This window comes from Vreelandella aquamarina, assembly GCF_900110265.1.
Taxonomy (GTDB): domain Bacteria; phylum Pseudomonadota; class Gammaproteobacteria; order Pseudomonadales; family Halomonadaceae; genus Vreelandella; species Vreelandella aquamarina.
Window position 1 is genome coordinate 1 of record NZ_FODB01000028.1, and the last position, 44,934, is coordinate 44,934.

The window sequence follows — 44,934 nt, forward strand, 5'->3', positions numbered from 1 at the left end:
CGCCACCGAGTCATAGGTGGCACGCTCGATCTTGCGGCTGGAGACCACCCCGGTGGCGTAGCCGTAGATCAGCAGGCTCAGTAGCACCGCCGGGTGATGTGCCTTGGAACCCCGCCCCATGTAACGCCGGGTCAACGTCGAGAGGTCCAGTTGTTCGACAACATCGACAACGAACCGCGCCAGGTGACCATCGGGCAACCACTCGTCTACCGAAGGCGGCAGCAGGTAATCGGTCTGGCGATCCACAGGGATGAAGCGGCTCATGGCGATCTTCTCAGCTCGGCGATGACGGTGGTCAGTATCTCACGGTGCAACGGAAAGTCCGACAGGCTGCTAGGGTGCAATCCCTGCTTTACACTTCTGTTTCGGTATCTTTGTAGCCGTCCACAACCCCAGTCGAGAGATACACGTCTCGGGTGGTCAGGTTTTTAATCGCGGTCAGCATGTACTGAATCCCGGTAATCAAAAAGCCCATGGGCACCCAGATATAAATAATCCATACCGGCAAACCTAGCGACGGCAGCACGCGCCCTTTGCTATACAGGTCGAGGATGTACACCACCGAGTAATAAAGTAGGAAAAACATCACCAGCGAGGTGAGGAACGCAATGCCGATCATCAATGCTTTACGGCCACCCACCGGCAGCGCATCGTAAATCGCCGACATCCGAATATGACGACCGTGGCGGGCAGCGTAACCAATGCCCGCAAAGGTAATCATGATAATCAAGATACGGTTCAGCTCACCTGAGAACATAATGCTATTGCCGAATACAAAGCGGGCAATCACGTTGGTGACCGTATTCAGCGCCATTAGCAAAACCCCCATCGCCAGTATCACTGACTCGATTTTGCTAATTGCAGTGTCGATCGCTCCCAAAAACCCGGGCAAACCGGACCGGTAGCTCTTTTCGGACTCTTCTTCGGTCATGGCCGTTCTCCTTTAAACCCAGCGTGGTCGCTTGCTATCTCAGCGTAGCGACTCTCCCGTCACTGACCACCGAACGGAGTATGTTCGGCCTTGCTTCATTTTGTAGCGTAACGGGTAATGACTCTTTTCGCTTCAACGCTGGATGTACGTAGATTTTTCTGTGTTACGCCGCCGAGGTACACATTTTTTCGTGGTGGGGCGAGCTGCGCCGATGAACCCACTCACCTGCAGGGCACTTTGGCAACAAAAAAGGGGCAGCGCTGGCTGCCCCTTATGACGTTACTTGATTAACGTAAAAGCGCTAACCCATTAGGAGTCGCTGTTAACGGCTTCAAGGTCCGCCTTGAACTGCTGCAACAGCTCTTCACCGCGATCGCCCGTCATTTCGAGAAACACTTCCTCAACCTGCGGCGCACGATCACGGAACGCTTGGATCTGCTCTTCGTTCAGACGCGTGACGGTGACTTCATCAGACGCTTCCTGAATCTTGGCGAGTGCTTCGTCGGCCAGACCTTTGATGTGCTCAATGGTGTGGTCGTAAGCCGCGTTGGAGGCTTCCTGCACCAGCTCTTTATCTTCGTCAGACAGGCCTTCGTAGAAGTCCTGATTGGCCATCATGGCAGTGGTAAACCAGCCATGGCCGGTAAAGGTCAGGTGCGGAGATACTTCATACAGACCGCCGGACTCGATCCAGAAAATCGGGTTTTCCTGACCATCGATAATACCGGTCTGCAGGCCACCGTAAACTTCACCCCAGGGCAGCGGCGTCGGCGTCGCACCAAAGGCGTCGTAGGTTTCCGACAGCAGCGGGTTGGTCATGGTACGGATTTTCTTATTATCCATATCTTCCGGCGAGCTGATCGGCTCGTCGGTAGTGACTACCATTTCACCCTCTGGGTACATCTTCAGCAGCTCAAGTCCCTGTTCCGCATAAAGCTCCGGGAACATTTCATTGATCGCTTTACTCTCGTCGAAGAATGTTAGAACGGTCTCTTCGTCGGTCGGCAGCAGGTAAGGAATAAAGAAGATCTGGGCTTCTGGAATCAGTGCACCAGTAAAACCAGGCGACTGGTTAACAAACTGGAGAATGCCGTTCTGAGTCTGCTCCATGATGTCATCAGACTCACCCAACTCACCAAAACGGTAAACTTGTACAGAGTGGTCGGAGTTCTCTTCGATGTACTCTTTAAACGCGTAAGCGAACACATCCTGCACGTCGCCTTCGTACTCTTCGTGGGCATAACGCCAGTTATCCGCCTGGGCAGTGGCGCTTAGGCCCAACAGCAGAGCACCTACGCTTGCCGTAGTGATTAATTTGGTGGTAACGGAACGAGTTGAAACTAATTTGCTTGCCTTCATGCAGAGTTCCCCTAGCAGTGGTAAGCGCGCCGTACGAGAGCGCCAGAATCTAATTTTTGTCTATCCCGTGCTGCTTCACTTTCAGGCTCAGCCGCTAACACGCAGAAACGTCATTCGTAACTTTGTATGCATTGCTGTGGGTTAGCGGGCGAAATAAGCGCTGCCAACGCGGGTTGATCAAAAACAGCTTAAATTCAGGCTAGCGTGGTGGATCACAGCGGTCAAGCTGGCTTGTCAGGGCCATTAGTGCCGTTTGTGTGTTTTCGCGTACGCGTGACGCTTGCGGCGAACGGTTGTCAAGCGGTGCCGAAAACAGCGTATCTTGCAGCCACTGTGCAACATTGTGCTGGCTTATGTCGCTTTTTGTTAACCGGACTTCCTCCACCGAAGAGCGCAGTGCCCACTGCTGCCAACGTTGAAGGTTTTCACGCTCAGACTGCAGTTCCGCCTTTTGTAAGGTGGCACGCAGCGCCTTAATGTCATCGTTATGAGCAGCTTGAGGCTTTAATGTTCGGCGCAATTCGCGCAACGTTGCGGTGACCTGCTGCTGCCAACGGTAGCGCTCTTCCCGTATGGCCTTTAGCGGGCCAGATTCGGCGGCTAATCCGTGCTGATACAGCCAGCAGTGAAACAGTAACTCACACACATCCACGCCAGCCTCATCTTGCAAGGTGAGGCAGGCTTGCTCTACGCCAGGCTTTGCATAAAGCGCTAAGGCAAAATCCCATAGCGGCCTCTGCTGCAAGCGCTGCAATCGGTTAGAATCGCGCATTGGTTTACCCACTTTTTTCGGGAGAAAACATGATCGCACTGCGCCAAGTCGCCCTGCAACGGGGCACGCAAACGCTCCTAGAAAGCGCCGACCTTACGCTACATAACGGCGTGAAGGCCGGCATTATTGGGGCCAACGGTGCCGGTAAGTCGAGCCTGTTTAAACTCCTATTGGGCGAGCTGGGGCCCGATCAGGGGGATGTGGAGATGAGCGGCGGCCAGCGGATTGCTCACATGGCCCAGGAAGTGGAGGCGTTGGATCGCCCCATTGTAGAGTATGTATTAGACGGCGATTACGCCTTGCGCCAAGCCGAAGCCGACCTGCTTGCCGCCCGCGAAGCCGATAACGCGCATCGAGAAGCCGAACTCCACGGGCTAATCGAAACCCTAGATGGTTACACGGCAGAATCACGGGCATCACAGCTGCTGGTCGGGCTGGGTTTTGTGCAGGCGGACCTTAAGCGACCTCTATCGGACTTTTCCGGCGGTTGGCGAATGCGGGTAAATCTTGCCCGGACGCTGTTTATGCCTTCCGACTTGTTGCTGCTGGATGAGCCGACCAACCACCTGGACCTAGACGCCCTGCTTTGGCTGGAGCAGTGGCTCACTCGCTACCCCGGCACGCTGCTGCTGATTTCTCACGACCGCGACTTTCTGGATGCTGTGTGCGATCACATTGTGCATATGCATCACCAAACGCTAGAGCTTTACCGGGGCAACTACTCTCGCTTTGAGCGCACGCGGGCCGAAAAGCTCGCGCTGCAACAGGCTGAAGCGGCCAAGCAGCAGGCCCGCCGTGAAGAGATTGAACGTTTTATTGCCCGCTTTCGCGCTCAGGCAACAAAAGCCAAGCAGGCGCAAAGCCGGGTAAAAATGCTAGAACGCATGGGGGATATCGCCGTCGCCCACACGGACTCCCCTTTCCACTTCACCTTGCCTGCCGCTGATAAAACGTCGCACCCGCTGCTGGTGCTGGACCAAGCCACCCTTGGCTATCGCGGCGAAGCGGGCGATATCGCTCAGTTAGAGAAGGTCAACATTACGCTACTCCCCGGGAGCCGTATCGGCTTATTAGGTCCGAACGGTGCGGGTAAATCGACCCTGATCAAGTCACTCACGGGCGAGCTTGAGCTGTTAGAAGGCAAACGCGTACCCGGTGAACATTTAGCCATTGGTTATTTTGCTCAGCATCAGTTAGAAAGCCTGGACGTGACCACCACGCCCTTTGTGCATGTACAACGCCTCTCTCCCACAGCAAGTGATCAAGAAATTCGCAACTTCCTAGGTGGCTTTGGCTTCAAAGGCGATGACGCCTTTGGCGAGGTGGCCACTTACTCTGGCGGTGAGAAAGCACGCCTGGCACTTGCACTCGTGGCCTGGCAAAAGCCCAACCTGCTGCTGCTCGATGAGCCCACTAACCACTTGGATCTGGAAATGCGCGAAGCGTTGACCGAGGCACTGGCAAGCTTTGAGGGCACAGTCATCCTGGTCTCGCACGACCGGCACCTGCTGCGTGCCACGGTGGATGAGTTTTGGCGGGTGGCCGACCACCGGGTTGAGCCCTTCGACGGCGACTTGGAGGATTACCGGGCTTGGCTTAAGGCGCGGTTGGAAGAGAACCGCCGCGACGCCCGTAGCGAAAAGAGCGAACGCCAGAGCCAACAGCCCAGCGGCGACCGTAAAGCCGCCCGCAAAGCAGCAGCGGAGCTGCGCGAAAAGCTGCGCCCACTGAAAAAAGAGCGCGACCAGGCGGAAAAGAGCATGGAAAAAGCGCAGCAGGCACTTGAGGAAGTAGAAGCGGTACTCGCCGACCCCGAGCTATACACCGACAGCACCCGCAAGGCAGAACTGACCCAAGCACTCGCCAAGCAGGCGGAGATTAAAGCGCGCCTGGATGCCGCCGAGCAGACATGGTTCGCTGCAGAAGAGGCGTTAGAGGCCATGGAAGCCGAGCTGCTGGCCAGCGAAAACGCCTGATCAGCCCTAGCTTTCTAGCAAAAAGGTGACCGGCCCATCGTTGACCAAGGCAACCTGCATGTCCGCGCCGAACTGCCCTTCTGCAATATGGGGCCAAGCGGCGCGGGCCTGACTTACCAGATAGTTAAACAGCCGCTCCCCCTCGTCGGGCGGGGCGGCGCTGGAGAAGCTAGGGCGTAGGCCCTTGCGGGTATCGGCAACGAGCGTGAACTGTGATACCAGCAGCAGCCCACCCTGGGCCTGCTGCAGGTTATGGTTCATCTTGCCCGCCTCGTCACTAAACACGCGGTAGTGAAGCAGCTTATGCAGTAGCTTATCGGCATCCACCTCGCTGTCACCTTTCTCCACCCCCACCAGTGCCAGCAGCCCATGGTCGATGGCACCGACGCTGTTGCCTTCCACCGTGACACTGGCGCTCTTAACCCGTTGAATCAGTGCTTTCACGCTTGCCCCTTCGTCCGTTCATTAGGCGCTGCTATCTTCATAGAGCGTTTCGCCATTGAGCGCGAGACGCAGCTGCTAGCGGCGGCGCTAGTCGTGACGAGCGTAGCGCCCAGTAACGCGGCTAGCCATAGCGTACTCTTTGTTGGTCGTTGCACGGTGACCATCTCCTTTGTTGGTTTGGGTAACACTATGCATAGCTATACACACATAAACAACTCATAAAGGTTCCGTACAACCACTCGATTGAGGAGTCATTGAGCCGCCACAAAGCCTTTACCAAGGCCGACAGAGCATCACATCGCAGTGGGGCTCACTGAGCAGCATTTCGGTTAGCGGATTAGGTTGGTGTGGTCGACTGCGGCTGCCTAACATGACCAAATCTGGCGAGTGCCGTTTAACATAGTCATGCAGCACATCGCAGGGCTGGCCCGGCTCTAGCGCAAGCTCAATGTCCGGCACGCCATCTAACTCCCGCAGCAGGCTTTCGACTTCGTTATCCAGCGCCTCCCGCAGGCGACTGACCTCGCGGTCACGCCACTGGGCGTAGAACGCTTGACTCCCCAGCTCCAATTCGCCGGGCAGGCTCCAGGCGTGTAGAAGCGTTAGCTTGGCCTCAGGAAAGCGAATCAGCGCTTCTTTCAGGGTCTGCCGAGCCGTCAGCGAGAAGTCGATAGGCACCACAATATGTTGCCACGGCTGAGTAGGCAGGTAAGACGCCACCACCACGGGGCACGGCGCGCTACGCAAAATACGCATCATGGTGGTGCCGTAAAGCAGGTCTTTTTGACCACGTTTGCGGTGCATACCCAGCACGATGAGCGACGCCTGACGCTCGTGGGCTTCCCTCACGATTTCTACATGAGGCTCCCCAACCACCGTTTGAATCATCAGCGATGGCAGTTCCAAGGCGTAATCTTCGCGCAGGTCGGTGAGCATCGCGCTAATATCGTCGTTTACCGCGAGTTCCAGGTCATGGAGCATGCGATGCGGAAGGTAAGGGTCAAGCACGTGAAGGGTATCAAGCTGCGCGCCCTGCTGATGGGCTAAGCGCAGCGCGCGGGCAAAGGCCGCGCGGTTTTCCTGGGAGAGGTCGGTAGCAAACAGCAGCGTGCGGGACATGGGCAGCTCCTTGGCCGAACAGCTCAGCCTAGTAGGCAAACAAACGGACACCCTTCAGCATGGTGCCCGTTGGCCTATCCCGCAAGGAGACTCTGCGCCCTCAACACATCAGCGATGGATTTACCACCAGGCATGAAAGTGATGCACCGGGCCACGCCCTTTGCCAACACTTAAGCGATGGCTAGCGGCCAGAGCATGATGAAGCCACTGCTTTGCCTCCGTAATCGCCTGCTCTGGGGCCTCTGCGCTAGCATCTTCCGGCAACTTGGCTAGGCAAGCCGTAATGGCTGATGAGAGCGCGCAGCCCGTGCCATGAAGGTTCTCAGTAGCAATGCGTGAGGCGGGCAGCCACTGATGACCGTTAGGGGTCGCCAGCAGATCCGGGCAGGTATCACCCCGTAAGTGGCCGCCTTTCAGCACCACATAGGGCGCGCCTAGCCCCACCAGCTTGGGCAGCAGTGCTTCCATCTCGTCCAGGCTGGCGGGCGATGGGGAATCGAGCAGCACGGCGGCTTCCGGCAGGTTAGGAGTAATCACATCCGCTAACGGCACTAAAATCTCTTTTACGGCGCGAATACCCGCGTCATCCACCAGGATGTCACCGCTCTTCGCCACCATCACCGGGTCGAGCACGATCCAACGCGGGCGCTGCTGGCGCAGTACATCGGCAATCACTTCGGCCACATCGCGGCTGGCTACCATGCCGATTTTCACCGCATCAATGGCCACATCGCTCAACAGATGTTCAAGCTGCTCACGAATTGCCTGAGGGGAAACCGGATACACCGAGGCCACGCCACAGGTGTTCTGGGCAATCACCGCAGTGATGACATTTGTGCCATACACACCCAGGGCAGAAAACGTCTTTAAATCGCCCTGCAGCCCAGCACCACCGGAAGGGTCGGAGCCTGCAATGGTGAGCACATTACGAAGGCGGGATTCGGTAGACATAGCGCTCCTTACGAGACAGAACAGTATCTGCCCTAGGATACCCAAGCGGTGGCGCTTACGCTGCTTTAATCGCAACCCTAGCCTGCCTATAACAAAATGGCCGCCCGAAGGCGGCCATGGTAAGGGTACTGCGCTACACCTGTTACTGCGAGGTGTCACCTTCCGGGTTACGGGCGTTGTAGTACGCCTGCTCGGAAATCGCGTGGTAATCTTCTACTTTATCCTGGAAGGCGCGGTAAGAGTCGTAGATCCGGGTCGCTAGCTCGCTGGAGGCGGCCAGTTCACCCACTACCTCAGCTGAGTGTTCGCGAGCTTGGGCTAACACGTCGTCAGGAATGCGACGCAGCTCAACGTTATGCTCATTCACCAAGGTTTCCAGCGCGTCGTTGTTGCGAGCGGTATACTCATCCAAGACGCTTTGGTTCACATCACTGATCGCGGTACGCAGAATTGCCTGTAAGTCAGTGGGTAGCTCTGCCCAGGCCTCTTCATTGATGATGGCCTCAAACATCACCGTCGGCTCATGCCAGCCAGGGTAATAGTAATAATCGGCCGCCTGGTGCAGGCCAAAGGCTAAATCGTTGTAGGGGCCGATCCACTCAGTAGCATCAATCGCTCCCGACTGCAGCGATGTAAAGATCTCGCCGCCCGGCATGTTCACAATCGCCACGCCCATACGGCTCATGACTTCACCACCAAGGCCCGGCATACGCATCTTCAAGCCGTCAAGGTCAGCGACCGAGTTGATCTCTTTGTTGTACCAGCCGCCCATCTGTACACCGGAGGCCCCTGCGACCAACACATCGACGCCAAAATCATCATAAAGCTCGTTCCACAGCTCCATACCACCGCCGTAGCTGAGCCATGCATTCATTTCCTGGGCGTTCATACCGAACGGTACGGCGGCAAAGAACTGTGCCGCAGGCGCTTTACCTTTCCAGTAATAGGAGGCGGAGTGGCCCAGCTCAGCGGTGCCGTCTGCCACCGCATCGAACACTTCGAATCCTGGCACGAGCTGACCTGCTCCGAAGACTTCGATGGTCAACCGGCCATCGGACATCTCCTCGACGAGCTGGGAGAGCCGCTCAGGGCCTTGACCCACACCGGGGAAGTTTTTCGGCCAGGAAGTGACCATTTTCCAGCGGAAAGTCTCTTGCGCCTGAGCTTGGTTATCGAAGCTTGAAACCACCAGCAGGCTGGAAGAAAGAGCAGTCGTCATGGCAATGGCGACAGGCAGTGCTTTGGCTTTCATGCGTGAACCCTCTTGCTTATTTTATTGCTGTTATGGGTAGGGAATACCCACCTGACGCTTGCCGCCAGGCGGGTTGTTACAAGCCATTATGTGTCTGCAGCTTGGCTGCTTTTGGTTAAGGTTGCCACTCCCTTGCGTTGATAGCAGGGTTATTTTTCAACTCAGCACACATTAGAACTGGGTCGGTAGCCATGTTGCCAGCTGCGGGAAAAACGTTAGCAGCAACAGCATGCCTAACTGCATCAAGATAAACGGCACCACACCGCGATAAATCGCTGAGGTAGGCACCGATGGCGGTGTCACGCCGCGCAGATAAAACAGTGCGAAGCCGAACGGCGGGGTCAGGAACGAGGTCTGCAGGTTAATGGCGATCATGATACCCAGCCAGATCGGATCTAATCCCATGGCCAGCAGGATCGGCCCGACAATCGGCACCACCACAAAGGTGATTTCGATAAAGTCGAGGATAAAGCCCAGCAGGAAGATTACCAACATGACAATGATCGTCGCGCCCACCACGCCCCCAGGCATGCCTTCAAACAGCTCGGTGACCATGTGCTCACCGCCGTAGGCACGGAAGACCAACGAGAATAGCGCCGCACCGATCAGAATCAGAAACACCATGGTGGTTACATGGGTGGTAGAGCGCAGCACCTCTTTCAGGGTGGCCCAGTCCAACTGGCGATAGGCCAACGCCAGCACCAGCGCACCAAAGGCACCCACGGCCGAGGCTTCGGTGGGCGTGGCAAAGCCGCTCAGAATAGAGCCCAGCACCGCCACAATCAGCACTACTGGCGGCACCAGGCCTTTGAGCAGCAAGATGCCCAAGCCCGAGGTGTGGCCAAGTTCTGCCATCAGCTCTTCGCGGTCAGCCGCGGGCGCCATGCTGGGGCGGAAAAACGCCACCAAGCCCACGTAGATCATGTACATGACGACGAGAATCAGGCCCGGCACCAGCGCGCCCATAAACAGATCGCCAACCGAGACCGTTTTCGGGCTGAAGATCCCCATATCCAGCTGTGCTTGCTGATATGCAGAAGAGAGCACGTCGCCCAGCAGCACCAGGGCGATGGAAGGCGGAATAATCTGCCCAAGCGTGCCGGTGGCGCAGATGGTACCGGTGGCAAGAGAGGTGCTGTAGCCACGCTTGAGCATGGTGGGCAGTGACATCAGGCCCATGGTCACCACGGTGGCACCCACGATGCCCGTGGAGGCAGCCATCAACATGCCCACCAGCGTGACCGAAATACCTAAGCCACCGCGCATGGAGCCAAACAGCAGCGCCATGGCATCCAACAGCGTTTCGGCCACTTTTGACTTCTCTAGCAGCACGCCCATCAAGACGAATAGCGGTACCGCCAGGAGTGTCTGGTTGGTCATAATGCCGTAGAGCCGGTTCGGCAGGGCGGCAAGGTAGCCACTATCAAAATTGGCATCAATACCAACGGCTTCCAGGCCTAGCCCCATGCCAGCAAACAGCAGCGCGGTTCCCGCTAGCGAAAGCGCCACAGGAAAGCCGAACATCAACACGATACAGATGGCGGCAAACAGAATAAGCGGCATAAATTCGAGCATCAAACACGCTCCTCAAGGTGATTGTCATCGGCAGTTGACGGCGTCATTCGCCCAATGAAGACATAGCCATTGCGCACGACTTCGATCAGCCCTTGAAGGATCATCAAGACCGCAAACACCGGAATCAGCGTCTTTAGTGCAAATACGGCGGGTATGCCACCGTAATCCGAGGAGGTTTCCATGATGCGCCAAGAGTTAGCGACGTAGCCATAGCTTGACGCGATGACAAACAGCATCACCGGAATCATCAGCAACAGAATACCCACTATATTCACCAGCGCCTGTCGGCGAGGAGTCATCCCACGATAGAAAATATCGACGCGGACATGGCCATCGTGGCGAAAGGTGTAAGCAGCAGCGAGCATGAAGACGCTGGCGTGCATGTACATCACCAGCTCTTGCATAAAAATGCTATTCACACTGAACATATAACGAAGCAGTACAATCGCGAACTGAATCAGCATCATAATGATGATCAGCCACGCAAGGGTACGCCCGAACCACTCCGAAGCGCGGTCCAGCGCACCGATAAACGCAGGTAGTTGTGTTGTGTCCGACATGGAAGTGTCTCGCGTAAAACGACTAAGGGGGGTCAGCGCCCCAGACAATAGCGCATATACGCAGACAATGCAGCGCCCGACAAGCGTTCTGCGAGCTTATTGTTAAACGCTTGGTTGAATCGCCGCGAGACACGCCGTTGGCAGCGGCAAATCAACTGCAATCGGCAGGTGGTCAGAGAACAGGTGATCCAGCACGCGCACATCGGCCGCTTCAAGGGTTTGCGAGAGCAGAATATGGTCCAACGCGCGGCGCGGCTGCCACGACGGATAGCTAAGCAGCGGCTTGACCGGGTGTAGCGGCAATGACGTACTAAACCGCTCGTGAGCATGGAGCTGCTCAGGCGTACAATTTAAATCGCCCATCACCACCACATGGCGCAACGGCTCAATAATATCGCTTAAATAATTGAGCTGGCGCACACGGCCACGGTGGCTAAGCGCCAAATGCGCCACAAAAATATGCAGGGCATCAGGGCCTTCGCCGTAGCGCACGTGAATAGCACCGCGTCCAGGCAACATCCCAGGCAGCCGGTGCTCTTCAATATGGCGAGGGGTTAAACGTGAAAGCAGACCATTACTATGCTGTGCAAAATGGCCTAGGTTACGATTAAGTTGCTGGAAGTAGTGAGGAAACTTGGCCTGGGCGGCTAAGTACTCCACCTGATTCACACGGCTGGAGCGAAAGCTTCCACCATCCACCTCCTGCAGCCCCACCACGTCAAACTGCTCTAATACGCTACCTACCAGCGCTAAACGCTTAAGCCGCTGAGGATTAGGCAGCACGTGCTGCCAGCTCCGCGTGAGATAGTGGTGGTAGGCTGAGGTTTGAATGCCCACCTGCAAATTAAACGTTAGCAGCCGGATATGACCACGCTCAACCAGCGCGGAGGTGGAAGGGGGCGCAGGCGAACGTGTCTGTCCGCCTGTGTGGCCGTGCTCAAGCACCGTTATTGTGTGCGCTCGCTGCGAACTTTTTCGATCAACGCGTCAGCGATTTGCGGCATGTTTTCCAAGCTGCCTGCCGACTGCGGTGACACTACATAGCGGCCATCCACAATCAGCGCAGGAACCCCCATCAGGCGCATTTCACGCATACGGCTGTTGGCCTTATTGACCTCACTACGTACGCTAAAGGCGGTGAGCGCCTGTTTGGCTTCCTCTTCGCTAACGCCGTAATCAGAGAAGAATTCCGCAATCTTGTCAGCGTCGGTCAGTGAACGGCCATCCTGGTGAATCGCATCGAAGAAATCCGCATGCAGCTCCTCTTCAATACCCAGCGATTTGGCCGCATAGAAGGCCGTGGCATGGGTGTTCCAGTCACCGCCCATGGTCGCTGGCATTTTGACAATGCTGACATCGTCATCCAGGGTTTCGTACCACTCGTTTACTGGCGTTTGCAGCCGGTAGCAGTGCGGGCAGCCAAACCAGAACGCTTCGGTCACTTCAATCTGATCTTCGTCTACCTGGGTAGCTACCGGCGACTCAAGCAACGTGTAGTGCTGACCTTCTACCAGCTCCTGGGCACTTACCGCAGCAGACAGGCCAAGACCAGCAAGCGCGACCATCAACGTTTTCAACATAACGAGCATTCTCCAAATAAGCGGCCAACAAAAGTGAGCCTGTGACCGTTAGTGTGTCAGACAGGTTCCCCATTCTGCGGATGTTTCACAGAATGGGGAGGCCAACAGCAGGGAAATTAGTTCAAGCCCAGCACGTAGTTGGCCACGGCTTCCATGTCCCGGTCGCTCATTTTGGAAGCGATATCGCCCATCAGATTGTTGGGGCTATTGGTGCGGTCACCCGAGGCAAATGCTTGCAGCGTGGAGATGGTATATTCCGCATGCTGACCAGAAAGAGCCGGATACACAGCGCTACCAATACCTACCCCGGTGGGAGTGTGGCAAGCGCTACAGGCGGGAATGCCTTTAGACATATCGCCTGCGCGATACAGCTCTTCACCGCGGGCCAGCAACTCAGCGTCTTCATCACTGGTTTGACCGAGGTTAGCCTCTTGGCCTGCAAAGTGGGCAGCGACGTCCCAAGCATCTTGGTCTGAGTAGTCAGCGACCAAACCGGCCATCTGTGGGACGACACGGTTGCCGTCACGAATATCCATGATCTGTTTGGCCAGATAGGACATCTGCTGCCCTGCCAGGTTGGGGAAAGCGCCCGAAGGGCTGATACCCGCTTGGCCGTGACAGGCAGCGCAGGTTTGTGCCATTTCGCGACCAGCGGCCGCATCTGCGTCGGCTTGAAGGTCCGCTTGGGCGTGGGCGGTGCCAACGGCACCCATGGTAATTGCCAGGCTTGCCAGTAACTTTCTCATTGCTAATCCACTATGCCGTTTGATTATTGACTGGTACGCACCCTGGGCGCTGCCCAGGTTCAGCACATTACCAGGGTCAGCTCCGCCAAAACGAACAACAATGTCGTGTTGGTCGCTGCTGGCTAAAGCGCGATGGTACACTAGCGCCCCAGGTCGCAGTTATAAACCGCTTGCATTATAACGAATCACCCTAGCGGCGGGAATGCAAGTCCAGGTCTGCTTTTGGGGTAATTCGTCGCGGTACCGCTCTCTCTCACACTAGGGTTGGCCAGCGGGCCGTGTTATACGTTTGTTTTTCAGGATTAATTCCATGTCTACCCCCCATGATAGCCCAGTCCCTCGGCTGAACTACCCCACGGCGCGTTTTATGATCAGCGCGCCAACCCTGGCACTGTGTCCTGACGATACCGGTGCAGAAGTAGCGTTTGCCGGACGCTCAAATGCCGGTAAATCCAGCGCCATTAACGCGCTAACCCAGCAAAATGCGCTGGCGCGCACCTCGCGCACTCCGGGCCGCACCCAGCTCATCAACTTCTTCACTGTGATGAACGACGAGTCGCGCCGCTTGGTGGATCTACCCGGCTATGGCTACGCCAAAGTGCCTGAAGCGGTCAAAATCGAGTGGCAAAAGCATCTTTCTGACTACCTGCGCGGCCGTTTTAGCCTGCGTGGTTTAGTGCTGCTTATGGACGTGCGCCACCCGCTGACCGAGTTCGACCAAATGATGCTCGACTATGCTGACCAGCGCGGGATGCCGGTGCATATTCTGCTGACCAAAGCCGACAAACTGAAGCGTGGTCCAGCCAGCGCCGCCCTGCAGAAAGTGCGCTCCCGCTTAAAAGAGTGGGAAGACCTCGTATCGGTACAGCTGTTTTCATCGCTGAAACGCGACGGGGTCGATACCCTTTCCCAAAAACTAGACCAGTGGCTGCACACTCCAGAAGACGCCCGTTAATAGGCGTGGTCTAGGCACGCCTCTCCAGCCATGCAATCAGCTCCGGCAGCTCTTTGACATGGGCTATGCGGTGCACCCGCTCAGGCAGCATCTGGTCGCCGCATTCAGCCACCCAGGCGGCATGCATACCCAGTTGCTGGGCGGGAAGCACGTCCTCATTCCAGGAGTCGCCCACGTGCATGGCGCGCTGCGGTACGGTATTCAGTCGCTCCAAAGCGGTGAGAAAAGGCTTGGGGTCAGGCTTGGGAGCCAGCAGCTCTCCAGCGGCAATCGCTACCGGAAAATGGGCCGCCAATGGTTGGCGCTTAAGGTGAATATTGCCGTTGGTAATCGCCGCTAGCCGATAGCGCTCGGCAAGCGCCGATAGCAGCCCAGCAGCCTCTGGGTGCGGCGTGACCTGCACCCGCAGGCGGTGGAACTCATTCATTGCCGCAGCGGCCCATAACAGCGCAGCGCTGCGTGGCAAACCGCTGGTTTCCAATTGGGCCTCCAACGCTCGTAGCCTTAGCCAGGTAAAGTCACCTCGCCGTTCAGGCACTTGGCTTGCCCACTGCTGGCGGCGCTGCAGGTAATCCGCCACGCCCTCATCATACGTTAACGGTAGCGGCGCCTCTTGACGGGCAGCACGCCATGCTGCCAGCGCTTCCAGCAGCCAGCGGTAATGGCCCTCTTCGGTTTTCAGCATGACGCCCTGGTTGTCCCATAGGGTGTCATCCAAATCAAAGGTGATGGCGTCTAACGTGACCATGCTTAACTCTCACTGGGGCGGTGTTTGGCGCGCGGGTGGGCGGCATCGTAGCTTTCTGCCAAGTGCTGCCAATCCAGCCGCGTATACACTTGAGTAGTGGATAGATTGGCATGACCCAGCAGCTCCTGCACGGCCCGCAGATCCTGGCTAGATTCCAGCAGGTGGCTGGCAAAAGAGTGGCGCAGGCGGTGGGGGTGAAGATGTTCAGGCAGGCCGCGCACCACTGAGAGCTGCGCTAAGCGTTTCTGGATCGCTCGATGCCCCAACCGCTGCCCCCGCTGCCCGACGAACAGCGCCGTTTCAGCGCTGGCCGCCAAACTGGCCCGGCAGGTGAGCCACGCTTCCAGCGCCTGCTGGGCGCGTCGCCCCACCGGCACTTGGCGGGGCTTGCTGCCCTTACCCATCACCCGCACATGATTGGCCGTTAAGTGGCCCATATCCAGCGCCGCCAGCTCGGCTAAGCGCAGGCCGCTGGAGTAGAAAAGCTCCAGCATGGCTTGGTCGCGAAGCGCCAGCGGCGAGCCGTCGTGGGGCGTGTCCAGAAAGCGCGCCAGCGCATCCACATCCAGCGGTCTGGGCAGATGACTGGGCTGCTTAGGGGTGCGCAGTAGGCTGACCGGGTTATCTGCCAACACACGATGCTGCACTAACGCATCGGCAAAGCGAGATAGCGCCGCACGTCGGCGGGCTAGGCTTCTCGGCGCCAGCCCCCGGCTACGTTCGGCGCCTAGAAAGGCTCTCACCAGCGCCGTGTCCAGCGCGCTGGCCTGAGTGATGCCACGCTGTTCGGCAAACTGGCAAAAGGCGGATAAATCCTGACGATAGGCCGCCACCGTGGCCGGGCTGGCATGGGTGGCTAGCTGCGCTAAGTAGTTAGTGACCGTGTCTGCCAGCAAGCTATCGCTGTCCATGCGGCTCCGGCCCCAACCGCAGCAGTAGGCGCGCGACAATATCGCCCAGGTACTCGGTAAACAGCGTATCCATACTGGCGCGGTAACATTCAGGATCAGGGCTAGCGAGCAGCAAATAACCCAGCTGCTCCCCCGCCGAGAGACGCGTAATCGCACAGGAACCCGCTTTACGGGGTGCTTTGGTATGGGGCAGTAGGCACTTCCAATCGCTGACGCTCAGCTTGGCGCAGCGACTGGTGCGGCCATCCAGCAGCGCCGCCAAGCGAGCGCTGGCGTGCTGGTCGAGAATATGGCGTGGCGGCTGGGGTGGCGTGGACTCTGCATCGCTTAACGACGCGGGACACCATAGGGCCATCGCCGGGGTTTGAAAGCGCTCGCTAAGCTGAGTCGCCAGCGCTTGGGCCAGGGCATCACGGTCTTCCGCATCAACTAAGCTGAGCAGCGTTTCCCGCAGGCGACGGTACTGAGCCTCGTTATGACGAGCGGTTTCCAGCAAATGCTCAAGCCGCCCTTCCGCCGTTTCAGCTCGCTGGCGCAGGTCGATCACCAGCCGCTCCAGCAGCGACACAGCACCATCGATATTCGGGTGGGGCACTTTGAGCTGCTGCAGCAGCCCTTCACGACCAATAAAAAAATCGGGGTGACGGGCCAGCCAAAACGCTACTTGGTCAGGGTCGAGCGTTTTGCGCGGCTCAGGAGCTTGAGACATCGCCGTTCTCCTCGCATTAGTTGAGTGATACCCGACCATCAAACACCCGGGTAGCAGGGCCCACCATGACGAGTGACGCTTCGGGGTCAGGCCACTCGATACTGAGCTGCCCGCCGGGCAAGTGCACTTTCACTGGGCTCTTCAGAAGCCCCTGACGAATCCCACTGGCCACCGCCGCACAGGCACCGGTGCCGCAGGCCAGGGTTTCACCGCTGCCACGCTCGAACACCCGCAGACGAATCTCGCTGGGCGAGACCACCTGCATAAAGCCGACGTTGACCCGCTTGGGAAACCGAGGATGCGACTCCAACAGCGGCCCCAAGCGCTCCACCGGGGCGCTATCCACGCTCTCTACCTGGAGGACAGCATGGGGATTGCCCATGGAGACCACGCCAAGCTGCAGCGTTTCACCGTCTACATCTACCTCATGCAGCGGTTGATCACCCGGCGCTTCAAACGGCAGCGTCGCCGGGTTAAAGCGCGGCCTGCCCATATCGACCCGTACCATGCCATCGTGCTGAACATTGAGCACCAGCGGGCCACCGGCGGTTTCCACATGGATTTCATGCTTGTGGGTTAAACGCTGGTCGCGCACAAAGCGGGCAAAGCAGCGCGCGCCGTTGCCACAGTTCTCCACTTCGCTGCCGTCGGCGTTATAGATACGGTAGCGAAAGTCCATGTCCGGGTCGCGGGGCGGCTCGACGATCAGCAGTTGGTCAAAGCCAATGCCAAAGCGCCGGTCCGCCAGTTGGCGGATCTGCTCGTCCCGCAGGCGCGCCCGCTGAGTGACCAGGTCCACCACCATGAAGTCGTTGCCCAGGCCGTGCATTTTGGTGAAGTGCAGCAGCATCAGCGCGCCCCTTCCGGCAGCAGCGCCTCACCGGCCCACAGGCTTTCCAGCGTTTCCCGAGCGCGCACCACGTGGTACGTGTCGCCGTCCACCATCACCTCTGGCGGGCGCGGGCGGCTGTTGTAGTTCGACGCCATCACAAAACCGTAAGCTCCGGCGGAGCGTACCGCCAACAGATCGCCTTCGGCGATAGCAAGCTCACGCTCTTTACCCAGGAAGTCACCGGTTTCACACACAGGGCCGACCACGTCGTAGGTGGCGCTCTCACGAGGCTGGCGGGTATCCACCGGCACAATCGCCTGCCACGCCTGATACAGCGCCGGACGAATCAGGTCGTTCATGGCCGCATCGACAATGGCAAAGTTCTTGGTCTCGCCGGGTTTCAAGAACTCTACCCGGGTGAGCATCAGCCCGGCGTTGGCCGCAATAGAGCGACCCGGCTCAAACAGCAGCGTGAGCTTTTCGCCGCCTTCCCAGCGGGAGAGGCGCGCCAGCAGTTGGCTAGCGTAATCGAATGGCTGGGGTGGCTTCTCGTCACGGTAGGGCACGCCTAAGCCGCCGCCTAAATCCAGATGGTCAATCTCGATGCCGCGCTCGCGAAGGCGCTCCATCAGCACCAGCAGGCGCTCCAGGGCATCTAGAAACGGCGCGGTTTCGGTGAGCTGCGAGCCGATATGGCAATCCAGGCCCGTCACGCGCAGGTTTGGCAGGCTGGCCGCCAGTTGGTACACCTCCAGCGCGTCATCCACCGGAATGCCAAACTTGTTATCTTTTAAGCCGGTAGAGATATAAGGGTGAGTGCCCGCATCCACATCAGGATTGACGCGCAGCGAGACCGGAGCGATTTTCCCCAGCTCACCTGCCACGGCATTCAGGCGCTCCAGCTCCGGGCGCGACTCGACGTTAAAGCATTTGATGCCAACTTCTAGCGCCCGCGCCATTTCATGCGGCTGCTTAGCCACGCCAGAAAACACCACTTTGGCGGGGTCGCCGCCCGCTTTTAGCACCCGCTCAAGCTCACCCACGGAGACAATATCAAACCCGGCCCCCATGCGGGCCAAAAGGCCCAGCACGGCAAGGTTAGAGTTGGCTTTCACCGCGTAGCAGATTAAGTGCGAGTGGCCACCCAAGGCTTCGGTGTAGGCGCGAAAATGGCGCTCAAAGGTCGCTTTTGAGTAGACATAGCAGGGCGTGCCCATCTCGGCGGCCAGCTGCGTTAGCGGCACTTCTTCGGCGTAGAGCACGCCATCGCGGTAGTTAAAGTGATCCATTACCCCTCCTGCTCGGCGGCCGAATCATTGGTATCGTCAGGCAGATAAAGTGGCCCCTTTTGACCACAGCCAACAAGCAGCAGTGCGGCCATCAGCAGCGCTCTAAGTATGATTGCACTGCGTTTCATGACGCACCTTTCAGGGCTGCCAGCGCTTCTCGCGCACGGTTTGCAGCGGCGCGCACTTGGTCAGGCGCCGTGCCGCCAATGTGGTTACGGGCAGCGACCGAGCCTTCCAGCGTCAGCACTTCAAACACATCCTGCTCAATGATATCGGAGAACTGCTGGAGCTCTTCGAGGGTCATTTCAGAGAGGTCTTTCTTGGTTTTCAGGCCGTAGGCCACGGACAGCCCCACGATCTCGTGAGCATCACGGAAGGCCACGCCTTTACGCACCAGGTAATCCGCCAGGTCTGTGGCGGTGGAGAAGCCACGCCGCGCCGCTTCGTACATGCTCTCTTTCTTCGGCTCAATGGCAGGCACCATGTCCGCAAAGGCTTTCAGACAGTCGCGCACGGTGTCGACGGCGTCGAACAGCGGCTCTTTGTCTTCCTGGTTGTCCTTGTTGTAGGCCAGCGGCTGCGACTTCATCAGCGTCAGCAGCGCCATCAGATGGCCATACACACGGCCGGTTTTACCGCGCACCAGCTCAGGCACGTCGGGGTTTTTTTTCTGCGGCATAATGGAGGAGCCGGTGCAGAAGCGGTCGGGCAGGTCGATGAAGCTGAACTGCGCACTGGTCCACAGCACGAGCTCTTCGCTCATCCGCGACAGGTGCATAAGCAGGATGCTGGCGAAACTGGTGAATTCAATTGCAAAATCACGATCTGACACGGCGTCCAGCGAGTTTTCTGCCGGGCGATCAAAGCCGAGCAGCTCAGCGGTCACGTGGCGGTCAATGGGGTAGGTCGTGCCCGCCAGCGCCGCGGAGCCCAGCGGCATCACATTCACCCGTTTACGGCAATCCAGCAGGCGCTCGTGATCGCGGGCCAGCATTTCCTGCCAGGCCAGCAGATGATGGCCGAAGGTGACTGGCTGAGCCGTTTGCAGGTGAGTAAAACCGGGCATGATGGTGTCGGCTTCCCGCTCGGCAAGCTCAATCATGCCGTCACGCAGACGGGTCAGCTCCGCTTCGATCACGTCGATCTCATCGCGCATGAACAGGCGAATGTCGGTGGCCACTTGGTCGTTGCGCGAGCGGCCGGTGTGTAGCTTCTTGCCAGTAATGCCGATTTTATCGGTCAGGCGTGCTTCGATGTTCATGTGCACGTCTTCCAGCGGCACCGACCACTGGAACTCACCGCGCTCAATCTCGCCCTGAATCTCGGTCAAGCCGTTGATAATGGCGTCGCGCTCTTCTTCGGTGAGCACGCCCACCCGCGCCAGCATGGTGGCATGGGCAATTGAGCCCTGAATATCCTGGCGCGCCAGGCGCTGGTCGAAGTTCACAGACGCGGTAAAGCGTGCAACAAAGGCATCGGTGGGCTCGCTGAAGCGACCGCCCCAAGACTGGTTCGTAGCTTGGCTCATCGGAGACATATCCTGCTGACAAAACTAATGGAGTCGTTACCGGAAAGTGTACCAGAGTCACTGCGTAGAGCGGCATGCCGTTTTATGGCAGTGTTTATAACGAGGTAGGAGATTCTTGGCTAGCAGCGACTACTAGCGGCGTTTTCAAATATGCCTTCAGCGCACTCAAGGCCATGGGACGAGCAAAGTAGTAGCCTTGGAAATGGTCGCACTGCAGGGTATGCAGGAAGTGAAACTGCTCGGCGGTTTCAACGCCTTCAATTAACACCTCGAGTCCCAACTTATCTGCCATGGTGACAACGCCCTCTACAATAGCGGCGTCACGGGAATCAACGGCCACATCGCCCACAAACGAGCGGTCAACCTTCAGCTTATTGATGGGTAGGCGTTTTAGATAGCTAAGGCTTGAGAAACCGGTGCCAAAGTCATCCAGAGCAATGTGCACGCCCAGTTGGCGCAGGGCCTGTAAGACCTGAATGGTGTGTTCGGCGCTATCCATTAACACACCTTCGGTCAGCTCCAGCTCTAATAGCGCGGGGGGCAAGCCACTACGCGCCAGCACCTGCTTTACGGAGTCTAAAAAGCCTGGGCGCTGAAACTGCATGGGTGATACGTTAATCGCCATGGTGATGGGGGTCGCGCTTTCGGCATTGAGCACCACCGCATCGCGGCAGGCGGTTTCCATCACCCACTCACTGATGGGGATAATCTGCCCGGTATCCTCGGCCAAAGGAATAAACTGCCCTGGCGGGATGTTGCCACGCTCTGGGTGGTACCAACGGATCAGCGCTTCAACCCCAGCGACCCGCCCACTATGGTGAATTTGCGGCTGGTAATGGAGCTCAAACTGCTCCTGCTCAATGGCCTGCTGCAGGGCATGGCGCAAATTCACCCGCTCGGTGACCTTGCGGTTAAGTTCGTCGGTATACCACTGAAAGGTGTTGCGCCCCCTGCGTTTGGCCTTGTACATGGCAAGGTCGGCCTGCTGAATGAGCTGACGCGGCGTTTGAATAGTGCCATCGTTGGTGGCAATCCCAATACTGGCAGTAATTCTTAGCTCGTTGCTGCGATACCAGTAAGGTGCCGAAACTCGTGCCAGCAGCCGCTCGACCACCTGTAAGACATCGTCTTCGTGGGCTAAATCCGGCAACAGCACGATAAACTCATCGCCGCCAAATCGGGCCACGGTGTCCCAGGGGCGCAGCTCCTCCTCCAAGCGCTTGGCGACCTCTAGCAAAATATAGTCGCCCACTTCATGGCCGAGGGTGTCATTGATTGGCTTAAAGTCGTCTAAATCAATGAACAGCACTGCTAAATAACGCTGGTAGCGCCTGGCTAACAAACAACCTTGGGCAAGGCGCTGGTCCAGCAACAGCCGGTTGGGCAGCCCGGTCAGCGCATCGTGATTGGCGTTATGGCTCAGCTGGGCCTGATACTCTCGCTGGGCGGTAATATCGTTTTGCGCGCCGATAAAATGTGTGACTACGCCAGCTTCATCGCGCACCGGGGAGATATAAAGATCGTTCCAGAAAGGCGCGCCGTTACGGCGATAGTTGCGAATCACCACATGCACATCGCGCTGCTCTTTGATGCCTTTGCGCAATTGCACCTGGGTCGCAGGGTCCGTGTCGATTCCTTGTAGAAAACGGCAGTTGCGGCCCAGCGCGGCCTCTCGCGAGTAGCCGGTGATGCGCTCAAAGGCAGCGTTCACATACACTATCGGCAAATCAGGGCGCTGAGCATCCACAATGACCACGCCATTGGTGCTAGACTCCACGCTGCGCTCCAGCAGCGCCAACTGCCGTTCAGTGTCTTTGCGCTCGGTAATATCCTGAGTAGAGCCCTGAGCTTGAATAATTTTTCCTAGCTCATCACGCACCGCTCGGCCAATCACTCGCACCCAACGCCGTCGCCCCTGCTGGGTAATAATCTCCAGCTCTTCGTCAAAACTTATCCCCTTCTCACAGCAGTTGGTAAACACGGCTTGAATACGCGACCGAGAGCTTGGCGTGTAAAAAGCAATCGCCTCCTCCAACGTGGGCTGGTGACCAACAGGCATATCGTGAAGGCGGCACACCTCCTCCGACCAGATCGGCAGCCCCACCGCTAAATCCATATACCAGCCGCCTATATGCGCTGTCTCACCGGCAATACGGAACAGCCGCTGATTGCGCCGTAGCTGCTTTTCCACCGCTTTGCGACGAGAAATATCTCGGGCAATCACATAAATCACCTGCTCACCGGCAGAAGCGGACACTTCCAACCAAACGCGCCTACCATCTACCGCTAACGCACAAATATCGAAGGCATTAATTTTTTCACCCCGGCATACCCTTGCCAACGCTGCTTCGATAACGGGATGATCACGCGGCTCTACCACGACACCACAGGGCCTACCCAGCAGCGCTTCTGCTTGGTAACCCAGTAACGACTCAAAGGTTGGGTTGATGCTGAGCAGCGTGCCCGCAAAGTCGATGCAGCAGAACAAATCCTGCGAAAGCAGAAAGAATTGGTCTAGCTTACCTTGCGGTTCAACAGGGGGCATGGCATTTCCTAATAGGCGTTAAACGCGTTCAGCGCTGGCCCTAAATTCGGCCGGTTATTTTTACTGTGTGGCTGGGTGCTTTATGATGAGAATTATCACAGTTCGACGCGCCGTGTCAGCGGCAAAGGGAGAATCAGGTGTCATCCATCACTAAATTGCGCATCGCCACGCGTAAAAGTCAGTTGGCCATGTGGCAGGCCGAGTACGTCCGCGACCGCTTGATGGCGGCACATAGCGGTCTGGAAGTTGAGCTTGTCCCCCTCTCCACCAAAGGCGACAAAATTCTCGATACGCCTCTCTCCAAAATTGGTGGCAAAGGGCTATTCGTCAAGGAGCTTGAAGACGCCATGCTGGATGGACGCGCCGATATTGCCGTTCACTCCATGAAAGACGTACCCATGCACTTCCCCGAAGGCTTGGGGCTATCGGTGATTTTAGAGGGGGCAGACCCCACCGATGCGTTCGTGTCCAACCACTATAACAGCATCGACGAGCTGCCCGAAGGTGCACGCATCGGTACCGCCAGCCTACGTCGTGGCCTACAAATACGTGAAGCCCGTCCGGACCTGCAAATCCTCAACCTGCGCGGCAACGTCCAGACTCGCCTTGGGAAGCTCGACGATGGCGAGTTCGACGCTATCATTCTGGCCACCTCTGGCCTGCAGCGCCTGGGGCTCGATGCGCGAATCGCCCAAGCACTGCCCCCCGAAATCTGCCTGCCCGCCTGCGGCCAGGGCGCACTAGGCATCGAATGTCGCTTGCACGACCCCGAATTGATTGCGCTACTGGCCCCCTTGGACGACCAGGATACCGCCACCCGCGTGCGCGCCGAGCGCGCCCTGAACACGCGCCTGGAAGGTGGCTGCCAAGTACCGATTGCCGGGCACGCCGTACTGGATAAAGCCAACGATACCCTGTGGCTGCGCGGGCTAGTGGGCAACCCAGAGGGCACCGAGGTACTGCGTGCCGAGGGCCGTGGCTCTATCCATGAGCCGGAAGCGCTCGGCATTCGTATTGCCGAAGAGCTGCTGGATCAAGGCGCCGGCGATATCTTGGCAGAGGTTTACGGCCGCAACGTATGAGCCAGCCGGTACTGATTTGCCGCCCTGGGGAGCGGGGCGAAACGCTGGCGGGTGCCCTGCGGGCAAGCGAAGGCTGGGTGGAGTCGCTTGACGTGATGCATCTGGAAGCGCTGCCTGAAGATGCTACGCAGCGCCAAGTCTGGTTGGATATTGATCAGTACCATAAGATAGTGGTGGTCAGCCCCTTTGCCGCTTACTGTTTAAGCGAGGCGCTGGATCGCTACTGGCCACAGCTACCTATCGGTATTGATTACTATAGCGTTGGACGGGGCACTGCCAGCATACTGTTCGATCAGCTTGGGGTTCGGGTACGTATTCCTCCACCCCAGCAGGGTGAAGACACCAGCGAAGCGCTGCTTTCGCTAGCGTCGCTTCGCCACCTAGCACATCAACGAGTGCTGCTGGTGGCAGGAGAAGGCGGCCGCACGCTGATCGCCGATACTCTAGCGGCACGCGGGGCCACTATTACCCGGCTGGCGGTCTATCGGCGGGTTTATCAGCCGCCTTCGCCAGCGATGCAAAAGCGCCTCGCCACAGGTGCCTACCGGGCGCTCATCGTCACCAGCGGCGAACTGCTTGAATATCTGGCAAAATGGTGTGGTCCAGCAGCGTTGAACCAACCGCTAATCGTTTCCAGTCACCGTTTAGCTACACTGGCCGGTAAACTGGGTTTTTGTGACCTCAAGGTGGCGTCGGGAGCAACGCCGGCTGCGCTGGTGGCCGCGTTGGATCGGTCCTGCAACCCATAGGGTGCCGATGTCGATCAAGGAACTTAATAAGGGCTAGCGACAGATGAGCAAACAACCAAACGAGCAGGAAGGCGTTAACAACACGTCTGCCGATGCATCCCAAGATAACGCGCAACCGAGCGATACTACGGCATCATCGGCGAAAAGCGAGTCGACTGCTGGCAGCGTCTCCTCCTCTTACGCGGCCAAAAATAGCCGTTCGCGCCGCCGCCATAAGAGTGGCAACAGTGCCTCTTCGGCACCGCAAACCGGCACGGCGAGCAATAACGGGCCGACGTCTGACTCGGCCAAAACGTCCGCCGCTAGCAACACCAAGGACACGAAAGACACTAAGGACGCCAAGAACAGCGCCGCCGACACCAAGCCAGCCGCTTCGTCGGGCAGTGCCGGTAAGCCAATCCCGCCCGCCTCTACAGCCGGTAGTGGTGGCAGCAAAGGCGGCGGTCTTGCCATCGCGTTGGTGATTATCCTGGCACTCGCCCTGGGCCTGATCACTTGGCAAGGCTGGCAGCGCCTGGATAGTCAGCAGCAGCGCCTGGACGAATTGGCCCAGCAAGCGCAAAACAGCGCTTCCCAGCAAGCGGTCAGCGAGCTTGAGTCACGGATCGAAGAGGGCGAAGCCGAACGAAGCCAAGCGCTGGAGAGTACCGTGAGCGAACTGCGCAGCGAGCTGGATAGCTATCGCAGCGACATCAACAGCACGCTGGACGAGGTGCTGACGCAGCTCTCACAAGAGCAGGACACCGACGAGCGCGATTGGCTTCACGCCGAAGCGGCCTACTTGCTGCGTTTGGCGAATCAGCGCCTGCAGCTGGAGGGTGATGTGGAAGGTGCCGCCGCTCTGCTGCGCACCGCCGATGCCCGTCTGGCCGATGCCGATAACCCGGCGCTAACGCCCGTGCGTCGTGAAATTGCCAACGAGCTCGCCGCGCTGGACGCCGTTCCTCAAGTGGACCGCACAGGCACTTACTTAGCTCTGAATGCCCAACAAGAGCGCGTAGCGGGTCTGCGCCTATCTCAAGAGATCGAAGAGCGCGCCGTGACGTCAAGTATTGAGCAGCCGCCTACCGGCACTTTCCAGCGCCAGCTCGCCCGCTTCGGTGAAGAGCTAAAAGATCTCGTGGTCATTCGTCAGCACGATGAAGCACTGGAAGCGTTGATCACGCCGGAGCAGGAGTCCTACCTGCGCCAGAGCCTGCGCCTGATTCTCGAGCAGTCTCAGCTAGCGCTGCTCAAAGAGGAGCCTGAGCTGTACGAAGCGAGCATCGACAAAGCCCTGGAGCTGCTGAACGGCTACTACGACACCGAGCGTGAAGAGACCCAGAGCGTCATAGCCCGCCTTCAAGAGCTGAAGCAGGCCGAAGTAAAGCCCGAGCTGCCGGATATCAGCGCCTCACAGCAAGCGCTGGCCAGCTTCATCGACAACCGTTTCGAGTCGCGTCGTCAGGATGGAGGTGATGCATGAGAAAACTCATCCTGCTGATCATCGCGGGCCTTGCGGTTGGCGCGCTCTTTGGGCACCTGATGATGTCAGTGCCCGGTTACTGGCTGATTCGAGTGGGCGACACCTCGGTTCAAACCTCGTTCTGGTTTGGTCTGGTGCTGCTGCTGGGTGCCTTTATTGTGCTGCACTTCGCGCTGCGCCTGCTTACCGGCATTATTCGCCCGGTTGGTCGCTTCCGTACCTGGAACAGCCGCGCCCGTAACCGTCGCGCCATGAAACGCACCGTGCGTGGTTTGGTGGCACTCACCGAAGGCCGCTGGAAAAAAGCCGAGAAAACCTTGGTGCGCGCCGCCGACGACTCCAGCACACCGCTGGTTAACTACCTATCGGCCGCGCTGGCAGCCCACTATCAGGGCGACCACGAGAAGTCCCAGGAGCATCTGAACCAGGCCCAGCTGACCACCGACGGCGCGGATACCGCCGTTGGCCTGATGCAGGCGCAGCTGATGATTGACCGTCAGCAGCCGGAAGAGGCTCTGGCAATTCTCACTCGCCTGGATAAGCAGCTCACCAATCACCCGCAGGTACTGAAGCTTTTGAAGCAGGTACACCTGAGCGTCAACGACTGGGAAGGCCTGCGCCGCCTAATTCCACGTCTGGCCGCGCAGAAGCTGATTACCCAGCAAGAGCGCGAACAGCTGGAATTCAAAGCGTATCGCGAGCTGATCATCTTCGAAGCGAAGAACCCTACCAATATCGAACGGGTTCGCGGGCTGTGGGCGGATATGCCCGACTACCTGCGTGGCAATACCGAGCTGATCGTGCTCTATACCGAGGCACTGCTACATGCCAACGAAGAGCCGATTGCCGAGCGTCTGCTGAACCACTCGCTGGATAACCACTGGGACGCCCGCTTGGTCAAGCGCTACGGCCTGCTCAATGTCGATGCCGCTCGCCAGCTCGCCAAGGCCGAAAAGTGGCTACAAGAGCGCCCCAACGACCCCGAGCTGCTGCTCGCCTGTGGACGCCTGTCACTACGTGTTGGCCAGTGGGAAAAAGCGCTGGAATACTTTGAAGCCAGCCAGCGCCAGCGCCCCAATGGCGAAGTGTGTGCCGAGCTTGCTCGCCTCTACGCAAGCCTAGGCGAGCACAACAAGAGCCAGCTCTACTATCGTCACAGTGTTGATATGCTAGCCAAATCTCTGCCATCGCTGCCCCAACCCAGCGATGCCAGTGACAGCACGCAAAGCGATAAGAAAGCGGCGAAAAAGACGGCATAACCGCCTTCTGTAACGCAAAAAGGGTGCCACGGGCACCCTTTTTTAATAACGCTTCGCTACACGCTCTCGGCAGGCTTCTCTGGGGCCGCCGCCTGTAGCTCAGACGTACAGTGACCACAGCGAACGGCCTTGATTGGCACCACCATAAAACAGTAAGGGCAGGGCTTTTCGGTCGGGTCTGCCGGTGCCACCGCCTCTTCGCGCTTTAAGCGGTTGATGGTACGCACCAGCAAAAACACCACGAACGCGACGATGGAGAAGCTCACCACCGCGTTGATAAACAGCCCCACGTTCAGCGTCACCGCCCCCGCTGCTTGGGCTTCCGCCAAGGTGGCATAGGGCGCTCCCGCCACGCCTTCCCGCAATACGACGAACAGATTCGAAAAATCGATCCCACCCACCAACAGGCCAATCAGCGGATTCATCACGTCTTTGACAAGGCTTTGCACAATCAGCGTAAATGCCCCGCCAATGATGATACCCACCGCCATATCAATCACATTGCCCTTAACGGCAAACTCGCGGAATTCCCGGAAAAATTTAGCCATACCCCACCCATCCTTACCAAGCCAATGAAACGCCAAGGGCTAACGATACAAAGGAGTTATATTATTGATGGGAGGCAGCCATCACCGCCTCTAGCGCCGCTTTATATCCCTGCACACCTAGGCCAGCAATCACGCCATCGGCCCGTAGCGAGACATAGGAGTGGTGGCGAAACGACTCGCGCTTATGCACGTTGGAGAGATGGACTTCGATGACCTGGCCATCAAAGGCGTTCAATGCATCGAGGATCGCTACCGAGGTATGAGTATAGGCCGCCGGATTGATAATGATGGCCTGCGTGCCATCTACCCTCGCTGCGTGAATGGCGTCGATGAGCTCACCTTCATGGTTACTTTGCAGGCAGGTGATCTCCCAGCCTGCCATTACCGCTTTTTCGCGCAGCAGGTTATTCACATCGTCGAGTGTGTCATAGCCATAAATCTCTGGCTGACGCGTGCCTAATAAATTGAGATTAGGCCCATGTAACACCAATACTTTGCCCTGCTGCATAGCGCACTCCTTCGGTGATGTGGTTAGTCGTGTTGCGTTTGTCGCCTCGTTCTAACACCTTCCCGCAAGCACCGCCAGCGCCTTATCCAATGATGCCTGCTGGCGCTGTTCATACAGCGCAATTTCATTAATCACGGAGGCCCCCAGGTCACGTTCGAATTGGGCTTGGTTGGCTTGGCTTGCGTATTCATCGCGCTGCTCGCCGCCCAGGTTCGACTGGAAGATGCCCGCCGCGCTAACCGGCAGGAAATCTTCGTAGATCATGGGTTGGCAGAGCAACGCTCCCTGGTCGACGAGTGCTTCCAGGGTCTCCGCATCGATGTGTTCAGGCAGCGATACTTTAGCGTCAGGAGCGGCGTAGTAGTGGAAGAAGGCGAGCCCTTCACGACGCAGCGTATCGAGATCATCAGGGAACGCTTGAAACACCTCGGCCAGATGCGCTTGGTGGGTGGCATTATCCTGGGCAGCGGGTAACTGCCGCGACTGGGCCAAGAGCTGATCGTAGAGCGCTCGTCCTTTCTGCGTCAAGGCAACCCCGCGCTGCTCGATTTCACCGAAGCGGGCGGTATGATGCCCCGCCACGCTGTCGGCAAAGGTAATGGTCTCTTCCAGCGCTTTGAAACTGGTTTGGCGCAGTAGAATCGGGCAGCGGCGACGGGGCGGACCTTCGATCACCGCCTTAGGGTCGATGCCAACACTCGGCATCTGCTGCTGTACTGCATCGATACCCAAGGTGCGCGGGGTTAAATGGTTGATATGCGGGCCTCTAAAGCTCACCACGTCGGCAATCAACCGATGCTCTTGATGCAAACGGTCGTAGGTGGCGCGGTCGACGGTGGCATCGTGGTGCCAGCGGAACGTATTGAGCGCGGCCTGCACGAATGCCTTGGCATCGGTCGCGTTTAGGCCACCCTGCTCTTCGCAGCGGGCGATTAGCGCCTGGGCCTCGGGGGTGACGATTTCACGGTGGGAGAGAATTTCCCGCGCCTGCTCGCGAAGCGCTGCGTTTTCGATGAGCTCTAGCCGCAGCAGCGAGGTAAAGACACGAAAGGGATTACGCCTCAACGCGTCGTCGTCCACCGGACGAAAGGCCGTGGAGTGCACCGGCACACCGGCAGCCGCCAAGTCGTAGTAACCCACCGGATACATGCCCATGACCGCAAACATACGCCGCAGCAGCGCCAGCTCTTCGGGCAAACCAACGCGGATCGCCCCATGGCGCTCGACGCTCAGGCGCGCCAGCTCATCTGAGGTTTCGAGCGTGCGGGCAAGATCGGCATCGTTTGCCAGCACGTCACGATTCACACGCTCCACCAGCGATAGCAGCGTGCCGTATTGCGGTACTTCCTGTTGATACATCGCCGACATCGCTTTGGAGAACTGATCGCGAATATCGTCGGCGCTTACATAAGCAGCATCCATGGGGCTTCCTGTTGGTCATCTTGTGAGTGTTATAACGATTACCATAGTAGCGCTGCAGCGACGGGGGAAATTGCATAAATTTGGCCGTTATCTTCATTAACACGCCTTGAGCCCCCGCCACAGCCCATGGTGTTACGGTTACACTAAGCCTTTCTGTTTCGACAATTCTACGTTTCGACAAAGGCCACCGCTTAGATGACTGCCTCACGCTCGCCTCTACCGCTCTATCTGGGCTTGCCCATGTGGGCCAATCAGGATTGGCAGGGCAGCCTCTACCCGCGCCAAGCCAAAACCGACCTGCTCAGTGATTACGCGGCAGTGTTTTCCAGCGTGGAGGGCAATACGACGTTTTACAGCGGCGCACCTAAGCCCGACACCATCGCTGCTTGGGCCCGCCAAGCCCCAGCGCACTTTCGCTTTTGCTTCAAACTGCCGGCGAGCGTGACGCATGACCAGCGCCTCGGCAGTTTAGCGTCTGCCTGGGAGTTTATAGAGGCACTGACGCCGCTCCATGACCGGCTTGGTCCAACCATGGTCCAACTACCGCGTGATTTCGGCCCTGCAGAGCTACCTAAACTCGAAGCATTGCTCGCTCACTGGCCAACGCAGCTGCCCTGCGCTGTCGAGGTGCGTCATCCTGTTTTTTTCCACAAGGGTGAGGAGGAGAAAGCCTTCAACCAATTGTTGATAACTTATAGCGCTAATCGTGTGATGCTGGATGTGCGTCCGGTGTTCTCGACCCCCGCCGAAGGCCATGCGGGCCTCGCTCATGCCCAACAGGAAAAGCCGAAAGTCCCGTTACACGTGCTTTCCACAGCGGAGCTGCCGATTATTCGCTTCATTGGCCATATTGACAAAACCATTAATACTCGCTACTTCGCTCCGTGGATAGAGCGCCTAAAGCTGTGGATAAGTCAGGGGAAAACCCCTTTCTTATTTGTGCATACAGCGGATAACCGCGAGTCCCCCGAGATGGCTCGACACCTGTACCACACCCTTCAACAGCACATCGCACTGCCTGAGCTTGACCCCTTTGCCGATGAAAAGCAGAGCCAGCTGTTTTAAGCCGTCTTTTTAGATGAGCTGACTGGCATGCCCTACCATGATCGGATAAATTGCGCGTTCTTTCGGAAAAGTACGCTGGCAATTTCTCTATTTCCGAAAATCGGCGCAGCAAGCCGATAACGACTCATTACAATTGAACGTATAACACAGGTGATTTATGGCAAAACTTGCACATGCACAGTGGTCATCGCGTATGACCTTTGTGCTGGCCGCAGCGGGCTCAGCGGTTGGCTTAGGAAATATTTGGAAGTTCCCGTACATGGTGGGCGAAAGCGGCGGGGCTGCTTTCGTATTTGTTTATCTGCTTTGTATTGGGCTCATTGGCTTGCCCATTCTTGTTTCTGAGTGGCTTATCGGGCGGCGCGGCCAGAAGAATCCAGCAAGCACGATGTCTGAGCTGGCACGCCAAGCCAATAAATCCAGTATGTGGGCCGTGGTGGGTATTAGCGGCATTGTGGGGGCGTTTTTAATCCTGTCGTTCTATAGCGTGATCGGCGGCTGGTCGCTCTACTACACCCTTAACTCAGTAAGCGGCACCTTCAGCGGCCAAGACGCCGACGGCATCGGGGCGCTGTTTAACGGTATGCTCAGCAACCCCGGGCTACTCCTGCTTGGCCACTCTGCCTTTATGCTGTTGGTGATTGGTATTGTTGCCCGTGGTGTAACAAAAGGGCTGGAAGGCGCTGTACGCATCTTGATGCCGGTACTCGCGTTACTGCTGGTCGTGCTGATCGGTTATGGCATGTCGACCGGCCATTTCGGTGAAGCGCTGGCATATATGTTCAACCCGGACTGGAGCAAGCTAAGCGCAGAGACAGTCCTGGCCGCGTTAGGGCACGCCTTTTTCACCCTGTCGCTGGGTATGGGCATCATGATGGCGTATGGCTCTTACCTGGGCAAAGAGATCAACCTACTCCAAACCGCCCGCACAGTGATCATTATGGATACGGTGATCGCTCTCGGCGCAGGTCTTGCGATCTTCCCCATCGTGTTTGCGAACAACCTTGACCTAGCCTCAGGCCCTGGGCTGATCTTTGTTACGCTGCCCTTAGCATTTGGCAATATGGACGGTGGCTCTCTGCTGGGTTTGATGTTCTTCCTGCTACTCACTTTCGCAGCGCTGACCTCGGCCATTTCGCTGCTTGAGCCCGTGGTTGAGTTTATTGAAGAGCGCACGCCGCTGTCTCGCGTGATGGCGACCGTTGTTGCCGGGGTGGGCGCTTGGGCGCTGGGTATTGCCGCTCTGCTCTCCTTCAACGTGTGGAGCGAGCCGCTCATGTTCGGTATGGGCGTGTTCGACCTACTGGATACGCTGACCAGCAAAATCATGCTGCCGCTTACCGGCTTGGGTGCGATTCTCTTCGCTGCGTGGTGCTTAGAGCGCAAGAGTGTCGAGGCTGAGCTTGGGCTGTCAGCCACTGGCGTAAGCGTATGGAACATCATCGCGCGCTATGTAGCGCCCGCAGGCGTCATCGCTGTCTTCGTCATAGGCTTACTCTAAGCCGTCACGGCCCCGCTAGCTGGCGGGGCTGTCTATCGCACGCTGTTGTTAGTGCAATTCGCTCTCTTGCGGTTCGTCATCGTCCGGCAAGGGAGCGATATCCCGCGACAATTTCTGAAACTCCCGATGCAGCTCAATCCCTCTGCGTGCCCTTAGGCTACGCTGGGCGGCGCTGCGCCGACGTTGGGCATGCTCATCGACCTCCATACTCATGAATATGTCGAGCAATTCGCTTTTTACCGAGGTCATTCGTTCGACGTTTCTCATGATCGACGCTCCTCCAGGTGAAGTTGCCTACGTCCACCTGCATCCGTGACGACTGATTTTTAAATGATGCAGTGCGGCACGTCACTTCTTACTATAACCTACTTGACAAAATGATGACGAATCTTGAAGAAAGGGGGTTAACGCCCTTTAAACGGCAGCCATTACGGGTGATTACCGCTGCCCTCTTCGCGTCACTCAGGCATACTGTGGCCACCTAGGCTGCATAAGCACGATCAAGAATTTAAGGAGCTGAACGTGAGCCGCGCCCTGTTCGATGAAATGAGACGCCGCATGGAGCATTTCCGTCGCTCCGAACAAAAGGTAGCGCGGTTCGTGCTGCGCAACCCCGATGAAGTCATTCACATGCGCATCGTGGACCTGGCCACCGAAGCAAAGGTGAGCGAGCCTACGGTGGTGCGCTTCTGCCGTGCGCTGGGCTGCAACGGCTTTCAGGATTTCAAGCTGCAGCTAGCCCAGATGCTGGCCAGCGGTAGTCAGTTCGCCCAGTTCTCGATGAACGATAGCGACTCGGTGGCGGAGTTCTCTCACAGCATTTTTGACTCCACCGTCGGCACACTGCTGTCGGTACGCGATCGGCTCGACAATGAAGCCTTGGGGCGGGCCGTGAATGCGCTGGCCATGGCTAACCGGGTGGAGTTTTACGGCTTTGGTGCCTCTGGTGCCGTGGCCTTCGATGCCCAGCACAAGTTTTTCCGCCTGCAGATCTCGACCTCTGCCTACGCCGACCCGCACATGCAGAACATGTCGGCGGTGACCCTGCAGGAGGGCGACGTGGTGGTCGCCATCTCGCAGACAGGCCGAACCCGGGCGCTGGTGGCCAGCGTTCGCCTGGCCCGCGAAGCGGGGGCTACGGTGATTGGCCTGTGCCCCAGCGAATCTCCGCTGGCCCAGGAGGTGAGCTTGCCGCTGTTCATCGATGTGCACGAAGATACCGAGATTTACACGCCGCTCAGCTCGCGCATCGCGCACTTGGTGCTGATCGACGTGCTGGCCGTCGGTGTCGCCAAAACCCGCGGCCCCAAACTCGCCGAACAGCTTAAAGCGGTGAAAAAGAGCCTAACCACGCTGCGTTATCCAGACGATCAATAAACACAGCCCAACGGTACGTACGCTGTATACCCAGCCAGTGGGCGGGCTGTGCTAAACTGGCCGCCCATTTTTTCGAACCGGCAGCGGCTTATATGGACGACGTCACGGCGATACTCGATCAGCTCAACCCCGCCCAGCGAGAGGCCGTCAGTGCCCCCCAGGGCAACCTACTGGTACTGGCGGGCGCTGGCTCCGGTAAAACCCGCGTGCTGGTTCACCGCATTGCCTGGCTGATGCAGGCCGAGGGGCTGTCTCCTTATGCGCTGCTGGCGGTCACGTTTACCAACAAAGCGGCACGGGAAATGCGCACACGCTTAGAAGCGCTGCTGGGTATTTCCATGCGCCACGTGTGGGTCGGTACGTTCCACTCCATTGCCCACCGGCTGCTGCGCACCCATTGGCAAGATGCCCGCCTACCGCAACACTTCCAAATCATTGATTCCGACGATCAGCTCCGGCTGATCAAACGGCTGCTCAAAGATTACGCCATTGACGACGAGCGTTTCCCTCCCCGCCAGGTGCAGGGGTTTGTATCTGGCTGCAAAGAGGAAGGGCTGCGCCCGCATCAGGTCAACGTCAACGGTGATGGCTATTTGGCACAAATGGTCGAGCTGTACGAGCGCTACCAGCTCACCTGTGAACGTGGCGGGCTGGTGGATTTTGGCGAGCTGCTGTTGCGCAGCCTGGAGCTTCTGCGCGATAACCCACCGCTGCTGAACCACTACCGCGAGCGCTTTGGGCATGTGCTAGTAGACGAGTTCCAAGACACCAACACTCTCCAGTATGCGTGGCTGAAACTGCTCACCGGCCAACAAACGCCGATGACAGCGGTCGGCGATGATGACCAGTCGATTTACGGTTGGCGCGGCGCCAAAGTGGAGAATATTCGCCGCTTTGAAGAGGAGTTTACCGATACCCATACGGTGCGTCTGGAACAGAACTACCGCTCTACCAGCGCAATCTTGGAAGCCGCTAACACGCTGATTAGCCATAACAGCGAACGGCTGGGTAAAAACCTCTGGACCGATGGTATCAAGGGCGAGCCGATCTCGGTGTATGCCGGGTTCAACGACCTGGAAGAAGCCCGCTACATCGTCGACACCATCAAAGAGAAAATCGAGGAGGGCTTCAACCGTCGTGATGTCGCCATCCTATACCGCTCCAACGCCCAGTCGCGACTGCTGGAAGAGACGCTGATTCGCCAAGGGATGCCCTACCGCATCTACGGCGGCCACCGCTTTTATGAGCGACTGGAGATCAAAAACGCCCTGGCCTACCTTCGCCTGCTGCTCAACCGGGACGACGACGCCTCCCTTGAACGCGTCATCAACGTGCCCACCCGAGGCATTGGCACCCGCACGGTGGAAATCGTCCGCCACCGCGCACGGGAACAGGGCGTTTCGCTCTGGCAGGCGCTCCACGACGCGATTCAGGATGGCACCTTAAGAGGCCGGGCGGGCAACGCCGTGCAGGCCTTTACCAACTTGATCGAACAGCTGGACAACGACACGTCCGGGCTGCCGCTCCACGAGATCATCGACCACGTCACGGCGCGCACCGGGTTGATCGAGCACCATCAAAGCGAGCGTGGTGAGAAAGGCCAGGCGCGGGTCGAAAACTTGGAAGAGCTGGTCACCGCTGCCCGCGCCTTCACCCATGGCGACGCCTTCGAGACCCCGGAAGCCGGAGAAGGCATGGCCGCGCTGGAAGCCTTCCTTTCGGAAGCCGCCCTCAACGCAGGCGACCATGAAGCCGAGGAGTTCGAGGACAGCGTGCAGCTGATGACGCTGCACTCGGCGAAAGGGCTAGAGTTTCCCGTGGTGTTTATCGCCGGTGTGGAGGAGGGGCTGTTCCCGCATAAGATGTCGGTGGAGGAGCCGGGGCGGCTCGAGGAGGAGCGTAGGCTTTGCTATGTAGGCGTTACCCGCGCCATGCAGAAGCTCTACCTGACCCACGCAGAAACCCGTCGCCTGCACGGAAAAGAGGTGTTTCCACGCCCTTCGCGCTTTCTGCGCGAACTGCCGCCCCACCTGCTGGAAGAAGTGCGCCTAAGGGGCCATATCTCCCGCCCGGTAACCGCATCGCGGCAAAGCTTCGCCCAAACCAGTATCGAGAGCGACGGCGAGCTGCCTGCGCTGCATGTCGGCCAGCGGGTCGAGCACCCGGTATTTGGTGAGGGGATTATTCTCAACGCCGAGGGCGAAGGTGCCCGTGCTCGCGTGCAGGTAAGCTTCGACGGTAACGGCGTGAAGTGGCTCGTGCTCGGGTTTGCCAAGCTTACGCCGCTTTAAAACCTATCGCCGTTTTAAAGCCTAAAAAGGGCAAGGGAAGACAGACACTTGCCCTATAAAAGCTGCTTAGCGCATACTGGCGGGCGGACACTGCGCTCACTGCGCTTATAAAAAACAGCCTATAATTTCGGAGTCATGCCCGCCATGCAACGCCGCCAATTTTTGAAAACCGCCGGCCTAGGTGCCGCCGGTGTCGCTGCTGCCCCCTTTGTTTCTACCGCCAGCGCTAACGAAACCTACACCTGGGATATGGTCACCTCTTGGCCGAAGAATTTCCCCGCCCTGGGTACCGGTGCTAACGACTTTGCTCGTCGTGTGGAACAGCTCTCTAACGGCCGCATGCGCATTCGCGTTCACGGTGCAGGCGAGCTGGTACCGGCACTGGAAGTCTTTGATGCCGTCGCCGCAGGCACGGCTGAAATGGGTCACTCCGCGTCTTACTACTGGCGCGGTAAAGTCGCGGCTTCTCAGTTCTTCACCGCCGTGCCATTTGGCATGACCACCACCGAAATGAACGCGTGGCTGTACCACGGCGGTGGCCAGGAGCTGTGGGATGAGATCTACTCCAACCACAATCTGAAGCCGTTTGCCGTGGGTAACACCGGCACGCAGATGGCGGGCTGGTTCAAAAAAGAGATCAACTCCCTCGACGATATGCAGGGCCTGAAGCTGCGCTTGCCGGGTCTCGCCGGTGAAGCCATGAACGGCATCGGTGTGAGCACCGTGAACATGGCCGGTTCAGAAATCTTCACCTCGCTACAAACCGGTGCGCTAGACGCCGCTGACTGGGTGGGTCCGTATAACGACCTGGCCTTTGGCCTGCACCAAGTGGCAGACTACTACTACACGTCAGTGTGGAACGAGCCCTCTGCCGTCCTTGAAGGCACCATCAACCTGGATGCGTGGAATGCGCTGCCGGAAGACCTGCAGGACGTGATCCGCGAAGCGGCACGCGCTTCTAACCTAGCGATGATCAGCGAGCTTGCCTACCGCAACGCCCAGGCCCTGGAAACGCTGGTGGAAGAGCACGGTGTGCAGCTGCGCACCTTCCCGGAAGACGTGATGGCCGCGCTGTACGAGTCGTCTAAAGAGGCCATTCAGCGTCAGGTAGATAGCGACGAAGAGTCTCGCCGCGTTTACGAATCCTACTCAGCGTTCCAGAAAGTGGTGCGCCCGTTTAGCGATGCAGGTGAGTACGCTTACCTGAAGAGCCGCGACAACGTAGGTGCATAACCTGTTCTCGGCTAATGACACTCGGCTAATGACAAAAGGGCGCCTCGGCGCCCTTTTTGCTGCTTTGTAGATAGAACAAGTGACAGAAAGCTTAGCCGTGTACGGCGCGAATACGCCCATTGTCGTCCAGCGCCACCATCACAAAGCGTGCTTCGGTGACTTTCTGGCGCTCTTCAATATGGCGGCCGTGGGGCGGGCGCACCCATACCTCTACATCAATTTTGATGGAGCTGTGGCCAATGTCTTGCACTTGAGTATACACGCTCACCATAGAGCCCACCCGCACAGGGCTGAGAAAGTCCATCGCCTCAATGGCCACCGTGGCAGTGCGCCCGCCGGCTTCGCGCCCGGCGGCCAACTCCGCCGCTTGATCCATCTGATTCACCAGCCAGCCGCCAGGAATATCGCCATAGAGATTGGTATCTTGTCGAGAAGCCAGTAACTTTAAGGTGAGCTGCCCTTTTGGGGCGGGTACATCGTCCAAGTCGGTGTCCAGCGGTGTCATAAGGTGGTCGCTTTGTAAGGTTATTGTTGTGATGTTACTCGGTGATACGGATGAGTGCCGTGTTGCTGCATCGCAACAGGCTGGCGATAGATAGTTAATCATAAGAGGGGTGACGTTTGAAGGGCAATGGTTTGAAGCGCTATCGCTTGAGGTTTAACCAACACTACCGCCTCTGGTTGGCAGGCGGGCTGCTATTTTTTTGCGCCTGCGCTTGGGGGCAACCAAGCCCTGTTGGGGGCACTTTAGGGGCGGTTGGCTCCGACACCATGGCGGGGCTAATGCTACGCTGGGGGGAAGCGTTACATCACCGCTACCCTGATATTACGCTGCAGTTTCAAGCAGGCGGTTCCGCCAGCGCACCGACCGCCTTGGTAGCGGGCACAACGCGCTTTGGGCCGATGTCGCGCCCGATAACCGAGCGCGAGCGCCAGCAGTTTATCGAACGTTACGGCTACCCCCCTCACGAGCTGAGCGTCGCTCGGGATGCCCTGTTGCTGGTGGTTCACCGTCATAACCCACTGGCATCGCTAACCCGCAAGCAGGCCGATGCCATCTTTTCCACATCGCTGGACTGCGGAGGACCCCAACCCATTCGCCGCTGGGAAGACCTGCTGCCCGCAGATCAGTGGCCCTATGGAAAAATTGCCCTGCACGGCCGAAATTTAGCCTCGGGCACCCATAGGCTATTTCAGGAACAGGCGCTATGTAACGGCCAGTTTCGCCGCGATATTAGCGAACACCCCGGCTCTTCAGCGGTGATTGCCGCCGTAGGCGAATCTCCCAACGCCATGGGCTATGCGGGCTATAACCACTTAAATCCCATGGTACGCGCGCTACCGCTGATCAACGATAAAGGCACTGCCATTACCCCCAGCGTGGCGACAATTCAGGACGATACCTACCCGCTCTCGCGGGATCTCTACCTTTACGTTAACCTGCCGCCCGGTGAGAGACTGCCGCCCGCCGAGCAGGCGTTTCTTGAACTGATTTTCTCGGATGAAGGGCAACAAATTGTACAAGCCGCTGGCTTTGTGCCTCTGCCTCAGACCCAGCGCTCACCTCTACTGCTTGGCGACTAAACTGTCACTTAACTGTCATAAACATGACGTAGGGTATAAAGCTTCGGCCATGTACGTACTTTTTGCTACGGCACTCGTTTCTTTATGATGTCGACATGACTCCTCCACGGCTTCCTTTTTTGCGTCAGCCGCTGCGCCTTATCCACGACCGTATTGCGACCGGGCTAATCACCGCCGGTGGTATTGGTGTTCTGTTGGCCATCCTCGCCATTGGCGTTTTCCTTATTTGGGAAACACTGCCGCTGCTGGCATTTGGTGACGCGTTTTCGCTCAGCACCTTATCACCGCTTGCCTGGGGTACTCTTAAAGCAGCCCTCGCCGCGATGCTGTTTGCCACGCCTATTGCGCTGGGTGCGGCCATGTATTCGGCGCTGTTTATGTCGACACGACTGCGCAGCCGGGTAAAACCTATTCTTGAGCTGATGGAAGCCATCCCCGGCGTGGTGGTGGGCTTTGTTGCCGGGCTACTGCTAGCGCCGTGGGTAGAGCGTCACTTAGCCAGCACTTTGCTAGTGATCGTTTGGCTACCGCTTAGCGCCGCATTGGCAGGCGGGCTCTGGTATCTCGCCAACGCCCGCCTGCGCCAGTGGCTGCCGCTCTCTTGGGCAGGCGTCTGGCTGATGCCGTGGCTGGCCATCATGGTCACGCTGGCCTTATGGCTATCTCCGCTGATGGAGCAAGCGTGGTTCGGCGGCGATCTTCGCCGCCTGCTCGACCAACAGTACGGGCTGGACTACGCCACTCGCAACGCGCTAATTGTGGGGATTGCCATGGGGTTTGCGGTGATTCCCAGCATCTACTCGCTGGCAGAAGACGCCCTTGCCGATGTGCCCGCAAGTTTAATGGAGGGTGCCCAAGCCTTAGGGGCCAGCCGCTGGCAAGCGCTGTGGAAAGTGGCACTTCCCACGGCTGGGCCTGGAGTGTTTTCAGCGGTCATGATTGGTGCCGGGCGCGCCGTGGGCGAAACCATGATTGTGTTAATGGCCAGCGGCAACACCGCTCTCTTTAGCGCCAGCCCCTTTGAAGGGCTACGCTCGCTTTCTGCGTCTATTGCGATTGAGCTGCCGGAAGCTTCTCCCGGAGGCCTTACGTACCATCTACTAATTTTTGCCGCGCTATCCTTGTTTATCTTCACCTTTTTAGTCAATACGTTAGCGGAAGTGGTGCGTCAACGTCTGCGGCGGCGCTATCAGCGTTTAGGAGGTAAACTCTAATGCGCTGGTCATTTCGTCCATCTCGTATCAGCGCTATGGGTAGTCTGCTGTGGCCCTGGTTGTGCGCCGCTAGCGTTGCCTTGTCGCTGCTGATGCTCGCCACGCTGCTCACCCTGCTCGCCACGCGCGGACTTGGCCACTTTTGGCCCGCCGCGCTGGAAGAGGCCACCCTTCACTCAGGCGAAACGGTCATCGGCCAGCCGGTGCGAGAAACCCCTCTGCCTAACACAGCGGGCATAGAGCGGCTCTACTTTACCGGCAACCGAGATATCGACGGCGCAAGCTGGCGCTGGGTGGCCCTGGACGATATCGACACCGTCGCCGTACCCGACGACCTCATCCGGTTAGAGCGCTCCCCCTGGGGCGACTTTATTGGTCGCCTAGAGGCCGTAGAGAGCGAAGGTCAGCGTTTTGAGGACGCCGCCGCCTGGGCGTTTGTCGCTCGAGCCCTGACACTGCCCGACAGCCAGCGCCCTAACGCACAACTCCAACTGACCGCCGCCAATGGGCACACCATTACCCAGCCGCTGTCGGGCGTCACACTTTTTCAAGCGCCCAACGCCATGTCCTGGGGGCAGAAAGTCGTCGTCTGGAGTGAGCGCATTTGGCAATTCCTCAGCGAAGGCCCGCGTGCAGCCAATACCGGTGGCGGCGTTTGGCCCGCTATTTTCGGGACGGTGCTGATGGTGATCCTGATGTCGGTCATCGTGACACCGTTTGGCGTGCTGGCCGCCATTTATCTGAATGAAATCGCGCACCAGAACCGCCTGACCCGCTTAGTGCGCATCGGCGTGCGTAATCTCGCGGGGGTGCCCTCGATTGTTTATGGGGTGTTTGGCCTTGGGGTCTTCGTTTACGGCATCGGCGGCTCCATTGACAGCTGGTTTTTTGAGGATGCGCTGCCCTCGCCCACCTTTGGAACCGGCGGCCTGCTCTGGGCATCGTTGACCCTGGCGCTGCTAACGCTGCCGGTCGTCATCGTAGCCACCGAAGAGGGGCTGGCGCGTATTCCCGACGCCCAGCGGGAAGGTGCAGTGGCGCTGGGTGCCACCCGTTTGGAGATGCTGACCCGCGTGGTACTACCCATGGCGACACCAGCGATGCTCACCGGTGTGATTTTGGCGGTAGCTCGAGCCGCAGGGGAAGTCGCCCCGCTGATGCTAGTGGGCGTGGCGAAACTGGCCCCGCAAATGCCCGTCGATGGCGAATTTCCCTATCTGCATCTAGAGCGCAAGTTTATGCACCTCGGCTATCATTTATTTGATACCGCTTTTCACGGTGAAGATGTCCAAGCCGCTATCCCACTGGTGTTTGCCACCGCTCTGCTGTTAGTGCTGATTGTGCTGGTGCTTAATCTAACTGCCATATTTCTGCGTCATTATTTAAGGCGTCAACGAGGGAACGAATGCTAGCGTTATCGTCCGCCAACCCAGCTCAAGCACCGGTAACTCGATTTTCAGCCGAGACCTGCTGTTTGAGCATCAACCAGTTTCACCTCGCTTATGCGGGGAAAACGGCGTTGCGCGACCTAACGCTTGACGTGCCTCGCCATCGAGTCACCGCTTTCATCGGCCCGTCGGGCTGTGGCAAATCTACTTTGCTGCGTGCGATTAATCGGCTGCATGACCTGAATGAGTCGGTGACGCACCATGGGCAAATCCAGTTAGAAGATCAGGACATCCACGCCCCGCAGATGAACGTTACCGAGCTGCGACGCCGTGTGGGCATGGTGTTTCAAACGCCCAACCCGTTTCCGATGTCGATCTATGAAAACGTGGCGTTTGGGCTGCGCCTGCAGGGGCGCCTGCCTAAGCGCAAACGCGACGATATTATCGAGTGGGCGCTCACCTCAGCCGCCCTGTGGGATGAGGTGAAAGATCGCCTGCACCGTTCCGCGTGGCAGTTATCCGGTGGGCAGCAGCAGCGCTTAGTGATTGCCCGCACGCTGGCCGTACAGCCCGATGTATTGCTATTGGATGAGCCTGCCTCGGCGCTCGACCCTATTTCTACGCTTAAAATTGAAGAGCTAATTCGTAACCTGAAATCCCAGCTCACGCTGGTACTGGTTACCCACAATATGCAGCAAGCCGCACGGGTATCCGACTACACGGCTTTTTTGCAGCAAGGTGAACTCGTTGAATACGGGCCAACGGATCAAGTGTTCACCAACCCGCGTTTACAACGCACTGAAAACTACATTACCGGCCGCATGACCTAGGCCCAACCGACGTTACGTCAGGAGTGCTCAATGGATATTACGAGCGATAGCCACAGCCAGCATATCTCTCGCCAGTTCAACCAGGAGCTGGAAGAGCTGAAAACCCACCTGATGGCCATGGGCGGTCTGGTGGAAAAACAGGTACAAGACGCCGTTCACGCCCTGTTGGAAGGCGACAGCCGTCTGGCCGAAAAAGTGCGTGACAACGACCGCCAAGTGAACGACCTGCAACTGCAGATTGATGATGAGTGTACTCGCGTCCTGGCCCGTCGCCAGCCGGCTGCCTCGGACCTTCGTCTGGTGCTGGCCGTTATTCGTGCCACCTCAGACCTTGAGCGGATTGGCGATGAGGCGAGCAAAATTGCCCGCAACGCCCTACTGCTGAGTGAAAACAGCGGCGGCATTCGTGGCCTGGTCGAAGTGCGTCACATCAGTGAACACGTGCGTAAAATGCTGCGCGATGCACTGACGGCTTTTGCCCGCTTCGATACCGAACTTGCCATGCAGGTTGTGCGTGAAGATGAGTCGGTGGATGACGAATACGGCAGCGCCATGCGCTCTCTAATGACCTTTATGATGGAAGACTCCCGCTCTATTAGCTCCGTCCTCAGCATCATGTGGGTACTGCGGGCACTAGAGCGTGTGGGCGACCACGCCAATAACCTGGCAGAGTACGTGGTCTACCTGGTGAAGGGCCTGGATATTCGCCACAGCGACCCCGACACCTTAGAGCAGAAGGTGCTTAAAAAGTCTTGACCTAGCAGGTAATTCCTCCTGCAATACGCCCAGATGACACATCTGGGCGTTTTTATTTAAGGAGCAAGCATGGTGGATGCAATAACGGCGCTGAGCCAAGGCACACGTTTGGTGTACCAAAAAGGGCTGCGGCGCTACATTTTTCTGCCGATCCTGGTCAACCTCATCGTGTATGCCAGCATGCTAAGCTTGGTGCTCAACCGCTTTGATAGCTGGCTCGACAGTGCCATGACCATGGTCCCCAGCTGGTTGGAGTGGCTCTCTTGGCTTATCTGGCCGCTCTTCTTCGTTAGCCTCTTGGTGGTGATCTTTTTTACCTTCACCCTGGTGACACATCTGATTGCCGCGCCGTTTTACGGCTTTTTAGCCGCTAAAGTCGAGCGTCAAGCCACAGGACGGGAACCGTTGGATGATCGCGGGCTAGCTAAAACGGCCATCGATGCACTGGGTCGCGAACTGGTCAAGCTCGGCTATATTCTGCCGCGCATGGCGGCGCTGTTTATTCTCAGCTGGATACCAGGCCTCAATCTGTTGGCACCGATCTTGTGGGCACTGTTTTCCGCCTGGGTGATGGCCATCACTTACCTTGATTACCCGATGGATAACAACAAGGTCACGTTTCGCGATATGCGCAGCCGTCTCTCGCACCGCTGGTGGCCAAGCCTCACCTACGGCGGGCTGATCATGCTGGTCACCTGGATCCCGCTTGCCAATCTGTTTTTAATTCCTGGCGCCGTAGCGGGGGCGGTGCTGATGTGGGATGGTCACTACCGTGACACCCAAGATGTTGTCGCACGTCGTTAGAACACGCAGCCATACGCAAAAAACCCCGTCGGAGCGGGGTTTTTTGTGGAATTAATATCAACGCTTACCAACGAAGATCATCACCTTCATCACGGTTCAGCTCGCTAGCATCATAGCCAGCTTTACTGGTAGCCACGCTGTTGGAATCGCTGACGCTGCTTGAAGTGGAGTAGTCCAGCGTATCGCCTTCATTACGGGTCAAGTCACTAGCAGAGTACTGAGCCGGGCCTGACGTATTGTGCGAGTTAGGCTGCATCACATCGTGTCCTGCAGAGCGGTCTTTGTTGAGTTCAATGGATGTTTGGGCAAATGCCATCGGACTTGCTACCAAACCAAAAGCAACACCTAACACTGCAGCTTTTTTAGCTAACTCTTTGTCTTTGAAAAACATAAATTACTACTCCTTTAACATTGAGCCAGTCGACGTAGAGTGGAAACCAATTAAGCGACTACGACTAATGGCTAACTTTACATCTCGCCAATGCATACATGATGCCAAAAACACTAAATTAATTAAATATCTTTTAAAAACATAAATTTATTTTTTTCAATTTCGCGCAATATAAAGCCGCAAAATCATTATCCATGCAAAAATATTGTGTAATAATGACACATGCGTCGGATAAGTGGCGCAAATTGACTCACTTGCCTCGCTGCCCAACCGCTTCATTATCCCCGCCAAGAGGGCAGCCATGCCATTCGCTGGGGTTTATGTGTTAGGATCGAGTAGACATCATGGATTGACCTGCCCCTCCTCAACGTCGTGGATTACGTTGAGGTAGGGACCAAAATGCAGAGCCACTATTGAGGGAGGCAGGTCATGAAACAGTCTAACGCAACTCAGCAAGCTGTTGTCGAGCGGGCCGTTGCCCAGCGTGTCAGCGCCGCCGGCAACGTCCATGCCGCTTATATTGGCCTGGACGTGCACAAGGTCAGCATCTCGGTGGCCATCGCCGAGATCGGGCGCCAGGCGCCCGAGTTCCGCGGTGAGATTCCCAACGAACCCAAGGCCATCGACAAGCTGGTTCGCCAGCTGAGCGAGCGCTTCGCTGGGCAGCCCCTGCTGTTCAGTTACG

Annotated in this window: 44 protein-coding genes and 1 pseudogene; 18 read left to right on the forward strand and 27 right to left on the reverse strand. The window is 57.7% G+C overall.

All coding sequences use genetic code 11. The features are described from left to right. From BMY49_RS09275 to BMY49_RS09290, 4 genes are all read right to left on the reverse strand, one after another. The coding region (locus BMY49_RS09275) for a transposase (protein WP_143058121.1) at nt 1-264 on the reverse strand (264 nt) is incomplete at its 3' end. Nucleotides 265-352: 88 nt separating this feature from the next. Then, the gene (locus tag BMY49_RS09280; protein ID WP_089675429.1) at nt 353-931 is read right to left on the reverse strand and encodes a TRAP transporter small permease; all 579 of its coding nucleotides are present in this window, start codon (nt 929-931) and stop codon (nt 353-355) included. 309 nt (nt 932-1,240) lie between these two features. Beyond that, the gene (locus BMY49_RS09285; protein WP_054644906.1) at nt 1,241-2,290 is read right to left on the reverse strand and encodes a TRAP transporter substrate-binding protein; all 1,050 of its coding nucleotides are present in this window, start codon (nt 2,288-2,290) and stop codon (nt 1,241-1,243) included. A gap of 199 nt (nt 2,291-2,489) precedes the next feature. Beyond that, a complete protein-coding gene (locus tag BMY49_RS09290) occupies nt 2,490-3,062 on the reverse strand; it encodes a TIGR02444 family protein (RefSeq protein WP_044629859.1) in 573 nt (190 codons plus the stop codon). 29 nt (nt 3,063-3,091) lie between these two features. Here BMY49_RS09290 and BMY49_RS09295 point away from each other — a divergent pair, with 29 nt between their 5' ends. Further along, the gene (locus BMY49_RS09295) at nt 3,092-5,038 is read left to right on the forward strand and encodes an ABC-F family ATP-binding cassette domain-containing protein (protein WP_058577705.1); all 1,947 of its coding nucleotides are present in this window, start codon (nt 3,092-3,094) and stop codon (nt 5,036-5,038) included. 6 nt (nt 5,039-5,044) lie between these two features. Here the strand turns inward: BMY49_RS09295 and dtd are convergent, their stop codons facing one another. The 9 genes from dtd to BMY49_RS09340 form a co-directional block, all read right to left on the reverse strand. Further along, nucleotides 5,045-5,482, reverse strand: a complete 438-nt coding sequence (gene dtd / locus BMY49_RS09300) for a D-aminoacyl-tRNA deacylase (protein WP_054640747.1) — start codon at nt 5,480-5,482, stop codon at nt 5,045-5,047. A 273-nt stretch (nt 5,483-5,755) separates the two neighbouring features. Continuing rightward, nucleotides 5,756-6,601, reverse strand: a complete 846-nt coding sequence (locus BMY49_RS09305) for a universal stress protein (protein WP_058577703.1) — start codon at nt 6,599-6,601, stop codon at nt 5,756-5,758. Between the two features lie 120 nt (nt 6,602-6,721). Beyond that, nucleotides 6,722-7,552: a bifunctional hydroxymethylpyrimidine kinase/phosphomethylpyrimidine kinase gene (thiD, locus tag BMY49_RS09310; protein WP_089675430.1), complete on the reverse strand. Its 831-nt coding sequence runs from the start codon at nt 7,550-7,552 to the stop codon at nt 6,722-6,724. Nucleotides 7,553-7,694: 142 nt separating this feature from the next. After that, the gene (locus tag BMY49_RS09315; protein ID WP_089675431.1) at nt 7,695-8,804 is read right to left on the reverse strand and encodes a TRAP transporter substrate-binding protein; all 1,110 of its coding nucleotides are present in this window, start codon (nt 8,802-8,804) and stop codon (nt 7,695-7,697) included. A gap of 171 nt (nt 8,805-8,975) precedes the next feature. Continuing rightward, entirely contained in the window at nt 8,976-10,379 is a 1,404-nt protein-coding gene (locus BMY49_RS09320; RefSeq protein WP_089675432.1) for a TRAP transporter large permease, read from the reverse strand. After that, nucleotides 10,379-10,939: a TRAP transporter small permease subunit gene (locus BMY49_RS09325; protein WP_089675433.1), complete on the reverse strand. Its 561-nt coding sequence runs from the start codon at nt 10,937-10,939 to the stop codon at nt 10,379-10,381. Before BMY49_RS09325 ends, BMY49_RS09320 begins: the two co-directional genes overlap by 1 nt. Before the next feature lie 102 nt (nt 10,940-11,041). After that, nucleotides 11,042-11,884, reverse strand: a complete 843-nt coding sequence (locus tag BMY49_RS09330; RefSeq protein WP_089675434.1) for an endonuclease/exonuclease/phosphatase family protein — start codon at nt 11,882-11,884, stop codon at nt 11,042-11,044. A 2-nt stretch (nt 11,885-11,886) separates the two neighbouring features. After that, nucleotides 11,887-12,519 carry a thiol:disulfide interchange protein DsbA/DsbL gene (locus BMY49_RS09335; protein WP_044629850.1) on the reverse strand — a complete coding sequence of 211 codons (633 nt, stop codon included), beginning with the start codon at nt 12,517-12,519 and terminating at the stop codon, nt 11,887-11,889. Nucleotides 12,520-12,635: 116 nt separating this feature from the next. After that, nucleotides 12,636-13,265 carry a c-type cytochrome gene (locus BMY49_RS09340; protein ID WP_089675435.1) on the reverse strand — a complete coding sequence of 210 codons (630 nt, stop codon included), beginning with the start codon at nt 13,263-13,265 and terminating at the stop codon, nt 12,636-12,638. Nucleotides 13,266-13,575: 310 nt separating this feature from the next. Between BMY49_RS09340 and yihA the strand changes: the two genes are divergently transcribed. Further along, entirely contained in the window at nt 13,576-14,220 is a 645-nt protein-coding gene (gene yihA / locus BMY49_RS09345) for a ribosome biogenesis GTP-binding protein YihA/YsxC (RefSeq protein WP_044629848.1), read from the forward strand. 10 nt (nt 14,221-14,230) lie between these two features. Here the strand turns inward: yihA and BMY49_RS09350 are convergent, their stop codons facing one another. From BMY49_RS09350 to BMY49_RS09385, 8 genes are all read right to left on the reverse strand, one after another. Then, a complete protein-coding gene (locus BMY49_RS09350) occupies nt 14,231-14,968 on the reverse strand; it encodes an HAD family hydrolase (RefSeq protein ID WP_044629847.1) in 738 nt (245 codons plus the stop codon). 2 nt (nt 14,969-14,970) lie between these two features. Then, a complete protein-coding gene (locus BMY49_RS09355; protein ID WP_089675436.1) occupies nt 14,971-15,879 on the reverse strand; it encodes a tyrosine recombinase XerC in 909 nt (302 codons plus the stop codon). Further along, nucleotides 15,866-16,588, reverse strand: a complete 723-nt coding sequence (locus BMY49_RS09360; RefSeq protein WP_089675437.1) for a DUF484 family protein — start codon at nt 16,586-16,588, stop codon at nt 15,866-15,868. The genes BMY49_RS09355 and BMY49_RS09360 overlap by 14 nt, the downstream gene beginning before the upstream one ends. A gap of 16 nt (nt 16,589-16,604) precedes the next feature. Then, nucleotides 16,605-17,438 (reverse strand): diaminopimelate epimerase, encoded by an 834-nt coding sequence (dapF, locus tag BMY49_RS09365; RefSeq protein WP_089675438.1) that lies wholly within the window; start codon nt 17,436-17,438, stop codon nt 16,605-16,607. Then, nucleotides 17,438-18,709, reverse strand: a complete 1,272-nt coding sequence (lysA, locus tag BMY49_RS09370) for a diaminopimelate decarboxylase (RefSeq protein WP_089675439.1) — start codon at nt 18,707-18,709, stop codon at nt 17,438-17,440. Before lysA ends, dapF begins: the two co-directional genes overlap by 1 nt. Beyond that, nucleotides 18,709-18,837 (reverse strand): LPS translocon maturation chaperone LptM, encoded by a 129-nt coding sequence (gene lptM / locus BMY49_RS09375; RefSeq protein ID WP_089675440.1) that lies wholly within the window; start codon nt 18,835-18,837, stop codon nt 18,709-18,711. The genes lysA and lptM overlap by 1 nt, the downstream gene beginning before the upstream one ends. Then, nucleotides 18,834-20,237 (reverse strand): argininosuccinate lyase, encoded by a 1,404-nt coding sequence (gene argH, locus BMY49_RS09380; protein ID WP_089675441.1) that lies wholly within the window; start codon nt 20,235-20,237, stop codon nt 18,834-18,836. The genes lptM and argH overlap by 4 nt, the downstream gene beginning before the upstream one ends. Nucleotides 20,238-20,331: 94 nt before the next feature. After that, nucleotides 20,332-22,782, reverse strand: coding sequence for a sensor domain-containing protein (locus BMY49_RS09385; RefSeq protein ID WP_089675442.1), 2,451 nt, complete (start codon nt 22,780-22,782; stop codon nt 20,332-20,334). A gap of 137 nt (nt 22,783-22,919) precedes the next feature. On the opposite strand from BMY49_RS09385, the gene hemC reads away from it, so the two are divergent. Genes hemC through BMY49_RS09405 form a run of 4 tightly spaced genes read left to right on the forward strand, consistent with a single transcriptional unit; the run spans nt 22,920 to nt 27,337 of the window. Continuing rightward, nucleotides 22,920-23,864 carry a hydroxymethylbilane synthase gene (hemC, locus tag BMY49_RS09390; RefSeq protein ID WP_089675443.1) on the forward strand — a complete coding sequence of 315 codons (945 nt, stop codon included), beginning with the start codon at nt 22,920-22,922 and terminating at the stop codon, nt 23,862-23,864. Beyond that, nucleotides 23,861-24,613 (forward strand): uroporphyrinogen-III synthase, encoded by a 753-nt coding sequence (locus tag BMY49_RS09395; protein WP_089675444.1) that lies wholly within the window; start codon nt 23,861-23,863, stop codon nt 24,611-24,613. Before hemC ends, BMY49_RS09395 begins: the two co-directional genes overlap by 4 nt. Nucleotides 24,614-24,656: 43 nt before the next feature. Next, entirely contained in the window at nt 24,657-26,078 is a 1,422-nt protein-coding gene (locus BMY49_RS09400) for a uroporphyrinogen-III C-methyltransferase (RefSeq protein WP_167359360.1), read from the forward strand. After that, nucleotides 26,075-27,337, forward strand: coding sequence for a heme biosynthesis HemY N-terminal domain-containing protein (locus BMY49_RS09405; protein WP_062359244.1), 1,263 nt, complete (start codon nt 26,075-26,077; stop codon nt 27,335-27,337). Before BMY49_RS09400 ends, BMY49_RS09405 begins: the two co-directional genes overlap by 4 nt. 56 nt (nt 27,338-27,393) lie before the next feature. Here BMY49_RS09405 and mscL read toward each other — a convergent pair whose 3' ends face one another. The 3 genes from mscL to hglS form a co-directional block, all read right to left on the reverse strand. Beyond that, entirely contained in the window at nt 27,394-27,885 is a 492-nt protein-coding gene (gene mscL / locus BMY49_RS09410) for a large conductance mechanosensitive channel protein MscL (protein ID WP_054644912.1), read from the reverse strand. Nucleotides 27,886-27,946: 61 nt separating this feature from the next. Continuing rightward, nucleotides 27,947-28,393, reverse strand: coding sequence for a type II 3-dehydroquinate dehydratase (aroQ, locus tag BMY49_RS09415; protein WP_089675445.1), 447 nt, complete (start codon nt 28,391-28,393; stop codon nt 27,947-27,949). 51 nt (nt 28,394-28,444) lie between these two features. Further along, nucleotides 28,445-29,815, reverse strand: a complete 1,371-nt coding sequence (gene hglS / locus BMY49_RS09420; protein WP_089675446.1) for a 2-oxoadipate dioxygenase/decarboxylase HglS — start codon at nt 29,813-29,815, stop codon at nt 28,445-28,447. A gap of 195 nt (nt 29,816-30,010) precedes the next feature. On the opposite strand from hglS, the gene BMY49_RS09425 reads away from it, so the two are divergent. Further along, on the forward strand, nt 30,011-30,880 hold the full coding sequence (locus BMY49_RS09425; protein WP_089675447.1) for a DUF72 domain-containing protein: 870 nt from the start codon (nt 30,011-30,013) through the stop codon (nt 30,878-30,880). Between the two features lie 157 nt (nt 30,881-31,037). Then, nucleotides 31,038-32,381 (forward strand): sodium-dependent transporter, encoded by a 1,344-nt coding sequence (locus tag BMY49_RS09430; protein WP_089675448.1) that lies wholly within the window; start codon nt 31,038-31,040, stop codon nt 32,379-32,381. A 48-nt stretch (nt 32,382-32,429) separates the two neighbouring features. Here the strand turns inward: BMY49_RS09430 and BMY49_RS09435 are convergent, their stop codons facing one another. Next, complete coding sequence (locus tag BMY49_RS09435) at nt 32,430-32,648, reverse strand: PA3496 family putative envelope integrity protein (protein WP_062374507.1); 219 nt, start codon at nt 32,646-32,648, stop codon at nt 32,430-32,432. A 255-nt stretch (nt 32,649-32,903) separates the two neighbouring features. Here BMY49_RS09435 and hexR point away from each other — a divergent pair, with 255 nt between their 5' ends. The 3 genes from hexR to BMY49_RS09450 all read left to right on the forward strand — a co-directional run bounded on the left by hexR (nt 32,904) and on the right by BMY49_RS09450 (nt 37,282). Next, nucleotides 32,904-33,758 carry a transcriptional regulator HexR gene (gene hexR / locus BMY49_RS09440; RefSeq protein WP_089675449.1) on the forward strand — a complete coding sequence of 285 codons (855 nt, stop codon included), beginning with the start codon at nt 32,904-32,906 and terminating at the stop codon, nt 33,756-33,758. A gap of 92 nt (nt 33,759-33,850) precedes the next feature. Continuing rightward, nucleotides 33,851-36,049 carry a DNA helicase II gene (gene uvrD, locus BMY49_RS09445; protein WP_089675450.1) on the forward strand — a complete coding sequence of 733 codons (2,199 nt, stop codon included), beginning with the start codon at nt 33,851-33,853 and terminating at the stop codon, nt 36,047-36,049. A 144-nt stretch (nt 36,050-36,193) separates the two neighbouring features. After that, nucleotides 36,194-37,282: a TRAP transporter substrate-binding protein gene (locus BMY49_RS09450; RefSeq protein ID WP_062374504.1), complete on the forward strand. Its 1,089-nt coding sequence runs from the start codon at nt 36,194-36,196 to the stop codon at nt 37,280-37,282. Between the two features lie 91 nt (nt 37,283-37,373). Here the strand turns inward: BMY49_RS09450 and BMY49_RS09455 are convergent, their stop codons facing one another. Beyond that, a complete protein-coding gene (locus BMY49_RS09455) occupies nt 37,374-37,787 on the reverse strand; it encodes an acyl-CoA thioesterase (protein ID WP_058577681.1) in 414 nt (137 codons plus the stop codon). A gap of 146 nt (nt 37,788-37,933) precedes the next feature. Here BMY49_RS09455 and BMY49_RS09460 point away from each other — a divergent pair, with 146 nt between their 5' ends. From BMY49_RS09460 to cysZ, 6 genes are all read left to right on the forward strand, one after another. Then, on the forward strand, nt 37,934-38,866 hold the full coding sequence (locus BMY49_RS09460; protein ID WP_371827825.1) for a PstS family phosphate ABC transporter substrate-binding protein: 933 nt from the start codon (nt 37,934-37,936) through the stop codon (nt 38,864-38,866). Nucleotides 38,867-38,961: 95 nt separating this feature from the next. Continuing rightward, nucleotides 38,962-40,080, forward strand: coding sequence for an ABC transporter permease subunit (locus BMY49_RS09465; protein WP_074211264.1), 1,119 nt, complete (start codon nt 38,962-38,964; stop codon nt 40,078-40,080). Next, entirely contained in the window at nt 40,080-41,492 is a 1,413-nt protein-coding gene (gene pstA / locus BMY49_RS09470) for a phosphate ABC transporter permease PstA (RefSeq protein WP_044629310.1), read from the forward strand. The genes BMY49_RS09465 and pstA overlap by 1 nt, the downstream gene beginning before the upstream one ends. Beyond that, nucleotides 41,486-42,298 (forward strand): phosphate ABC transporter ATP-binding protein PstB, encoded by an 813-nt coding sequence (gene pstB, locus BMY49_RS09475; protein ID WP_044629309.1) that lies wholly within the window; start codon nt 41,486-41,488, stop codon nt 42,296-42,298. The genes pstA and pstB overlap by 7 nt, the downstream gene beginning before the upstream one ends. A gap of 30 nt (nt 42,299-42,328) precedes the next feature. After that, nucleotides 42,329-43,054 carry a phosphate signaling complex protein PhoU gene (gene phoU, locus BMY49_RS09480; RefSeq protein ID WP_044629308.1) on the forward strand — a complete coding sequence of 242 codons (726 nt, stop codon included), beginning with the start codon at nt 42,329-42,331 and terminating at the stop codon, nt 43,052-43,054. Between the two features lie 69 nt (nt 43,055-43,123). Continuing rightward, nucleotides 43,124-43,858, forward strand: a complete 735-nt coding sequence (cysZ, locus tag BMY49_RS09485) for a sulfate transporter CysZ (RefSeq protein WP_044629307.1) — start codon at nt 43,124-43,126, stop codon at nt 43,856-43,858. A gap of 64 nt (nt 43,859-43,922) precedes the next feature. On the opposite strand, the gene BMY49_RS09490 is transcribed toward cysZ, so the two are convergent. Next, a complete protein-coding gene (locus BMY49_RS09490) occupies nt 43,923-44,249 on the reverse strand; it encodes a hypothetical protein (protein ID WP_044629306.1) in 327 nt (108 codons plus the stop codon). Between the two features lie 429 nt (nt 44,250-44,678). Here BMY49_RS09490 and BMY49_RS17565 point away from each other — a divergent pair. Further along, a pseudogene (locus BMY49_RS17565) lies at nt 44,679-44,934 on the forward strand (hypothetical protein); the annotation flags it as partial.

Excerpts from the sequence above, each read along its gene's own strand:
- BMY49_RS09385 (WP_089675442.1), bottom strand. The coding sequence starts at position 22,782 with ATGCCCCCTGTTGAACCGCAAGGTAAGCTAGACCAATTCTTTCTGCTT.
- BMY49_RS09295 (WP_058577705.1), top strand. The coding sequence starts at position 3,092 with ATGATCGCACTGCGCCAAGTCGCCCTGCAACGGGGCACGCAAACGCTC.
- lysA (WP_089675439.1), bottom strand. The coding sequence starts at position 18,709 with ATGGATCACTTTAACTACCGCGATGGCGTGCTCTACGCCGAAGAAGTG.
- BMY49_RS09285 (WP_054644906.1), bottom strand. The coding sequence starts at position 2,290 with ATGAAGGCAAGCAAATTAGTTTCAACTCGTTCCGTTACCACCAAATTA.
- BMY49_RS09320 (WP_089675432.1), bottom strand. The coding sequence starts at position 10,379 with ATGCTCGAATTTATGCCGCTTATTCTGTTTGCCGCCATCTGTATCGTG.
- BMY49_RS09450 (WP_062374504.1), top strand. The coding sequence starts at position 36,194 with ATGCAACGCCGCCAATTTTTGAAAACCGCCGGCCTAGGTGCCGCCGGT.
- uvrD (WP_089675450.1), top strand. The coding sequence starts at position 33,851 with ATGGACGACGTCACGGCGATACTCGATCAGCTCAACCCCGCCCAGCGA.
- BMY49_RS09360 (WP_089675437.1), bottom strand. The coding sequence starts at position 16,588 with ATGTCTCAAGCTCCTGAGCCGCGCAAAACGCTCGACCCTGACCAAGTA.
- BMY49_RS09325 (WP_089675433.1), bottom strand. The coding sequence starts at position 10,939 with ATGTCGGACACAACACAACTACCTGCGTTTATCGGTGCGCTGGACCGC.
- BMY49_RS09350 (WP_044629847.1), bottom strand. The coding sequence starts at position 14,968 with ATGGTCACGTTAGACGCCATCACCTTTGATTTGGATGACACCCTATGG.
- BMY49_RS09430 (WP_089675448.1), top strand. The coding sequence starts at position 31,038 with ATGGCAAAACTTGCACATGCACAGTGGTCATCGCGTATGACCTTTGTG.
- BMY49_RS09425 (WP_089675447.1), top strand. The coding sequence starts at position 30,011 with ATGACTGCCTCACGCTCGCCTCTACCGCTCTATCTGGGCTTGCCCATG.
- lptM (WP_089675440.1), bottom strand. The coding sequence starts at position 18,837 with ATGAAACGCAGTGCAATCATACTTAGAGCGCTGCTGATGGCCGCACTG.
- thiD (WP_089675430.1), bottom strand. The coding sequence starts at position 7,552 with ATGTCTACCGAATCCCGCCTTCGTAATGTGCTCACCATTGCAGGCTCC.
- pstA (WP_044629310.1), top strand. The coding sequence starts at position 40,080 with ATGCGCTGGTCATTTCGTCCATCTCGTATCAGCGCTATGGGTAGTCTG.
- dapF (WP_089675438.1), bottom strand. The coding sequence starts at position 17,438 with ATGCTGCTGCACTTCACCAAAATGCACGGCCTGGGCAACGACTTCATG.
- BMY49_RS09290 (WP_044629859.1), bottom strand. The coding sequence starts at position 3,062 with ATGCGCGATTCTAACCGATTGCAGCGCTTGCAGCAGAGGCCGCTATGG.
- hglS (WP_089675446.1), bottom strand. The coding sequence starts at position 29,815 with ATGGATGCTGCTTATGTAAGCGCCGACGATATTCGCGATCAGTTCTCC.
- BMY49_RS09305 (WP_058577703.1), bottom strand. The coding sequence starts at position 6,601 with ATGTCCCGCACGCTGCTGTTTGCTACCGACCTCTCCCAGGAAAACCGC.
- BMY49_RS09400 (WP_167359360.1), top strand. The coding sequence starts at position 24,657 with ATGAGCAAACAACCAAACGAGCAGGAAGGCGTTAACAACACGTCTGCC.
- BMY49_RS09395 (WP_089675444.1), top strand. The coding sequence starts at position 23,861 with ATGAGCCAGCCGGTACTGATTTGCCGCCCTGGGGAGCGGGGCGAAACG.
- BMY49_RS09355 (WP_089675436.1), bottom strand. The coding sequence starts at position 15,879 with ATGGACAGCGATAGCTTGCTGGCAGACACGGTCACTAACTACTTAGCG.
- argH (WP_089675441.1), bottom strand. The coding sequence starts at position 20,237 with ATGAGCCAAGCTACGAACCAGTCTTGGGGCGGTCGCTTCAGCGAGCCC.
- cysZ (WP_044629307.1), top strand. The coding sequence starts at position 43,124 with ATGGTGGATGCAATAACGGCGCTGAGCCAAGGCACACGTTTGGTGTAC.
- BMY49_RS09315 (WP_089675431.1), bottom strand. The coding sequence starts at position 8,804 with ATGAAAGCCAAAGCACTGCCTGTCGCCATTGCCATGACGACTGCTCTT.
- BMY49_RS09435 (WP_062374507.1), bottom strand. The coding sequence starts at position 32,648 with ATGAGAAACGTCGAACGAATGACCTCGGTAAAAAGCGAATTGCTCGAC.
- BMY49_RS09405 (WP_062359244.1), top strand. The coding sequence starts at position 26,075 with ATGAGAAAACTCATCCTGCTGATCATCGCGGGCCTTGCGGTTGGCGCG.
- BMY49_RS09340 (WP_089675435.1), bottom strand. The coding sequence starts at position 13,265 with ATGAGAAAGTTACTGGCAAGCCTGGCAATTACCATGGGTGCCGTTGGC.
- BMY49_RS09280 (WP_089675429.1), bottom strand. The coding sequence starts at position 931 with ATGACCGAAGAAGAGTCCGAAAAGAGCTACCGGTCCGGTTTGCCCGGG.
- pstB (WP_044629309.1), top strand. The coding sequence starts at position 41,486 with ATGCTAGCGTTATCGTCCGCCAACCCAGCTCAAGCACCGGTAACTCGA.
- BMY49_RS09465 (WP_074211264.1), top strand. The coding sequence starts at position 38,962 with ATGACTCCTCCACGGCTTCCTTTTTTGCGTCAGCCGCTGCGCCTTATC.
- phoU (WP_044629308.1), top strand. The coding sequence starts at position 42,329 with ATGGATATTACGAGCGATAGCCACAGCCAGCATATCTCTCGCCAGTTC.
- aroQ (WP_089675445.1), bottom strand. The coding sequence starts at position 28,393 with ATGCAGCAGGGCAAAGTATTGGTGTTACATGGGCCTAATCTCAATTTA.
- mscL (WP_054644912.1), bottom strand. The coding sequence starts at position 27,885 with ATGGCTAAATTTTTCCGGGAATTCCGCGAGTTTGCCGTTAAGGGCAAT.
- yihA (WP_044629848.1), top strand. The coding sequence starts at position 13,576 with ATGTCTACCCCCCATGATAGCCCAGTCCCTCGGCTGAACTACCCCACG.
- BMY49_RS09455 (WP_058577681.1), bottom strand. The coding sequence starts at position 37,787 with ATGACACCGCTGGACACCGACTTGGACGATGTACCCGCCCCAAAAGGG.
- BMY49_RS09490 (WP_044629306.1), bottom strand. The coding sequence starts at position 44,249 with ATGTTTTTCAAAGACAAAGAGTTAGCTAAAAAAGCTGCAGTGTTAGGT.
- BMY49_RS09335 (WP_044629850.1), bottom strand. The coding sequence starts at position 12,519 with ATGTTGAAAACGTTGATGGTCGCGCTTGCTGGTCTTGGCCTGTCTGCT.